Raw genomic sequence first — 57,671 nt, 5'->3', positions numbered from 1 at the left:
ATTCTTCAGCTGAGGAATCCGGGTAAAGTCATCTGTAGAGCGATTGTACTTCAACAGACCGGACGTGGTGCCTATCCACACGTCTCCCGTAGTGGTCCTGCAAATGGTAAAGGCGTCATTGGCGACCATGGAATTCTCACTCTCACCCTTGGCATAATGTTTCACCTGCCTGGTCCGAAGATTCACCCGATTCAGACCACCGGAGAACGTACCCACCCACAAATCATCCCCGTCCAGGCAAAGGCCGTGGACATTCTGATAAATGGCCGGATGCTCAAAAGGCTCTATCTTTCCGTTTTCCGGATTGTAATTGAACAAGCCTTTGTCTTCGGTACCTATCCACAAGGTGCCATCATTACTTTCACAGATTTCCCGTACACGACGGCCGAAATGCCTGAGATTGTCTCTCGGATAGAACTTCTCGAAATAAGTCCACTGATAAGGGCAATAGTTCACTCCACCGAAATAAGACCCTATCCACATGCCGTTCTCCTTGTCGCAGCAGAGCGAATAAATGGCATTGTCCGACAATGCATACGAATCATCCTGGTCGGGAACGGTCAAATGGGTAATCTTGTCATTCGTCAGATTGTAAATATACAAGCCGGACTCTGCGCCCACCCACAGCTCGTTGTCAGATTTGAACTGCAAAGCCCTCACATAGGTGTTCAGCAGCTTCCGCGTCTTGCCTGTAGTCTGATTTATCTCTGTCAACCCGTTCAGCGAAGCGATATACACGCAGTTATGGGGTCCGCTGACCTGCCAGTTGATAATATCATTCTTGAAAATCTCATTTCCTTCCGCATCCTTGAAAGGCTGCAGAGGAGTTTCAAAGTCAGCTTTCGTATAGTAAAGATTATCCGCATACAAGGCCAGCCAACACGTATTCCCATTCAGCCAAAAGCGGGTTACATTGGGCAGTCCCGAATCGTGCAGATGGTTCAGCAGCCTCCCTTCATCCGGTTTATAGCAGAACAACCCCTGGTTTTCTACCGATATCCAGATATTATCGTCCTCGTCACTTCCAATCATGGTGACGAAATCCCTGATGATATTGCCGTTATCACTGGCCTCATCGAAAGCGGTAAAGGAATCCAGTACCGGGTCGTAAATAAAGACTCCCCCATCGGTACCAATCCAGATATTTCCCCGGCAGTCCTCGTAGAGCGCAGTTATGAAATTCTTGCCTAAACCGGAGTTCTCTTTCTTGTAAATACGGAAAGACAATCCGTCATAACGGTTCAGACCGTCCTTGGTTCCGAACCACATAAAGCCTTTCCTATCCTGCAAAATCTGATACACGGTGTTCTGCGAAAGACCGTTCCGGATATCCATCGTTCTGAAATAGTAATGAACAGCATCCTGCGCACAGACCGGCAATACCGCCCATAGGCACAGACTAAGGAAAAGCTTTATAATCAATCGTTTCATAACAACATTTTTAATGTACAATTTACCATTTACAAAGTACAATTTGGCTGCGCTGTCATCTGCATAGTTAAATTGTACTTTGTAAATGGTAAATTGTAAATGCCCCTATTTCTTAAGTGAATTGCAGATACGTGTATTTATCTCTTTCACGCGTTTCTCATCCAGCTTTATCACCTTGCGGTCGTAAGTCATCAGACCGTTCACTTCCACCTCCACATCCGTGGTCTGTGTATAGACGGCTGCCGAGAAACCTCTTTTTATCATCTGATACAGCATATCGGCATATTTCACGTACTCATCAGTCACTTCTTTGGAAGAGTTGAACTGAACATATCCCCAGTTGCGGTTCGGTTCCCAAAGATGATCTTTCAAAACAAGGCCAATGCCGCCATACTCACCCAAAACCGTGGCGCGCTGTGCATCATACAAATACATTTCCGGTTGGGGATAGTTGTGGAGGTCGAGCATGTCACCGCAAGTATAATGGTTACCGCCACTTGCCGGATTCACCAGACGGGTCGGGTCATACTGTTTCGTCCATTCGGCTATCTCTACCGTCTTGAACTGCCCCCAGGCTTCGTTGAACGGTACCCATGTACCGATACACGGATAAGAGTAGAGACAATCCATTATTTCCTTCCATTCCTTGTGATAATAGGCTTCGGATTCGGCGGAGCGTTTCAGTTCTGTTCCGTCGAAATAGCGGCGGTTCTGCCATTCCGGATTACGGTCACCGCTCGGCATATCCTGCCATACGATGATGCCCAAACGGTCACAATGTGTGTACCAACGTGCCGGTTCCACCTTGATATGCTTGCGAATCATATTGAAACCGAAATCTTTCGTCTTCTGTACATCATACAGCAAAGCCTCGTCTGTGGGAGCTGTATACAGTCCGTCGGGCCACCAACCCTGGTCCAGCGGTCCAAACTGGAACAAAGCCTCGTTATTTAGTTCCAGGCGTACGATGCCATCCGCGTCACGACGGGTGGAGTACTTACGCATGGCAGCATAGCTGTCCACCTTATCCACTACCTTGCCTCCACTTTTCAGAGTCACTTTCAGCGTATAGAGGAAGGGGGAATCCGGACTCCACAACTTGGCATTCCGGGGCATGGACACCTCCACCGGCTCTGCATTGATACTTTTGCCGGTGGCTACCAGTTGATTGCCGTCATACACATTCACTTCCACAAAGTCGGAAGGGCATGCACTATTCAATTCAGCCCTCACTGTCAACAGATTACGGTCAATATCGGGAGTGATACGGAGATTCTCGATATGTTTTCCGGCAACCGGCTCCATCCATACCGTCTGCCAGATACCGCTTACGGGAGTATACCAGATACCTTCTGGATTGCTGACCTGCTTTCCACGGGGTTGAGGTCCTTTATCCGTCGGGTCCCAAACCTTTACGACCAACTGATTATTGCCTTTGCCAGAAAGGGCGGCAGTAATATCGAAGGAGAACGGAGTAAATCCACCCGTATGGCTGCCTACTTTCACATCATTCACCCATACATCCGTTTTCCAGTCGACAGCACCAAAGTGCAACAGCACTTGTTTTCCCTTCCAGGCGGAAGGAATATCAAAACTGCGCTGGTAGACCAGTTCCTGGTTTTCATTGATTCTTTTTCCAACTCCGGACAAGGAGGATTCGATGGCAAAGGGAACAAGTATCTGCCCTTCGAACTCTGCCGGAAGATGCTCACCTTTATTTATAACGGCATAATTCCACAGTCCGTTCAAGTTCTTCCAGTCACTCCGTTCCATGATGGGACGAGGATATTCGGGCAACACATTTGCGGGATTGATCTGGGATGCCCAGTCCGTTTTGATTTTATCACCTGCCGGCTTCCATTGCGCCGAGCTTCCGATTGCAAACAACGCCAAGAATGACGATATGAGGAAAAATCTTCTCATAGTATTATAACTTTTTATTGGTTTCTACGAAAGCAAAGATAAGCCGATTCAGAAAAAAAGAATAGAAATTTCGAACCAATAAATAGTATTTTTGTGGAATATCAAGGTATTACCATCTCATTTTATCAAAGAAATTCATCAAAGGCACCTTTTTCCGCTTTTCTTGCCACGCCTATGACAAGGTTTTGCCTTCCCATTGGCAAGACTTTGCCACCGCGTTGGCAAAACTTTGCCATAGGCGTGGCAAAAGTTTGCCAAGGCAGTGACAACTTGTTGGCAAAATACCTCCCTGATATACAAGGAGTAGCAAACAATAGACAGCAGGGAACGACTAATATCCCGGATTCTGCTGGTTCTCCAATGCCGGATTGGCATTTATCTCATCCTGCGAAATAGGAAGCACAATCTTCTCGAAAGTACGGTCGATTGTTTTTCCACGGTGACTCACCGGAATATCTTGAAAATCGTCGTTGAATTCGATGGTTCTGCCCATACGCATCATGTCGAAGAAGCGTTGTCCTTCACCAAAAAGCTCCTTGCTGCGCTCGTCCAGAATCATATCATCGGTAATGGTAGCGGCAGTGGCCGGTGCCAGTCCGGGAGAACGCCTGCGGATTTCATTCAGGTAACCGGCGGCGGCATCTGCGCCTGCTTCCTGCTTCGTGGAGTGCAAGGCTGCTTCGGCGGCAATCAGATATATCTCGGAAAGACGGATTATCTTGATATTGACGGCTGTATTGGTTGCCTTGCCGTCACCTGCCAGGGTGGTACTGCCCATATACTTGTAGCAGGCTCCCTTGCGTTCAATCTCATTGTCCACCCAGTATTCATCGTTGTCCATGATTCCCCAACGCACATCCGTCTCGTCTTCACCCAGACGGTTCAGGAAATAATCGCTGGCAAGATACCAGCCCATGGCATTCTTCAACTGTCCGTAGCGCATCAGGTAAAAGCCCAAAGAAGAAGTTCCCAGGTCTGATTCCTCAGTGGTGATGCCCAGCTCAAAGATGGACTCGGAACCAAACTGCTTGCTCCAGGAAGCCGTCCAATCGGCAGGCTCATACAGTTTGTACACACCGCTTTCTATAATCTCCCGGGCAGCGTTCAAAGCACCGTCATAATCTTCCATATAGAGTTTCACACGCGTTTGCAGGGCTATGTTGGTGTAATAGTCCGCATATCCGCTCTGCTTTGTCTTCTTCTTGGCAAGCAGGGCCGCCCCGTCCGACAAGTCCTGCAGAATCTGGCGATAGTTCTCCTCCACAGTAGCACGGGTGGGCTGGGCGTTCACCGTAAGCGGCTCGGTTACATTGGGAACTCCATAAGAGGTCTTGTTGTAATTGTAAGGAAGCCCGTAGAGACGGACCAAATCGAAATAGAACAGCGCCCTCAGAGTCAACGCCTGCCCTTTGGCTTCGGAAAAGTCTTCCATACTGCCCGATTCTTCCAGCTTCTCAATGTTGCTCAACAAGGTGTTGACCTGCAGAATGCAGTAATATCCACGGCTCCAGAAACCGGAATAAGTATTGCTGTTGGAAGTGTGGTTGAACGTATAGAATGCATCCAGTCCGCGTCCGGCAGCAAAAATCGTGAGGTCACCGCCCTTGGCATCACCGTACATAAAAAGGTTTCTGCCGTAATAGGACGATGAGGTCATCGCACTCATCACACCGTTGATAACCACCTGCGCATCGGCTACCGTACCGACAGCACCTTCTGCATTTCCGGAGTTGGTGGGCTGCATATCCAGAAAATCGTCACACGAAGTGAATGTAAAGGCACCAAGTATCACAAGTGCCAATAAATGATATATCTTTTTCATTGTTAGTTCCTCCAGTTCATTAAAATTTCAATTCAACGCCAACGACAAACGTTTTTCCGATAGGGGTTTCCCAACCACGTGTGCCGTATTCGCTCACTTCGGGGTCTGCCTCCTTGTATTTGGCTATTGTCCAAAGGTTGCTGGCAGTGAAGAAAAGGCGGGCATTCTCGATGAAAGCCTTGCGGGTCATGGCTTTGGGCAGCGTATAGGCCAATGAGAGATTCTTCAAGCGCAGATAACTGGCATTGAACAAGTGGCGGCTGCTGTATTGTTGCGGGTCATCGAGGTCTACACCTTCGATACGGGGCTCTGTACCGTTCGTATGGTCTGGCGTCCAAAGGTTGTTGTAGTAGCTTTTAGCACGGATACGCTCCCAATAATAACCGTCGTCGGCCACATCCATGTAGGCTCCATCGTACAAGTCTCCTCCTATCTTATAGGTAAAGCCCAACGAAAGGGCTATGCCTTTGTAGGAGACCGAGGTATTGATGCCCCCATACACTTTGGGAACGGCATTGCCGATGATGGTGTAGTTGGCATTGTTATAGTCATAAGTAGCTCCGCGTCCGTTATACTCAAAATCTCCGGCCTTGCCATTCTTGGGGTCATTTACATAGTAGACGTTCTTGCCGTTGGTCTTGTCCACACCTGCCCATTCGTATCCATAGAAAGCCAGCGTGGACTGACCTTCCCGGTATACATATTGCGCACGGCTGTCGCTACTGGTGGGGTCGTACCAGATAATGTCCGCACCGCCATACAACTCTTTCACCTCAGAACGGAGAAAGGTTGCGTTGACACCGGCACTCCATAACCATCCTTTACTATCAATGATGTCACCACTCAACTCCACCTCTACCCCATGGTTATTGATGCATCCTACGTTCCGCAACGTAGAGGAAAATCCCGTAACCATCGAAATGGGAACATCCTGGAGCAGGTTCTTCGAATCACGGTTGAAGTATTCCACCGTACCGCGCAGACGCTGGCCGAAGAAGCCGAAGTCGATACCCACATTCGTGTTGTAGCTCGTCTCCCAAGACAGCTTGTCATTGGTGACGGTAGTGATTGTACCGCCCGGGTTACCCATGTACTTACTGGTATAGCTCATCAAGCTCATATAGCCGTAATTGTCCGAAGGCAGCGTACCGTTAATACCATAAGAGGCACGTATACGCAGGTTGCTCAGGAAAGAATATTTGCTCATAAAACCCTCGCGCATGATGTTCCACGCTCCTGCCACTGACCAGAAGTTTCCCCAACGTTCCTGCTTGCTGAGCCGGGAAGAACCGTCGCGGCGGTAAGAACCGGAAATGAAGTAGCGTTCATCGTAATTATAATCCAACTTGGAGAGCACGGACACCATCGAGTTTCCCCAGGAATATCCGGCAGAAGTCTGCGTTCCGGCAGTAGAAACTGTATGAATGGTGCTGACCGCAAGATTACTTCCTGTGGCACGCACATAGTCTGTCTTGTTCTTCTCCGCTTCGAAACCCACCATGGTGCCAACTGTGTGTTTGTCGAAGGTGCCGGTATAATTGGCGGTAGTGGAGGTAACCATCTTCTCGTATGTAGTACGGTATTCGTTGACATTCCCATTGTCTGCCGAGCCTTTATAGTGATTGGCACTGTAATAGATATGGTCTTTTACAGTAGTATTGTCGTAAGAGTAGATAGAACGAAGGTCCAGGCCCGGCATCAGATGCAGGGTGAGCGTCTCCGCAGCCATGATTTTGGTACTGGTAGAACCGTTCTCCCACTCTTTGTCATAATAAAGCCCATTGTAGGCGTAGCTACCGTAACGTTCGGTCCAGAGCTCGCCGGTCTTGTAATCAGTGGGCCAGTAGAGTCCCCACAGCAAGTTACGGGTCTGCATGAAGTAATTGCTGCCCGTGTTGCGTGTATCATTATAACCGCTTTTCTTGGTACGCGCCAGGCTGGCATTGGTGGTCAGTTCAAGGAATTTCCCCACCTTCTGGGTGAGGTTCAGGCGACCGGAAACACGGTCGAAGCTGTTCATCTTCAAACGTCCTTCGTCCTGGGTATAGGAAAGGGAAGTGTAATAGTTGGTATTCTGCGTAGCACCACTGACGGACATATCGTAGGTCTGATAAATGGCGGTACGGAAATATGCCTTGTCCCAATCGTAGTATTTGCCTCCACGCCCGGAGTTGTCGTACTCAAGGATATTGACGTTCTCGTAAGCTCCCGTACCATTTGTGGTAAATTGGTAGCCATGTTTGTTGAAACGGCTGTTCAACTGGCCTATGGCATAGGCTGCTGCCTTTTCGTCCGTTTCGCCCTTACCGCTTGTACGGGCATCGTGAAATACGGTGTAGAGCATATTCACATTCTCCTGTACGCTGGCCGTTTCATAGTTGTCCGTTGCCCAGCAGGGCGTGAAGCCCACTTCGGCTTTCAGCGTCACCACCGGCTTGCCAATCTGTCCTTTTTTGGTAGTAATCAGAATGACGCCGTTTGCCGCACGCGACCCATAAAGCGAGCTGGCCGCCGCATCTTTCAATACAGAAATAGATTCGATGTCTTCCGGGTTCAACGTATTCATGATGTTGTTGGTAGAATAGAGCTCACCGCTCATCTGCCCCGTATTGCCCGAAGAGACCGGAACACCGTCCACTACATACAACGGTTCATTCCCGGCATTCATAGAACCTATGCCACGGATGCGGATGGCCGGTGCGGAACCCGCCTGGCCGGAATTATTCGTCAGTTGCAAGCCCGCCACTTTACCGTTCAACGCGTTTTCAAAGCTGGTCGTCGGAATGTCTTTCAGCGCATCCGCTTTCACTAAAGAAGCCGAACCTGCATAGCTGCTCTTTTTGGCCGTGCCGTAAGCCACCACCATCACTTCATCCAGCAGTTCCGAATCCGATTTCAGCACCACCTTCATAGCAGGCTTTATGGCAGCTTCTACTTTCTGCATACCTACAAAAGAGACAATCACTGTCTTTGCCGTGCCCGGCACATTCAAGATTGTAAATTTACCTTCGATATCGGTCACAGCCCCCAGCGTTGTACCCTTCACCAATACCGATGCCCCAATAATCGGCTCATTGTTGTCCTCGGCAAATACTGTTCCCGAGACCGTAGACGTCTGAGCCATCACTCCCGCCCCCATAACCAGGCAGACAATGATTAACAAGAAGAATTTCTTTCTCATGCTTCTCTTCCTTAAAATTAGTCAATCAAAACACTTTTTAATATCCAAACGCTGCAAAGGTATGTATCTTTTTCAAAAAGAAAAGCAATAGTATTCAAAAAGCTTCATTTTGATTGTATTTTAAGCCAAACACAAGCAATATGTCTATAACCTAAGCATTCCAAGCAATAAGTATGATGCTGGATACGGAAATATAAGCAATGCCAAAGAAGATATATCCGGATTTTAAGATATGACACGTCCCGGCATACAACTTTTTTCGTAACTTTGCACAGTTTTAAAATACACTGAACGAATGGAGTTTAAGTATGACGTTATTGTAATCGGCGCCGGACACGCAGGATGCGAAGCCGCTGCCGCTGCTGCAAACCTGGGTTCGAAGACTTGTCTTATCACAATGGATATGAACAAAATCGGACAGATGAGTTGTAACCCGGCAGTGGGAGGCATCGCCAAAGGACAGATAGTACGCGAAATAGACGCCTTGGGAGGATATATGGGATTGGTGACAGACCAGACAGCCATACAGTTCCGTATACTGAACCGTTCCAAAGGTCCCGCTATGTGGAGTCCGCGCGCGCAGTGCGACCGCAACAAATTCATCTGGGCATGGAGAGAGATACTGGAAAATATCCCCAACCTGCATATCTGGCAGGATACCGTGCAGGAAATCCTCGTTGAAAACGGTGAGATTACGGGAGTAGTCACATTATGGGGAGTAACGTTCCATGCCAAATGTGTAGTACTCACCGCAGGAACTTTCCTCAATGGACTGATGCACGTGGGACGTACCATGCTTCCAGGCGGACGTATGGCAGAACCTGCATCCTACCAATTAACCGAATCCATCGCAAAGCATGGCATCACCTTTGGACGCATGAAGACGGGAACCCCCGTACGCATAGATGGACGCAGCGTGCATTATGAGGATATGGAAATCCAAGACGGAGAATGTGACTTCCACAAGTTCTCGTTCATGGACACTCATGTACGCCATTTGAAACAGCTCCCTTGCTGGACCTGCTTCACCAACGAAGAAGCACACCGCATCCTGCAGGAAGGTCTGCCGGATTCTCCCCTTTTCAACGGACAAATCCAAAGTATCGGCCCACGTTATTGCCCCAGTATAGAAACCAAGATTGTGACTTTCCCCGACAAACCGCAGCACCAGCTTTTCCTGGAGCCCGAAGGGGAAACAACCCAAGAGCTCTACTTGAATGGATTCTCTTCTTCATTGCCCATGAACATCCAGATTGCAGCATTGAAAAAGATACCGGCGTTCAGAGACCTCGTCATCTACCGCCCGGGCTATGCCATCGAATACGACTTCTTTGACCCCACCCAACTGAAACATACGCTGGAAACGAAGAATATAAAGAATCTGTTCTTTGCCGGACAAGTAAACGGAACAACCGGTTACGAGGAAGCAGCTGGACAAGGAATCATGGCAGGTATCAACGCCCACATCAATTGCCACGGCGGAGAACCGTTCACCCTTGCAAGGGATGAAGCATATATCGGCGTTTTAATCGATGACTTGGTAACAAAAGGTGTGGACGAGCCTTACCGTATGTTTACTTCCCGTGCCGAATATCGCATCCTGCTCCGTATGGATGATGCGGACATGCGACTCACGGAAAAAGCCTGGAAGCTGGGACTCGCCAAGGAAGAGCGGTACAAGCTGCTGACAGAAAAACGTGAAGCCGTGAACCGGATTATAGACTTCGCGCGGAATTACTCGATGAAACCGGCATTAATCAATCCGGTATTGGAGCAGCTCGGCACAACTCCACTGCGCCAGGGATGCAAATTGATAGATTTGATAAACCGTCCGCAGATAACGATTGAGAACATTGCCGAACACGTCAGTGCCTTTAAACGAGAACTGGATAAAACATCCGATAGAAAGGAAGAAATTGTAGAAGCTGCAGAAATACTCATCAAGTACGAGGGATACATCGGACGCGAACGGATTATTGCGGATAAATTGGCAAGATTGGAAAGCATCAAGATAAAAGGCAAGTTTGACTATAATTCCATTCAATCCCTTTCCACCGAAGCCAGACAGAAGCTGATGAAGATAGATCCGGAAACAATAGCCCAAGCGAGTCGGATTCCGGGAGTATCTCCAAGCGACATCAACGTGCTACTGGTACTTTGCGGACGATAGGGCGCAAAGTTCCACGTGAAACAAAGAATTCAATAAACGTATTAAATAAACTGATTATGAGCAAAGAAACTCTTACCAAAAGCATCCGAGAAATACCCGACTTCCCCATTCCGGGAATTCTATTCTACGATGTAACTACCTTGTTCAAGGAACCTGGCGCCTTGCAGGAACTCTCGGACACACTATACGAGATGTATAAGGACAAAGGCATCACCAAAGTAGTGGGTATAGAATCAAGAGGATTCATTATGGGCCCCATTCTCGCCACCAGACTAAGGGCAGGCTTCGTACCTATCCGCAAGCCGGGAAAGCTTCCTGCAGAAACCATTGAAGAAAGCTATGATAAAGAATATGGCAAAGACACCGTGCAGATGCACAAAGATGCCATCAATGAAGACGATGTAGTATTGCTACACGACGACTTGCTGGCAACCGGTGGAACAATGGAAGCCGCCTGCAAACTGGTGAAACAGATGAACCCCAAGAAAGTGTATGTAAACTTCATCATCGAGCTGAAAGAGCTTCATGGCAAGGATGTGTTTGGAGATGATGTGGAAGTGGAGGCTGTGCTGTCGCTTTAGCCATTTCATATTTCACCACAGATTACACAGATTAACACAGATTATTTATCCACCACAAAACACAGTTTTATCGAAGAGAAATCTGCGCTAATCTGTGTAATCTGTGGTGAAACGTCAGTATTATGGAAGAACTCAGAACTAACGACTACCTCAAAGGGATTGTATCCAACCTTCCCGAAAGTCCCGGTATTTACCAATATCTGAATACCGAAGGGACTATTATATATGTAGGAAAGGCAAAGAATCTGAAGCGAAGAGTGTCTTCCTACTTCAACCGGGAGCACGAACCGGGAAAGACGAGGGTGCTGGTCAGCAAGATTGCAGATATCCGATATATCGTGGTGAATACGGAAGAAGACGCGCTATTGCTGGAAAACAATCTTATCAAGAAATACAAGCCTCGCTACAACGTACTGTTGAAAGACGACAAGACGTATCCCAGCATCTGCGTGCAGAACGAATACTTTCCACGTGTATTCAGAACCCGGAAGATAATCCGTAACGGTTCCTCCTATTATGGCCCTTACAGCCATATACCTTCCATGTACGCATTACTCGACCTCATCAAGCATCTGTACCCTTTGCGTACATGCCACCTGAACCTCTCTCCGGAAAACATACGTGCCGGAAAGTTCAATGTTTGCCTGGAATACCACATCAAGAACTGTGCAGGACCTTGCATCGGGAAGCAAAGCCAGGAAGAGTATCTGAAAAACATCGCTGAAATCAAGGAAATACTCAAAGGGAATACCCAGGAGATAGAACGGATGCTTTTCCAGCAAATGCAGGAACTGGCAGCCGAAATGAAGTTTGAAGAAGCACAGAAGATAAAGAAGAAATACCTGCTGCTGGAAAACTACCGGGCGAAATCGGAAGTGGTAAGCAACGTGCTGCACAATATCGACGTGTTCTCCATCGAAGAAGACAGCGATGAAAAGTCCGCTTTCGTCAACTACCTGCACATTACGAACGGTGCCATCAACCAGGCTTTCACCTTTGAATACAAGAAACGATTGAATGAGAGCAAAGAAGAACTGCTCTCTCTCGGCATCATCGAAATGCGGGAAAGATACAAGAGCCTTTCTCGTGAAATCATCGTGCCTTTTGAACTGGATATGGAGCTGAAAGATGTCGTCTTTACCATCCCGCAACGGGGAGACAAAAAGAAACTGCTGGAACTCTCCATCCTCAATGTGAAGCAGTACAAAGCCGACCGCCTGAAGCAAGCCGAAAAGCTGAATCCGGAGCAACGGACCGTGCGCCTGCTGAAAGAGATACAGCAAGAGCTGCACCTGGACCGCCTGCCCATGCAGATAGAATGTTTCGACAACTCCAACATCCAGGGTTCCGACCCCGTGGCCGGGTGCGTGGTCTTCGTCAAGGGGAAACCTTCCAAGAAGGATTACCGCAAGTACAATATCAAGACCGTAGAGGGACCGGATGACTATGCCTCCATGAAAGAGGTCGTAAAACGGCGCTATCAGCGCGCTATAGAAGAGAAAGCACCCCTGCCCGACCTTCTTATCACCGACGGTGGAAAAGGGCAAATGAGCGCCGTAAAAGAGGTGATAGACGAGCTTGGCCTGAACATCCCCATCGCCGGACTTGCCAAAGATGGCAAACATCGCACTTCCGAGCTATTGTATGGCTACCCTCCCCAGACCATCGGATTGAAACAGAACACCCCCCTCTTCCGACTGCTGACGCAGATTCAAGATGAAGTGCACCGCTTCGCCATTACCTTCCACCGCGACAAGCGCAGCAAACGGCAGATTGCCTCCGCACTGGACGAGATAAAAGGTATCGGTGAAAAGACGAAAAGCGCGTTGCTCAAGGAGTTCAAAAGCGTGAAGCGTATCCGCGAAGCATCTGCCGAGGAGCTTGCCGCCGTGGTGGGAGAAGCGAAAGCCAAAATCATCCAGACCTATTTCTCAGAGAAATAATGACTGATAAATCAGCCTGCAAAGCCATGCACACAACGAATTAATTCGTAACTTTGTCCCCTCAAAAAGACAAAAACAACATGAGAGTAGTGATACAACGTGCCGGACACGCTTCCGTCACCATCAACGGAACCTGCAAAGCCTCCATTGGAAAGGGCCTCATGATACTCGTAGGCATCGAAGAATCCGATGGAAAAGAAGATATTGACTGGCTTTGCAAGAAGATAGTCAACCTGCGCATTTTCGATGACGAAAACGGCGTAATGAACAAATCCATTCTTGAAGCAGACGGAGAGATACTGGTTATCAGCCAGTTCACCCTCCACGCCTCCACCAAGAAAGGCAACCGTCCCTCCTACATACGGGCAGCACGGCCGGAAATATCCGTCCCACTGTACGAACAATTCTGCCGGGAACTGAGTTTAGCATTAGGTAAAGAAATAGGTACCGGCGAATTTGGTGCCGATATGAAAGTAGAACTGATGAACGATGGTCCCGTGACCATCTGTATAGATACAAAAAACAAGGAATAATGACGTTAGAAGAAGCACAGAAACAAGTGGATTCCTGGATAAAGGAATACGGAGTGCGCTATTTCAGCGAACTCACCAATATGGCGATACTGACCGAAGAAGTGGGCGAACTCGCCCGCGTCATGGCACGCAAGTATGGCGACCAATCCTTCAAGAAAGGAGAAAAAGACAATCTCGACGATGAGATGGCAGATGTTCTTTGGGTACTTCTCTGCCTTGCGAACCAGACCGGAGTGAACCTGACAGACGCCTTCTGCCGCAACTTCGAGAAGAAAACCAGACGTGACCAGACAAGACATATCAATAATCCTAAATTGAAAGACCATGGAGAAGAATGAGCCTACCCAGAGTAAGTATGACGCCGCCCTGGCTAAGTACAACACCCAACTGGATGATGCAGAAATAGCTGCACAAGCTGCCAGAATCATTGCAGAGAAGGTACCGGCAAACAATACACCGGAGGTAAAGAAATTCCTGTTCAACTGCATCGACCTTACCACCCTGAAGAGTGAAGACAGCGATGAAAGCGTCATGAAATTCACCCAGAAAGTGAATAAATTCGACGAAGAGTTCCCCGACCTGAAGAATGTGGCAGCCATCTGTGTATACCCCAATTTTGCAGAAGTCGTAAAAGACACGCTGGAAGTGGAGGATGTAAAAATAGCTTGTGTATCAGCAGGTTTCCCCTCCTCCCAGACTTTCATTGAAGTGAAAGTGGCAGAAACTGCCATGGCACTGATGGAAGGCGCCGATGAAATAGACATCGTTATTTCGGTGGGCAAGTTCCTGGCTGGAGACTATGAAGGCATGTGCGAGGAGATACAAGAACTCAAAGCAACCTGCAAAGAGCACCACATGAAGGTAATCCTCGAAACCGGAGCTTTGAAGACGGCTTCGAACATCAAAAAAGCATCCATCCTTTCCATGTATTCGGGTGCCGATTTCATCAAGACTTCCACCGGCAAGCAGCAGCCTGCCGCCACGCCGGAGGCCGCCTTGGTTATGTGCCAGGCCATCAAGGAATATCACGAGCTGACGGGTATCAAGGTAGGCTTTAAGCCCGCAGGAGGAATCAACTGCGTGAACGATGCACTGATTTATTACACCATCGTCAAGGAAGTGCTCGGCGAAGAATGGCTGAACAACGAGCTGTTCCGTCTGGGAACCAGTCGTCTTGCCAACCTGCTGCTTTCGGAAATCAAGGGTGAAGAGATGAAATTCTTCTAAGAGAAAGCTGTATTTACCTATAAATAAAGCCTGATGGAATCCACTCCATCAGGCTTTTTCATATTATCAACCGAAAACAGTTCTGTTATTTTTCCCGTTCCACCACATAGTCCAGATACCCGGTAAGCGCCGCTTTTACCTCCGTATCGGGCAAAGAAGCCAGCAAAGAAAGGGCCTTTCCCTTATAATCATACATCACTTGCGAAGCATACTCTATGCCACCATACTGCTTGGTAAATTCGATTAAATGGGCTATTTCGCCAGGCGTTGCCTCCCCATTCTTTATCTTTACGGCAATTTCTTCCGCTGTTTTATCCTTCACGGTATTGAGCACATGAAGCGCAGGTAGAGTCAACTTCCCCTCCACCATATCATTTCCGGTAGGTTTGCCTATTTCCTTGCTCTCGGAGTAATCGAAAATATCATCCTTTATCTGAAAACAAAGCCCGATATATTCACCGAACAGACGCGCAGATTCCGCCTTTTCATCGCTGGCTCCCACCGAGAGAGCGCCCGCCTTCGTACAAGCTGCAAAGAGCACGGCCGTCTTCTTGCGGATAACGTCGAAATAGACTTCCTCGGAGAAATGGAGATTGCTGACGTTGGAAAGCTGCAGAAGTTCACCATCTGCCAAATCCTGCCCCAGGCAGGAGACGATGTCGATAATGTCATGGTTACGGGTCATGCCCACTTGCACCAACGCTGTTGCAAGCAGATAATCGCCTGCCAGTACGGCTACTTTATTATTGAAAATGGCATTAACGGAGAGTTGTCCACGGCGTTCAGTACTTTCGTCCACTACATCATCGTGCACAAGGCTGGCATTATGAAGAAGTTCCAACGCAACCGCAGCATGCAGGGTTGCAGGACATACCTTGCCAAAAAGCTTCGCAGCCAGAAGCACCAGAATGGGGCGCATCATCTTCCCGTTCTTCTGCCGGATATGCGCAATTACGCTGTTCAGCAAAAGGTTGGAACTGGAGAGGGTACTTTCAAAAAGCTTCTTGAAGTCCTCCAATTCCTCAGAAATCGGAGATTTTATCAATGATGAGTTGTCCATGCATCGCTATTTGCCTACAAAAATAGTAATAAAACGGTTAATACGGTATTTTTTTGTACTTTTACCATGAAAAAAAGGATTAAATGTATGAATTCAATCGATAAACTGTTTTTGCTCGATGCCTATGCACTGATATATCGAGCCTATTACGCGTTCATCAAGAACCCGAGAATCAATTCAAAAGGATTCAACACTTCGGCCATTCTGGGCTTTGTAAACACCCTGGAAGAAGTGCTCAAAAAAGAGAATCCCACACACATAGGAGTAGCCTTCGACCCGTCGGGCCCCACCTTCCGCCACGAGGCCTACGAGCAATACAAGGCACAGCGCGAGGAGACACCCGAGGCCATCCGCCTTTCCGTACCTATTATAAAGGACATCATCCGCGCCTACCGCATTCCCATCCTCGAAGTATCCGGCTACGAAGCCGACGACGTGATAGGCACGCTCGCCACCGAAGCCGGACGGCAGGGCATCACCACCTATATGATGACTCCCGACAAGGACTACGGGCAACTGGTATCGGACCGCGTCTTCATGTACCGCCCCAAGCACACTGGTGGATTCGAAGTGATGGGTACCGAAGAAGTAAAAACCAAGTTCAACATACAGACCACCGAGCAGGTCATCGACATGCTGGGACTGATGGGCGATGCTTCCGACAACATCCCCGGCTGTCCGGGTGTGGGCGAGAAAACCGCACAGAAACTGATTGCCGAATTCGGCAGTATCGAAAACCTGCTGGAACATACCGACCAGCTGAAAGGCGCACTGAAAACGAAAGTGGAAACCAACCGCGAGATGATAACCTTCTCCAAATTCCTTGCCACCATCAAAACAGATGTTCCCATTCAGCTCGACATGGATTCGCTCGTCCGCGAAGAACCGAACGAAGAGGAACTCCGCAAGATTTTCGAGGAGTTGGAATTCCGCACACTCATCGACCGGGTACTCAAAAAGGGAAGCGGCAATTCGTCCTCCCCTACTCCAACCTCTCCGGTACCCGACCTCTTTGCCGGGACTCTGTTTGCCCAGCCGCAAACCTCCACTCCCGAAAACAGCGCCCCGATTCAAGGCGATTTGTTTGCAAATTTTGCGGGCGAGGGGACGGGCGTTTCTGAAAATTCAAACCTGACGCGGTTAGAAATGCTCGATGTAGACTACCAACTCATTGATACAGAAGATAAAAGAGCAGAAATTATTCAAAAGTTACTTACAAGCGAAATTCTCTCAATAGATACCGAGACTACCGGAACCGAGCCAATGGACGCCGAACTTGTAGGAATGAGCTTCAGCGATGCCGAAAACCGTGCATACTACGTACCCGTTCCCGCCGAACGAGAGGAAGTCTTAAAAATTGTAAACGAGTTCCGTCCCCTCTTCGAAAACGAGAAATCCATGAAGGTGGGACAAAATATCAAGTACGATATGATTATCCTCCAAAATTACGGCGTCCAGGTGAAAGGCAAACTTTTCGACACCATGCTTGCCCACTACGTGCTTCAACCCGAACTGCGACACAACATGGACTATCTGGCGGAAATCTACCTGCACTACCAGACCATCCACATCGATGAGCTAATTGGAGCGCGAGGCAAAAACCAAAAGAACATGCGCGACCTTCCACCCGAAGATGTCTACCGTTATGCCTGCGAGGATGCGGACGTCACCCTCAAACTGAAAAACGTGCTGGAAAAGGAACTGAAGGAGCAAGGTGCCGAACATCTGTTCTACGAAATAGAGATGCCGCTCGTCCCCGTACTTGTTAATATAGAGAGCAACGGAGTGCTGCTCGACACGGAAGCCTTGAAGCAATCGTCCCAACACTTCACCGTCCGTCTGCAGGAGATTGAGAAGGAAATCTACGAGATGGCTGGCGAGACATTCAATATCAGCTCCGCCAAGCAGGTAGGCGAAGTGCTGTTCGACAAGCTGAAAATCGTGGAGAAAGCGAAAAAGACCAAGACCGGACAATACGTCACCTCCGAAGAGGTGCTGCAAAGCTACCGCAGCAAGCACGACATCATCGGGAAGATACTGGAATACCGCGGACTGAAGAAACTGCTGAGCACCTATATAGATGCCCTGCCCCAGCTCATCAACCCACGTACGGGCCGCATACACACCTCCTTCAACCAGGCGGTAACCGCTACCGGACGCCTCAGCTCCAGCAATCCCAACCTGCAGAACATCCCCATCCGCGACGAAGACGGAAAGGAAATCCGCAAGGCGTTCATCCCCGACACCGGCTGCGAGTTCTTCTCTGCCGACTACTCGCAGATAGAGCTGCGCATCATGGCACACCTCAGCGAAGATAAGAACATGATAGACGCCTTCCTCAGCGGACACGACATCCACGCCGCCACCGCTGCCAAGATATATAAGATAGATATAAACGACGTAACCGCCGACATGCGCCGCAAGGCAAAAACGGCAAACTTCGGCATCATCTACGGCATCTCCGTCTTCGGGCTTGCCGAACGCATGGGCGTTTCTCGCCAGGAAGCCAAAGAGCTGATAGACGGCTACTTTGAAACCTACCCACAAGTGAAGGAGTATATGGACAAAAGCATCCAGGTGGCACGCGAGCAGGGCTACGTGGAAACCATCTTCCACCGCAAGCGCTTCCTGCCGGACATCAACTCAAGAAACGGGGTGGTACGGGGCTATGCCGAACGGAATGCCATCAACGCCCCCATCCAGGGAAGTGCCGCCGACATCATAAAAGTAGCGATGGCACACATCTATCAGCGCTTCCAAGCTTACAATCTGAAAGCAAAGATGATTTTACAGGTCCATGACGAACTAAATTTCAGTGTTCCAGAGGCTGAAAAGGAACTTGTACAGAAAATCGTAATCGAAGAGATGGAGCAGGCATATCGCATGCACGTACCTCTGAAAGCCGATTGTGGGTGGGGAAACAACTGGTTGCAGGCACACTAAACCACCCAATAACTTTATTTAACTTACAATCAGAAAGCAACAGAAGCAATCCTTTCGAAATACAGTTTGCTCATCAGAATATCCGGCAACCTCACTGCCGGATATTTTTTATTCACCAATCTTACCAAAAAGAAAGCATACCGAAGCCCTCACTACTGACATATTGATAAAATTTAATCCGATATTTATATTTATGTCAATTTAATACGTACCTTTGCAGCAAAATCAATGACATATTGATAGAAAATAGAAAGTTAAACTAAAAAAGACATAAAACCATGAAAGCAAAAGTATCTTTAAAAACAGTGATTGTTTCAGCACTTCTCTTAGTTTGCGGATTAAATGCCTCAGCCGACAATAAGAGCAACCTCATTTACAATTCGGAAGAAGTAAATGGCATGAAGGTGGCAGAGACCGTATACAAGATGGACGGAAACACGCTTGCCAACTATATGAAGTACAATTATAAGTACGACGACCAGAACCGCATGACGGAAAGCGAAGCCCTGAAATGGAACAGCACCAAGAATACATGGGGCAAGGACATGTGCATCCGCTATGCATACCAAGGCAAGACGATGACTACCACATACTACAAATGGAACAACAAGAAAGGCGAATACATACTGGTTCCCGAGATGACAGTAATCATGGACAACCCTAACATGTAATTGACAAACTCTCTCTTAAAGTAAGAAATCTTATTCCTAACAACAATAACCGAAACCTTTCATAAAAGAGCCGGAATGATTCGCACATTCCGGCTCTTTTATTATATCTTCGCCTCCTAAAAAGGAATGCCACATGATACCCGAGACCCTCATTACCTACATCGAGACAGCAATCATTCCCCGGTACAAGGAGTTTGACAAGGCACACAACCTCTCACACGTCCGCACCGTCATCGAAGAAAGCCTTGCCCTCGCCCGGCAATATCCCGAAGCGGACGAACGCCTGGCATACGTCATTGCCGCCTACCATGACACGGGACTGTGCCGCGACCGCGCCACCCACCACCTTGTCTCCGGCGAGATACTGATGGCGGACTCCACCCTGCGGCAATGGTTCTCCGACACGGAAATCCTCCTCATGAAAGAAGCCGTAGAGGACCACCGGGCCTCTACAGACCACGAACCTCGTAGCATCTACGGCAAGATTGTTGCCGAAGCGGACCGTATCATCGACCCGGACATCACCCTGCGCCGCACCGTGCAGTACGGATTGAAACAGAATCCTGCCGCCGACAAGGAGTGGCACTACCAGCGGTTCCATCAGCATCTCATGGCAAAATATGCACCCGGCGGTTATCTGAAGCTCTGGTTTCCCGAGGGCAAGAATGCGGAACAGCTGAAGAAGCTCCAAGCCATTATCGCAGACGAAGGACAGCTGCGGCAAGTTTTCAACCGAATATTCGAGGAGGAAAAGTAATAGCGGTATCAATGAAGCATATGCCCCATTTCATTTCCGACTATGGAAACGGTTTGTTTCCTATAATGGAACAGAGTGTTCTCTATAAGGAAACAAAGTGTTTCCTATAACGGAACAAATCGTTTTATCCCGTCGAAACAAGTCGTTTCATACAAGAGAAACAATCTGTTCCGACGGGGTGTAACAAAGTGTTCAGTACTGTGAACTAATACAATAGCTCTATTTAGAAGGTCTCACAAGATAAGTATCCGCCTCCATAAGTATAAAGACTTATGGGCGTGCCAACATGAGGAAATCATAAAACTCACAGATGGACTGGCCTTCGGTTTCTGATTCGAAGACAAAGAAGAGCGGCTGCTTTCCCTTATGCAGCTTTGCCGGAATAGAGAGCGGAGCATAAAACTCCCTGCAAGTGCTGCCAGCCTTCACATCCACAAGTCCTATCTCTACACCGCCTTTTGTTGTCCAAGGGCTACCCAGCATGATGCGGATGCGTCCGTCGGTATCTTCAGCCTTCAACCTTAACTGCATCTGCAAAGACTTATCTCGCGGAACGGCATTCATATTCAGGTATTTATATCCTACAATCGACCCACTTGTGTTATTCACCACCGGAGCGAACGGGATTTTGTGGTTGTTATCGCCGGCATAGGGATTATTATCCCGGTACACAGGCCGGATGTAAGACCCCGTGTAGACATAATGGGGATAGACCTCTTTGATTCCTCCGGGATTGGTGTGCCAACAAGCCAGTCCGGCCGAGATGCGCTGCATAGGATTGAGCCCTTCAAGAAGGAAACCCTCAGAGTTGAATTCCCCGCGTGAAATCACGACCTTCCCGCCTTTTCCCTTTTCCACCTTTACATCAATGGCCGACACCATAGCTTGGCGTGCATAGCAATCGGTACCTATCTGGCGATGATAGAACACGTACCATTGCTCACCTATCTTGCAGATACTGCCATGCGTATTTCCACCGGGCATGGCCGAAGCTATCACATTGCCTTTTTCATCATATTCGCGCGCCCGCGCATCGATGATTGTCCCACCATAGGTCCACGGGCCCAAGGGATGCTCGCTGTAGGCATAGGCCAACGTATAGTTGCTGGCGTTTGGCAGGCCATCTTCACCCTCAGCGGTAGTACGGCTATAGATAAACACATACTTATCCTCAATCTTGCGGATAGAAGATGCCTCAAAGAAGCGGAATATACCTTCCTGCCGATAGCCCGAAATCATGTTCTCCACCACTTCGGTACCGGGCTTTACCGTGCACATGGTAGCAGGGTCCAACTCCGCGCCATGCGAAATGCCAAATCCCCAATAACCATACACGCGTCCATCATCGTCAACAAACACTGCGGGGTCGAATCCCAAGCAACCGAAAGTCTCACGAGGACGTTCCTTGTTCCAATTGCATACTGTAAACGGACCATCGGGACGGTCGCTTTTGGCAATCATGGAATTGCGCCCGCCACCTTGATTATTCGGAAAGAGGTAATAAGTTTTCTTACCATCGGCATCGGTAGTTACTGTCACGTCAGGGGCAAAAAGCACGTCGTCGGTCCCATCAGCATTCAGTTTATACAGCTCGGGCGACTCATTGACTTTAAATATCACGCCGTCATATCTCCAACGGGTCAAGTCCTCTACGGGTGCCGACCACACCACTTGGTCACGTCCACAATACATCCACTTGAGATTATCGTGCGAGCCATAAATATAGACACGGTACTTGCCGGGGCAGTCAGGATCCTCAAACACATAGGGCTCACCGTCAGGAATAAACTCCCAAAGCGGCAGATAAGGATTCTGTGCAGATAATGTAAAAGACAGACCGATGAGACATGAGAAAATCATCAGAATTTTTCTTACTTTGTTTTTCATAATTGCATTGATTTATAGAATGATACTTAAATTATAATTGCGACAAAACTATCAATTTATCGTTTCATCGTCATGCTTTTAATGCAAATTAACACGTTCAATACGAATTTCTAAATACCGTTCCGGCGGCTCTCCCATCTCCTCCTTTCTTCGTTGGTGTATGCAAAAATCAGCTATTTTTCAGTAAGTTTGTCCGGTTTGCACTATCTTTGCTTAAAAAAGCGAAGATAGGCTGCACCTCAGCATAAAAAATGAACGAGTTCATTTTATTCTGCATTCGGTTTGCACTATCTTTGCATCCAATTAACTGAACAATAACTAAAAAAACAAGATAACACTATGGCATTAAAAGCTGGTATCGTGGGCCTTCCCAACGTAGGAAAATCCACTCTTTTCAACTGCTTGAGCAGCGCAAAGGCACAAGCGGCAAACTTCCCGTTCTGTACAATCGACGCCCAAATGGGACAAGTGTCCGTACCCGACGAACGACTGACGAAGCTCGCCGAGCTGGTTCACCCGGGGCGTATCGTACCTGCCGTGTGCGACATCGTAGACATTGCCGGACTGGTGAAGGGCGCCAGCAAAGGTGAAGGACTCGGCAACCAGTTCTTGGGCAACATCCGCGAGTGCGACGCCATCATTCACGTGCTGCGCTGCTTCGACAACGGCAACATCGTCCACGTGGACGGTTCGGTGAACCCCGTGCGCGACAAGGAAATCATCGACACAGAGCTGCAACTGAAGGACCTCGACACGGTGGAAAACCGCATCAAGCGTGTAGAGAAGATTGCCAAAGTGGGTGGCGACAAGGCGGCAAAGATAGAGTACGAACTCCTGCTCCGCTACAAGGATGCCCTGGAACAAGGACAAAGCGCCCGCACCGTCATTCCGCAGAACGACGACGAGGAACAATGCGCCAAGCAGATGTTCCTGCTTACTACCAAGCCTGTGCTCTACGTCTGCAACGTGGATGACGTCAGTGCCGCCAGCGGCAACCAGTACGTAGAGCAGGTGCGTGAAGCCATCAAGGGCGAGGATGCGGAACTCATCATCATCTCCGCCCAGACCGAGGCCGACATCGCCGAACTGGAGACATACGAAGAAAAGCAGATGTTCCTCGAAGACCTGGGACTGAAAGAAAGCGGCTGCAACCGTTTGATTAAAACTATCTACAGCCTGCTGAACCTCGAAACCTTCATCACTGCCGGAGAGATGGAAGTAAAGGCATGGACCTATCGCAAGGGATGGAAAGCGCCGCAATGCGCCGGCGTTATCCATACGGATTTCGAGAAAGGGTTTATCCGGGCAGAGGTCATCAAGTATGAGGATTATATCAAGTATGGTAGCGAAGCAGCCGTGCGCGAAGCCGGAAAGTTGGGTGTGGAAGGTAAGGAATACGTGGTGCAGGATGGGGACATCATGCACTTCAGGTTCAATGTGTAATGATATTCATTCCAGATGGCAATGTACTTTCTTTGTACATTGCCATTTTCTAATAAACTCCATACAATAACAATATGAAACAGATTATCTTCCTTTTATTCTTATTGTCCTGTACTGCCGTTTATGCACAACAGCAAGACTCAGTAACCATTCACGGACGGGTGACTGATTACAACGGACAGCCGATAGACAGTGCCAGTGTCTGGTGGCAAAACCCGCAGTTCAATGACATCATAGAAGCCATAACCGACAAAGACGGGCATTACACGGCCCGTATACCCAAAGGGAAATATCAAAGTGCAGCCTCTATTTATCTGCCCTCCTATGCGCACATTGCCATGAAAAGCGGGCTGCCCGAGACTGAACACCGCCTGGAGTTCTGGGCCTGGGATTTCATCGCCGACCGCGACACTACACTCGACATACGTTATCATCGTATGGAAGCTTATGGCCTGCGTGCTTTCTACATCCCCGGAGCCATGCCTACTTATCAGATATACGTCCGTCCCATGAGCTTGACACGTACCTACCAATGGATGAAAGAAACAAAGCCCGAGTCATTGGTACACGGTGAAAACCTGAGTGACATTGAGCAACAAGAACAAAACAAAGAAGCCAGAGAATGCCAGATGGCTCCCCGCCCCGGGCAACTGAAAGTCACCGTCTGGATAGACGGTGAGAAAGTCCCCGTGCTGATGAAGCAGGAAATAAAAGAATATTTCGACAGCAACGAATATGGCAACGCCTATCTATTGACAGTAGACATGCCCAAGCATCCCAAAAAAGACCTTCCCTACCGTATCTTCAAAGTAGAGCTGGAAGACATGGAAAACGGTGACCGGGGCGAAGGGCTTTACTATATGGAAAAGGAAAACTACGTTCAATAAACCATACACAACAAATGGCAAACAGTAATCTGAAATACCTCATAGCAGGTACCGGCGGCGTAGGCGGAAGCATCGCCGCCTTTCTTTCATTATCCGGCAAAGACGTCACTTGCATTGCACGTGGCGAACACCTTGCCGCCATACGCGGGAACGGTCTGCAACTGCACTCCGATTTGAAAGGTGAACATTGTCTGAAAGTGGCGGCATTTACCGCAGAAGAATTCCAAGGCAAAGCGGATGTTATCTTCGTCTGCGTCAAAGGTTATTCCGTAGACTCCATTACGGAACTCATCAAACGTGCCTCACACGAGCGTACAGTGGTAATCCCCATCCTGAATGTTTACGGAACCGGTCCCCGTATCCAGCGGTTGGTCCCCGGCGTCACGGTGCTCGACGGCTGCATCTACATCGTAGGATTCGTATCCGGACGGGGAGAAATCACGCAGATGGGAAAGATTTTCCGGCTCGTCTACGGAGCACACCGCAGCACGATTGTTTCCCGTGAAACATTGGAAGCCGTGCAACGCGATTTGCAGGAAAGCGGCATCAAAGCCGAAATCTCCGACGACATCGACCGGGACACATTCGTCAAGTGGTCCTTCATTTCTGCTATGGCCGTCACCGGAGCCTATTACGACGTACCTATGGGCGAAGTCCAGAAACCGGGCAAAGTGCGCGACACCTTTATCGGACTGTCACAAGAGAGTGCAGCTTTGGGCAGGAAGTTGGGTATAGAATTCAAGGAAGACATCGTGCAGTATAACCTCAAAGTAATAGACAAACTCGCCCCTGAAAGTACCGCCTCCATGCAGAAAGATATGGCCAAAGGGCATCAGAGCGAAGTACAAGGCTTGTTGTTCGACATGATTACGGCTGCAGAGGAACAAGGGATTGAGGTGCCGACGTATAGGATGGTGGCGGAGAAATTCAAATAAACTGCCACGATGAACTGCCAAACGAGATAATTTCATACCTTTGTCCCGAACAACCCCGTAATTCAGTAATTTAATTCTTCATAAATATGTTATCACTACTCACCATCAACTGGAATCCCGACCCCGAACTGTTCAAGTTCTTCGGCATATCCATCCGCTACTACGGACTGTTATGGATTATCGGTCTTGCTCTTGCCTACTTCATCGTGCAACGCCAGTATAGCGACCGCAGAATAGACGAAAAGAAATTCGAACCTCTCTTCTTCTATTGCTTCTTCGGCATACTGATAGGCGCACGACTGGGCCACTGCATATTTTACGACTGGGCCTACTACCAGGACCACTTCGTTGAAATGATTCTCCCCATCAAGCAGACCGCCGCAGGATGGAAGATGACGGGCTACACCGGCCTTGCCAGCCACGGCGGCACGCTGGGCCTGATTATCGCCCTCTGGATGTACTGCCGCAAGACGAAGATGCACTACATGGACGTGCTCGACATGATAGCTGTTGCCACTCCCATCACCGCCTGCTGCATCCGCCTTGCCAACCTGATGAACTCCGAAATCATCGGCAAACCGACCGACGTGCCCTGGGCATTCATCTTTGAACGGGAAGACATGTTGCCCCGCCATCCGGCACAGCTCTACGAAGCCATCGCCTACTTCATTTTCTTCCTGGGGATGGTCTGGCTATACAAACGCGGACAGAAGAAACAAGAGACCAAGCTCGAAACAGACTTCAGCACCACCAAGCGGAAATCAACCGCCGTGCAGGCCGAAGCCTCCCTGCCCTATCACCGCGGTTTCTTCTTCGGACTCTGCCTGACGGAGATTTTCACCTTCCGCTTCTTCATCGAGTTCCTGAAAGAAAACCAGGTGAACTTTGAGGACAGCATGACGCTGAACATGGGCCAGTGGCTCAGTATCCCGTTTGTGATTATCGGGGTGTATTTCATGTGTTTCTACGGGAAGAAAGCTTCCAAATAAACATTTCAGCCCCACATAAGCAACATACCTGCCCCTTTCATCCGTGCAGATTTCTCTACTTTTACGGCATCGAAACAGTAACCGTAAATCATATATTTATCATGAAAGAGAGACAACTGATGAAAGGGGCAGCTTTTATGCTGCTGGCAGCAACTGCCACCCTGCCTGCGCATGCCCAACTGAAAACAAATGCCGGCGTGCAATACCTGCTTTCCCAGTCGAAAGACATGAGCCAGGATTTTCTGGACCTCAGCAACACCTATTTCTTTGCCGACAGCCTGGTATCGTTCGACACCTCTACCGGTAAAGGGACTGTCCAGTGGAAACGCCAGCAACTGATGCCCCGCCAGGCATTCAATGCAAACACCTACCTGCACCAGCCCCTCCAGTCGCTGGACTTCCCGGAGACGGCCTACGACAACAATCCACAACTGACGTTCACCGTCGAACCGGTCAGCGAACGTACCCTCCGCATCCGTATGCTTACCTCGCCCATCGTACCGAAAGAAGATGCCGATGACCCCATGCTCATAGGAAAGCCTGCCGACGGACGCTCCTTCTGGAAAGCCGAGAAGACGGATAAAGGTACGCTGTACACCTCCCGATACGGCAGCCTGCTCATCCAGAACTATCCCTGGCGCCTGGTACTGAAAGACGCCGACGGACGCCTGCTGACACAGACCCGTTGCTGGAGCGACAACGACTCCACGCAGGTCAAGGTACCTCCATTCAGCTTCATCAAGCGCGGCTCGGACAACTCACGCAGCATCAATCCCGTATTCAGCCTCGCGCCGAACGAGAAAATCTACGGTTGCGGCGAGTCCGCCACCGCACTGAACAAGGCCGGGCAGAAGGTCAACCTCTTTGTCACCGACCCGCAGGGCCCCGAAACCCCGGACATGTACAAGCCCATCCCCTTCTTCTTCAGCAACCGTGGCTACGGCATGTTCATGCACACTTCCGCCCCCGTGACCTGCGACTTCGGCTGTTCCTACATCGGAGCCACCAAACTCTTTATGGCAGACGAAGCGATGGACATCTTCATCTTCCTGGGTTCGCCAAAGGAGATGCTGAGCGAATACACCGCACTGGTAGGACGGCCCGAAATGCCCCCCTTGTGGAGCTTCGGCACCTGGATGAGCCGCATCACCTACTTCAGCGAAGCAGAAGGCCGCGATGTAGCCCGGAAACTGCGTGAGAACAAGATACCGAGTGATGTCATCCACTTCGATACCGGCTGGTTCGGCGTGGACTGGCAATGCGACTACGCCTTTGCCGCCGACCGCTTCGACAATCCCCGACAGATGCTCACCGACCTAAGGTCACAAGGCTTCCGCACCTGCCTCTGGCAACTTCCCTACTTCACTCCGAAAAACAAGTTCTTCCCCGAGCTGGTGGAACGCGGTCTGTACGTACGCAACGGCAAGGGACAGCTCCCTTACGAGGACGTGGTGCTGGACTTCACCAACCCCGAAACCGTACAGTGGTATCAAGAGAAGCTCGGCAATCTGATTGAAATGGGTGTAGGCGCCATCAAAGTAGACTTCGGCGAAGGTGCCCCACTGGATGCCATCTATGCCAACGGCCGCAGCGGACTATACGAACACAACCTCTACCCGCTGCGCTACAACAAAACCGTGGCCGACATCATCAAGAAGCTGCACGGCGAAAACATCATCTGGGCACGCTCTGCATGGGCAGGCTCACAACGCTACCCGCTGCACTGGGGCGGTGATGCCGCCACCACCGAAACCGGTTTCGAGGGAACCGTCCGCAGCGGTCTCTCCATCGGATTGAGCGGGTTCTGCTTCTGGAGCAATGACATAGGCGGCTTCGTGACCCAAAGCCCCGAAAGCCTCTACCGCCGCTGGCTGCCCTTCGGCTTCCTCACCAGCCACAGCCGCGTGCACGGAGCACCTCCCACTGAGCCGTGGTACTACGGGAAAGAGTTCACAGACTATTTCCGCCGTTGCGCCGAGTTGAAGTACAAACTGATGCCCTATGTATACGCACAATCCAAAGAGTGCACCGAGAACGGCTGGCCGATGCTCCGCGCCCTACTGCTGGAGTATCCCGACGACCCGGGTGCATGGCTGGTAGAGGACGAGTACATGTTCGGCTCCAATCTCCTCGTGGCCCCCATGCTCGAAGAGGGCAGCGGACGGGATGTCTACCTCCCCGGACGGCAGAAATGGATAGACTACCAAACCGGAAAGGTGTATGCTCCGGGATGGAACCATATCGAGTGCGGCACCCTGCCCATCGTCATTCTTGTAAAGGACGGTTCGGCCATCCCCCATATCCCCGTGGCACAATGCACAGACCAGATGAAATGGGACAAGATTACGTGGAAGAAGTATCTGGCAGACGAAAAGAAAGCTGAAGGATTGCTCTGCCTGCCGCAGGACGGACAGTTACAACGGATATCAATCCCATAACCGGTATATCAAACACATTAAACCCTAATACCCCATGCGAAACAAGTTATTGTTCCTCGCCTTGCCCCTGCTATTCGGCTTACAGGCAAGCGCACAACACACACAAGCCTTTCAAGATACCACGCTCACCGACGAACAGCGCGTGGAACATCTTCTTTCCATCCTGACATTGGATGAAAAGATAAACCTTCTTTCCACCGACCTCGGTGTCCCCCGCTTCAACATTCCCCGTTGCGGACACTACGAAGGACTGCACGGGCTGACCCTCGGCGGGCCTGCCATGTGGGGCGGACGCCAAAGAACGGAAGACGGGAAAGTAGTCCCTACCGACTGCCCCACCACCATATTCCCCCAGTCCTACGGTCTGGGCTCCACATGGGACACCGATTTAGTGCAGAAAGTAGCGGAACAAGCCGCTGAAGAAGCCCGCTACTACATGCAGACCACCGGTAACAAGCGTCATGCCCTCGTGATGCGCGCTCCGAATGCCGACCTTGCCCGCGACCCGCGCTGGGGACGTACCGAGGAGAGTTTCGGAGAAGATGCTTTCCTCACCGCCCAACTCACCATTGCCAGCGTACGCGGCCTGCAAGGCAATCATCCCCGCTACTGGAAAACCGCCTCTCTGATGAAGCATTTCCTTGCCAACAGCAACGAGGACGGACGGGACAGCACTTCCTCCGACTTCGACACGCGCTTGTTCCATGAATACTATGCTTATCCTTTCTATAAAGGCATCACTGAGGGAGGCAGCCGTGCCTTCATGGCCGCCTACAACAGTTGGAACGGCATCCCCATGTCCATCCATCCCTGCCTCGAAGAGATTACCCGCAAGCAGTGGGGCAACAACGGTATCATCTGTACGGACGGCGGTGCCTTGAAACTGCTGATTGAAGCGCACAAGAGTTTTCCGAGCTTTGCGGAGGGTGCTGCTGCCGTAGTAAAAGCCACCACAGGACAATTTCTCGACGCATACGTTCCTTACGTCAAGGAAGCTCTGGAAAAGGGATTACTGACCGAAGTCGACATCGACAAGGCTATCCGCGGGAACATCTTCGTCGCCCTCAAGCTCGGCTTGCTGGACGGGGACAACTCCCGTAACCCTTATCTCTCTATCGGAAAGAACAGTACGGAGACACCGCCTTTCATGACAGCAGAAGCCCGCAGGCTGGCACGGGAAGTCACCGCCAAGTCCGTGGTGTTATTGAAAAACAAAAAACTCCTGCCACTCGATGCCGGAAAGCTGCGTAAAATAGCCGTTATAGGCCCGTATTCGGACAAAATCGTGCAAGATTGGTATAGTGGTACCCCGCCTTACGAAACAACGATTCTGAGTGGCATATGCAATGCTGTGAAAGAAGGAACCGAAATCATCCACGCCGAAGACAACCGCATGGGCCAGGCAGAAAAGGCTGCTGCAGCCGCCGACGTTGCCATCGTGTGTGTAGGAAACCATCCTTACGGCACGCGTGCGGACTGGAAGTTCTCTCCCGTCCCCAGTGACGGCCGCGAAGCCGTGGACCGCAAATCGCTGATGCTGCCCGATGAAGACTTGGTGAAGCTGGTGCTCAAGGCCAATCCCAATACCATACTGGTGCTCGTCAGCAGCTTCCCCTACACCATCAACTGGAGCCAGGAGCACGTGCCTGCCATCGTCCACATCACCCACTGCAGTCAGGAGCAGGGCAACGGACTGGCCGACGTACTCTTCGGCAAGGTGAATCCAGCCGGACGTACCGTACAGACGTGGGTGAAAGACATCACTGACCTGCCCGACATAATGGACTACGACATCCGCAACGGACGCACGTATATGTACCACCAGGGCCCGGTGCTCTATCCTTTCGGCTATGGTCTGAGCTATTCCGACTTTGCATACGAGAAGATTGAATCCGTCAAGCAAGACAAGAAGAACATCCGCGTGACGGTATCAGTGAAGAATACAAGCGGACGCGACGGGGAAGAAGTTGTGCAGCTCTATGCCAGCTATCCGGACTCCAAAGTGGAACGTCCCTCCAAGCAGTTGCGCGCCTTCAAGCGTATCCCCATCAAGGCTGGTGAAAGCCGGGAAGTGACGCTTACCGTTCCCAAGGAGGAGCTCGGCTATTGGAACGAAGAAAAGCAGATGTTCGTTGTAGAACCCGGAACGGTGAAGCTGCTGATAGGGGCTTCATCGGAAGATATACGGTTGGAGGGAAAAGTCAAACTATAAGAAACCAGCCGTGTTTTGAAACAATCCGGATGAGGATGTGTCGAAACTGGTATTCACCACCGATTACACAGATTTACACAGATAAGCATCTTTGATTATCAGTAGATTAAGCTCATTCTGTGTTAATCCGTGTAATCTGTGGTGAATTTTGACACACCCCTATCCGGTTATTTCCCTTTCACTATCCTCTTTATATCATTCAGCTTGTTCAGTGCCTCCAGCGGCGTCAGGTTATTCACATCCAGATTCAGTATCTCATCGCGTATCTGGCACAGCACCGGGTCGTCGAGCTGGAAGAAGCTGAGTTGCATGCCGCCGCGCGTCTCTCCTACTTCCGCCATCGGCTTGTTGGAGATTCCCTGCTGGCGGTTGTCCGTTTCCAGTTGTTTCAGAATGTCATTGGCACGCTTCACGATGCTTTTGGGCATACCTGCCATTTTGGCTACATGGATACCGAAGGAGTGTTCGCTGCCGCCGCGCTCCAATTTGCGCAGGAAGATGACTTTGTTATCTATCTCCTTCACCGAAACGTTGTAATTCTTAATGCGTTTGAAGCTCTTCTCCATTTCATTCAGCTCATGGTAGTGCGTAGCAAACAGAGTGCGTGCTTTTGCCTTGGGATGCTCGTGTATATGCTCCACAATCGCCCAGGCGATGGAAATACCATCATATGTAGAAGTACCGCGCCCCAGCTCGTCGAACAACACCAGGCTGCGGGGAGAAAGGTTGTTCAGGATATCCGCCGCCTCATTCATCTCCACCATAAAGGTAGACTCGCCCACGGAAATATTATCGCTGGCACCCACACGGGTGAATATCTTATCCACCAAACCGATATGGGCACTCTCCGCAGGCACGAAACTACCAATTTGAGCCAGTAGCGTAATCAGTGCCGTCTGTCTCAGCAAAGCAGACTTACCGGCCATATTGGGACCCGTAATGATGATAATCTGCTGCGTCTGGCTGTCCAGCATCACATCGTTGGCAATATACTTCTCACCGATGGGGAGCTGCTTCTCAATAACCGGATGCCGTCCCTGACGGATTTCCAACACATCGTCATCGGCAATGACGGGGCGTATATAGTTGTTCTCGCGCGCTGCTGTGGCAAAGGAGAGCAGACAGTCCAGACGTGCTATCTGGTTCGCATTGATTTGAATGGCAGGAATGAACTCGCTCAATGATTGCACCAATTCTGCATAGAGTTGTGTTTCCAGTACCAGTATCTTGTCCTCCGCACCGAGAATCTTCTCCTCGTACTCCTTCAATTCCTGGGTAATGTAGCGTTCGGCATTGGCAAGGGTCTGCTTGCGTATCCACTCTGCCGGCACTTTGTCCTTATGCGTGTTGCGCACTTCGATGTAATAACCGAAGACATTGTTGTAGCCTATCTTCAAGCTGGGAATCTCCGTCAGCTCACTCTCGCGCTGCTGTATCTGCAACAGATAATCCTTACCGGAGTAGGCTATCTGGCGCAACTCGTCCAACTCGGCACTAACACCGGACTTGATGACACCGCCCTTATTAATCAGCAACGGCGGGTCATTGTCTATCTCCCGGTCTATGCGGTCGCGGATGGACTGGCAGATGTTCAACTGCTCGCCTATATGATTCAAGCTGGCATTATCGGCATCCATGCAAGCCGCTTTGATGGGTTCTATCGCCTGCAAAGCCACCTTCAGCGCCACTACCTCACGCGGAGAGACACGGCCTACCGCCACTTTGGAGATGATGCGCTCCAAGTCACCTATCAAATGCAGTTGCTCCTCTATCAACTCCTTGAAATCGGGCTGGCGGAAGAAGTATTCCACTACATTCAGCCGTTCGTTAATCGGCTGCACGTCCTTCAACGGGAATACCAGCCAGCGTTTCAGCAGGCGGGCACCCATCGGGCTGATGGTCTTGTCTATCACATTCAGCAGACTGCTACCGCCGTCGTTCATCGACCCCATCAGCTCCAGGCTGCGCACTGTGAACTTATCCAGACGGACGTACTTATCCTCCTCGATGCGTGCCAGCGAAGTGACATGCCCTATCTGCGTATGCTGCGTCATGATGAGGTATTGCAGGATAGCTCCCGAAGCGATGATACCGTTCTTGAGATGCTCCACACCGAAACCTTTCAGGTTCTTCACCTCGAAATGCTTCAGCAGCTTCTCGCGGGCGGAAGTCTCGGTAAACACCCAGTCGTCCAGCTCGAAAGTGAAGAACTTGCTGCCGAAGTTCCCTTCGAACATCAACCGCTTGCCACGCTCGAAAAGCACCTCTTTGGGGGCAAAGTTGTTCAGCAACTTGTCCACATAGTCGAAAGGGCCTTCCGCCGTCAGAAATTCGCCCGTAGATATGTCCAGGAAAGCCACACCGCAGGCACCCTTGCCGAAGTGTACGGCAGCCAGAAAGTTGTTCTCCCGGTAGTTCAGCACATTGTCGTTGATGGAGACTCCCGGCGTCACCAGCTCCGTGATGCCCCGCTTTACGAGTTTCTTTGTCAACTTCGGGTCCTCCAACTGGTCGCAGATGGCCACGCGCTTGCCGGCACGTATCAGCTTGGGCAGATAGGTGTCGAGTGCATGATGCGGAAAGCCCGCCATTTCGATGGTTTTCCCCTTGCCGTTGGCACGTTTGGTCAAGGTAATACCGAGGATTTCGGACGCGACGACGGCATCGGTGGAATAGGTTTCATAGAAGTCACCACAACGAAACAGCATGACAGCATCGGGATGCTTTGCCTTCAAGTCGAGGAACTGTTTCATCATCGGGGTAAGGACAATATCTTCGTGCATACAAGTCTTTAATTTTTAATTTCCAGGATTTTGAGCCAAGAGAGCAGAAAATCGTCAAGTAAGGCCCAAAACTTAATGTGACAAAGATAATTCTTTTTTAGAAAACAGCTGCGTAGAGGCTTCAAAACCTTAGCAAGCCTTAACAAAGAGACGTATTTTCCTAAAACATGTTATAAAACAGCCTTTTTTATTTGCTTTATTTGGAGATAAGCAAAAAGTCCGTACCTTTGCAATGTGTTTTTCATAGTATTAGATTTAAGGTTAACAAAGGTTGGAGTACAGCGGTACTCCTTTTTTTATGCCCACACCTTTCGTATCTTCCCCTTTTCCCTTACAAAAAGACATATTCACTCGGCGAAACGCCCTTCATCTTCTTGAAAACCCGGTTGAAATAAGGAACATTGTTGAATCCCACCTGATAGCAGATTTCTGCTACGGATACCTTTTGTTGTTTCAGCAGCCGGCAGGCAAGCTCAATGCGGTATTCATTGAGATAAGTGACGAAAGTCTTCCCCGAGACTTTCTTGAAAAAGATACAGAAAGAAGTGCGGTTCATCCCCACGTGGCGGGCAACGTCATCCAGCGTAATATCCCGCTTGGAGTTACAAACGACGTAGACTTGTATCCTATTCATTCGCTCCCGTTCCGGGTCCATCTTCTGATACTGCCCCACCACACTCTCTTCCTCGCTCCCGGCAAGAATAAGCAGCAGTTTTATCATCAGCGGGATGCGTTCAGCCCTCCCCAAAGGACGCATCTCCTCGAGGACAGAAGCAATAGCCGCCGACTTTTCCTTCCCGAACTTCACGGCATCCCTTTTCCGTTTCAGCTTCTCCGTACATTCCTGCAGCTCAGGGAAAGCAACACAGCAGTTGTCAAGAAATTCCCGGCCAAAAGTTATCGTGATATTGGCAATACGCCCCTGCGCATCTGTCACATCATTCTCGAAATACCAGCAATGCGGTATCTCCGGAGGAACTATCACTACTTCCCCACTCCCGAAAGGTTCAGTACGGTCACCTATCAGCCGCATGCCTGAGCCTACGATGATATACGACAACTCCCACGTTGCCTGCTCATGCAGACCTATCTGCTCGCCGGGAGCCAGGCATACATCGTCGAAGGTAAAAGAAGTGTTTTCCGGCCGAGGCACTGCATTATCATTCATAATTTGGGTAAAATATCTCCCTGAAGGGGAGTAAATGCAAATATAAGACAATCCTAATAAACAATAAGAGAAATGCCCGGAGAAATTGCAGACTAACTTTGCCCGCGAAATAAAGTTATGCCGGGAATCCGGATTGTCTGAGGATATGTCAAAATACACACTCACCACAGATTACACAGATTAACACCGATAAAAGTTCTTGATTATCAGAGCTCCTAAAATAATCTGTGTAATCTGTGGTGAGTCATGACACGTCCGCATTTTAGAAGAATATTAATCTAACAACAAACATAATTCCAATGAAGACAACAACTTATTTAGCATCCAAGCCGCGTTACGAAATACTGGACGGGCTTCGCGGCGTAGCCGCAATAATCGTGGTAGCTTTCCATCTTTTTGAAACCTATTCCGCAGGGCCTGCCCACCAGATTTTGAACCACGGCTACTTGGCCGTGGACTTCTTCTTCGTACTCTCCGGCTTCGTCATCGGTTATGCCTACGACGACCGCTGGGACCGTATGACAACGTGGGACTTCTTCAAGCGACGCTTGGTACGCCTGCACCCCATGGTGATTATGGGTACACTCCTCGGCGCCTCCCTATTCTACTTCAGTGCCTGCTCCGCCTTCCCGATGGTGATGCAGACACCGTGGTGGAACGTGCTGCTGATGACACTCCTGGGCTGCCTTATGTTCCCCACCCCCACTTCATGGGACATCCGGGGCTGGTGGGAGACAAACGCGTTGAACGGCCCCACCTGGTCGCTGATGTGGGAATATATTGCCAATGTGCTCTATGCCCTATTCATCCGCCGCTTCTCCAAACTGGCACTGGGCATATTCGTCGGACTCTCTGCCTGCCTTACGCTCGACGTCACGCTCAACATAGATACCTTTGGGCTTCTTTCATCGCGGGGAGAAGCCGCCTACACCCTCATCGGCGGCTGGAGCCTGACACCCGGCCAGCTCTATATAGGCATTTCACGCCTGCTCTATCCCTTCTTCATGGGTCTGCTGTTGTCTCGCATAGGCAAGCTGGTGAAGGTGAAGAGAGGATTCTACTGGTGTTCCCTGCTGGTGACTGTTATCCTCGTGATGCCGCGCATCGGAGGCGAGACCAGCCAATGGATGAACGGCGTCTACGAAGCCGTAAGCGTGCTCGCCCTCTTTCCGCTGATAGTGGCTATGGGAGCAGGCAGCAACGTCACGGGCAAGCGTTCCGTAGCCCTCTGCAAATTCCTGGGCGAACTATCCTATCCGCTGTACATCACACACTTCCCGCTGATATACATGCAGATAGCCTGGGCACGGAATAACCCCGACGCACCGGCAGGAATGCACTTGTTCATTGCCGTATCCGTCTTTGTACTCTCCATTGCCATTGCATACGCTTGCCTCAAACTGTATGACGAACCGGTACGCGAGTGGCTGAAACAACACTGGTTGATGAAGAAGAATACCAAAACATCCAAATGATTGTTGAACCCAAATACACACTACCATGAATAGAATAAAATCTTTCTTGTTGGCAAGCATGTTTCTCCTGCCAACAATGGCGCAGCAAGCAGCTGCTCCAGCTATTCCACAAGACAAAAAAATAGAGCAGAAAGTGGAAGCCCTACTGAAAAAAATGACCCTTGAAGAGAAAATAGGCCATGAGAGAAATCGGCATACCCTGCATCTATGGACTAGACCAAAATCACGGGACAACCTACACAATGGGTGGAACGCTCTTTCCTCTAAAGCATTATATGGGCTACAGCGTCCCCTTCACCGGAAAAGACCGTACACCGGTATACATCTCGGCTCAAGACCTTCGTGAGAAACACTTTGCTCCTTTCCTGGCTTGTGTAAAAGCAGGAGCATTATCCGTCATGGCAAATTCGTGTTCTGTCAACGGATTGCCCGTACACGCCAATTACAAACTCTTGACCTAATGGCTGAAAGAAGAACTGAACTGGGATGGAGTACTTGTCACGGACTGGGCTGACATCAACAACCTCTGGCGCCGCGAAAAAGTGGCAGCCGACAAGAAAGAAGCCATCAAAATCGCCATCAACGCAGGTATCGACATGGCCATGGAACCTTATGAATGGGATTTCTGTACACTGCTGAAAGAACTTGTACACGAAGGCGAAGTACCAAGCCGCATTAATGACGCCACCCGGCGTCACCTACAATGAAAAAGGGGCTTATTGGGCCGAAAACAAGCCGGAAATCGAAAAAGCCGTGAAAGCAGCCACAGAAGTCGATTACATCATCGCCTGCATCGGTGAAAATTCTTATTGTGAAACTCCCGGCAACCTGACTGACCTGACCCTCTCGCGCAATCAGCTCGATTTAGTAAAAGCACTGTCTGCTACGGGAAAACCCGTCATCCTTATACTGAATGAAGGCCGTCCCCGCCTCATCAATGAAATAGAGCCGATGGCAAAGGCCGTAGTAGACATCATTCTGCCGGGAAACTACGGAGGAGACACCCTTGCCAACCTGCTCAGCGGTGATGAAAACTTCAGTGGAAAGCTGCCCTTCACCTATCCGAAAGAAATCAACTCACTCATCAACTACGACTACAAGGTGAGCGAGGAAGTGGAAAAAATGGAAGGGGCCTACGACTATGACGCGGTTGTATCCGTGCAATGGGCTTTTGGGTACGGACTAAGCTATACCAGCTTCAGCTATAGCAATCTGAAAGTAAACAAGGCAAACTTCACAGCCGATGACGAGCTTATCTTCACTGTGGACGTAAAAAATACAGGAAGCCGTGCCGGCAAAGAAAGTGTTCTCCTTTTCAACAGTGCCCTCATAGCTTCAATGACCCCCGACAGCCGTCGCCTGCGAGCTCCCAATCGGTAGTCTATATTGCCAGTCTCCCATTTACTACATTCCCTATTTAAGCAACAATTCCTGCAATACTGCATTTTAAATTCTTGCTTACTAAAACTTATTCGTCCGACAGCCGTTGAATTATCGTCCGACAGTTGTCGGACGAATCTGCAACAGCTGTCGGACGATAATTCAACAAGTATCGGACGAATAAATCTTAGCAAAGAAAAAGATAGATGGCTTACCGCTTGATTTATTTGTGAGTACCCGCGTACACAATCAGTACCTTCCCCAAAGAATCAAGTTGCCAATGAGTTCTCATGAGCTTGTCATTGCAACTTCAAGAATGGTAACGTATTTCCACCGGTAGACAATGGCAGCTTGCAGCACATCGTTGGGTTTCACGGACGACTGTATGTTGGTAAACGTAAAGCCACGGGTACTGAGACGCTCCTTCAGTAATGCCTCCACCTCCTTCTCCATCATCCACTCCACGCTCACTACCGGCCAGATTGACGATGATGCCCGTCTGTCCCGAATCAATACCGGTCATTTTTGGAGAAAAGAAGGCCTCCCTTCAGCGCAAGTCCCTCGGTACGGGTAGTGCCGGATGCCGTGATACGGATGTCACTGTTTACCCAGAAACAGATGCGCAGAGCTGTAATATCACTGCCGATGAAATCTTCTGCTTTGCCGGCGCCTTTACTTCCTTCTCGCAAGATACTCGATGGCATAAACCGGCCAGCGGGGAACTTTGCGGATATTTGTACGGACAGCAGGAATATCGCACAGCAGGAAGAGGGCGGCAAGGCCTAAAGCGAACCAGATAACATAGCCATAGACCTGCTTCATTGCCACCATCATCATGGAGTGCAGGAAGTCGCGGCCAACGTATTCGCCGAGGTTGAAGTGCGCCATATCCAAATGCGTGAGAGTGAGTTGCTGTCCGTAGCTCATCATGTTGTCGTTCATAAAGTGCGAGAAGATAGTGGTATAAATGCCATAACCTGCCGCTCCTGCCAGATACATGTGGAGGATGTTGAACACGAACAAGCCCATGAAGAACTGCTCAAGACTTGGCACTGATTCGTCTAAAGCCCACATCAATGTCGGGGCAAGGATGGCATACGCAAATCCTCGCAAAAAGATGGCAAAGCGGTACTGCTCGATATTGACGTTTATGTCAAGCGTGAAGTACATCAGCATGCCATAGAGTGCGATACCGATGAAGGCAATGCCGAAGAGTTTCCACACCTTCCACTTCTTGACTTTCAGCCAATAGAGATCGAGCAGGATACCGAGGTACATGCCGGGAAGTGCCCACATATACTGCGACTCTTTGGTCAGCTCCTCCAGCCGGATGACTTCGCTGTAGAGTATCTCTTCCATCGTGTGTTCAGCACCGAAAGCGAGTTCGGCAAAGAAGGTGACGAGGAGGATGGGAACAACGTTGCGACGTGTAAAAAGACCAAGCTCGATGTAGGGGTAACGGTAGTAGCGCAAGCGGTAGAGCACAATGCCGGAAAGCACAATGGCAGCACCGAACAGAAGGCGTATGCGGAGGGTATCGAACCACATGAAATAGTCGCCGTACACCACAATGTACGACACCACGAGCATCAGTCCGCAGATGAGCAATGCTCCCTGAAAGTCGATACCTTTGAGCGACAGACGCTGGGGCATGGGACAAAACGGACGGCAGAAGATGGCCTGCGTGAGCAATACGAACGACATAGTGCCGATGGTGAAGACGTGCATCATCTGCCATGTGAAATGATGACCGAACCAGGCGGCAAGCCATCCGCTACCCTCGATGGCGGTGAGCAGGATGATGTGAAGCACGGGGAAGAAAACGGCAAAATCGCGTCGGGGGGTAATCCAAAGCTGGATGTTGCTCATGCACTCGAACGTGCCCTGTATCTTAGCCATTCCGGCTATGAAGCACACTATCATGAGCACAGGCATCGACTGGCAATGCATCGTCAGCACATTGCATACGGCAAGAACGATGGCAGAACCGCAGAGCAACTGCTTGTTGGTGAAGCGGAACTTCATGCGGAAAAGCATAGGAAAATAGACAGCCATGCCCGCGAGGGTGGCATAAAGCAGAAAGAGCACGTCCTCGATCATGAAGTCGGTGGTGCCACGAATGCCATCCAGTGCACCAAGGTAGATGCCACCGCCGAACTGGAAGCAAAAGGCGGTCAGCACGTACAGCCACGGCTGTATCCGGCGAGGCACCCATCCCTTCATCATAGGCATGGAAAAGCCCATGCCGGGTGGAGGGCCACCGGCGCTCTTCATAAAGAATTCAGTCAATTGTCCCATTACTCCTCAACGATACATTCCACATTATAACCGCCCTTGAGCCTGGCAACATCAGCATTCTCATCGAGCTTGATGCGTACGGTGACGCGCTGTTCGACCTTCACAAAATTACCCGTGGCATTGTCGATGGGAATAAGTGAGAAGGCACTGCCGGTAGCATCAGAGATACGTTCCACCGTACCCGTATATTGTATACCGGGAACGGCATCGGCTGTAATCTCAGCCTTACCACCCACCTTGATGTGAGGCAACTGGCTTTCCTTGTAGTTTGCCTCAACCCAACGTTCACCATTGTCAACAATACTCACCAGTACCTGGCCCGGATTGACAAGCTGACCTACGTGAATATCCTTCGTACCAACGGTACCGTTACAAGTGGCAATGATGTAGCAATAGGAGAGGTTGAGACGGGCGAGGTCGACGGCACGACGAGCCAGTTCGATGCCCTGCTCCGAAACGGAAAGGTGATGCCCCTGTTCGGCCACAACAGCCGACTGCATCTGACGTGAACGAACCGCCTGCTCGTAGGCTGCCTTGGCACTCAGATAGCCCGTATGTACTTTATCATATTGTTGTCGGGTAACAGCATCCTGACTGAGGAGCTTCTTGAAACGAGTATCCTCACGCATGGCATTCTCCATCTGTACACGTGCGGATTCGATGCCGGCTTCGGTAACGGTCATGCTTGTCTTGGTGGTAACGATGCTGCTTGCCGTTCCCTGCGAACCGTGTTCGGCACGGATAAGGTCGGTCTCGGCTTGGGCCAGTCGCAAGCGAAATTCGGCATCCTCGATGATGGCAAGCGTATCGCCTTTCTTTACTTGCTGGAAATCCGCGAACCGTACCTCACGGATGAAGCCTTGCACACGGCTGCTCTGAGGCACGACGTTCTGGCGTACACGGGCATTGTCGGTAAATTCTCCACCGCCGAAGTGCATAAACTGGCTCACCACATAAACGGCTCCACCCAAGAGGCAAAGCACGATGAGCGCATTGTATAAATAGATGTGTATCTTGTTCTTTTCCATTATTATAAAGTATTTGTTACGTATTTGAGTGTATAGAAATTATAAAGCATGCTGATGCGGGCATTGACCAGTGCCATTTCGGCGGAGAGTTTCATGTTGGAGGCATCGACCATGTCGGTAAGGAGTGCAAGGTCGTTCTGATAACGGTTCTGCACCACGGAGTAGTTCTGATTGGCAAGTTCCACCTGCTTCTGCTGTGTCTTCACCTCGGTGTAGGACGTAAGGAGGTTGGTGTAGTTTGCCTGTACAGCATTCTCCACACCCTCACGAGCCAAGGCGAGCGCTTCCCTCGACTGCCGATGCTCTGTACGTGCCTTGCGGATGTGGTGTTTGTTCTTCCAAAGACTGCCAAGGCTGAACTTTACGCCTATCCCGACAAACCACACGTTTACATTGCAATCCTTCGGGATGAGGTCTTGTGTATAAGGACCAAAGAGATGATTCTCTGCCACGACAGCCACCGAAGGCAATGACTCCGCCTTTGCCTGCTTCACCTTCTGCTCTGCAAGATTTGTGGCAACCGTTGCCTGGCGGATACCAAGATTGTTGTCCGTTGCCGTCTGCTGCCATGTGTCTTGAACGGCGATTGCCGAGAGTGCGTCTATTTCTGTGTTGAGCTCATTCTTATCGGGAACTATAACCGTCTGCTCCGGTAAATGAAGCGTTGTAACCAGTTGATGGTTGATGATGGTAGAGGCATCGGTGAGCTTTGTCAGTGTGAGTTCAAGACTCTGCAACTGGAATTCATAGCGAGTGATGTCGTTCTGCAAAACAGTACCCTGCTCACGGCGGGCTTTCATTTGGTCAATCTCCTTCTGCGTAAGTGCGATATTCTGACGCACCACTTCTATCTGATTGCCTAACTTGTAGAGGTCAAGATAGTAACCCGTCAACAAGAAGCGCACCTCCTGGCGGTTCTTCTCCACATCGAGTTCTGCCATCTCCTTGCCCAATTCTGCCATGCGGATGCCCGAACGGATAGCGCCACCGGCATACACAACCTGCGACACCTGAGCCGTGAAGCTATTTCCCCAATGGGGGGTGTCCTGCTTACCGTTTGCCACGGGAATAGCTCCCATACCCGGCACGATGTAATCGGTCGTTCCATCGGTCGAAAAACCTCGCGACAGCATGAAGGCATTGCCCGTATAACTGCCCTGAAGGCTCAAATCCACACTCGGCAGCAAAGCCGATTTGGCTGCTGCCACCCCTTCGCTGGCTGCCTGCAAAGCCACCTCACTCACCCTCACCTTCTGACTCTGTTGGTCAGCAAGATTGTAAAGTGCCGTGAGTGTCATCGCCTGCACAGCCTTGTCTTGTGCATATATATGCACAAGACAAGGCTCTCCGGCCATCAGAGCGACAGCCAGAGCAGAATAAACCATAAGTTTGTTCATGAAATAAAAATAGATGTATTGTTGTTCATTATTTTTTCCTCTAACCGTTAACTATAAGCCGTTAACCTCTGTTCATTCCCTCGGAAATACTAATAATGAACCATAAGAGTCCGGACAGCACAACATCTGCCACAATGCGCTACAAACGGCCTCATCAGGGAATATAAAAAAGATGAGAACCGAATTTCGAGCACTATTGATTAAGAAATCCGGTGCAAAAGTACAAATAAAAAGTCGAAATAGGGTTAAAAAAAGTCGGTAAGTATCAAAAATTAATGTTTGAAAAGCATGGTATCATCCTTTTTCTTATTGACAATTTTGGCGTTTCAATGTTGCAATGCGTAATGCCACTCCAAACGCCTTTTAAATGGGTATTTCTCCGGCACCGAGGAACACCCTCTCCGACACCGGGGAACTCTGCCTTCCCTGGTGCCGGAAAACAAAAAAACGCATTGCCTATATAATTACAGAAAATCAGCTTATTCAAATCTGTTCTTATTTCTCTGCCAATAGCTGCACAGATTCATCCGTCATGTGATGGTCTGCTGTCAAGCTCCAGTCATTGTTCTTTTCGTCCCATTCGTAGCTGAGGTAGCGCAAGACACTGCTGTCGGTCTGCCGATAGACGGCTTTCTGCTTGATGTCGGTGTAGGCATTGCTTTGCTCGTTCCAGAGGGCGTATTCCACAGTGACGTCGTCCGTATAGAAGAAGTTAAGACTGTGGTGCTTCTCAAAGCTTTGCGTGGATTCGTTCCATTTCAGCACTTCTTTTTGGGAGATGCGACCGGAGTTGTCGTAAATGTAATTGTACTTCAGGTGGCGGTGCAGGAATTTCTGATTCTCCACTTTGAATACGGTTTGTGTTTCCACACGGCCGTCGTTGGTTTCGGTATTATAGGCAAAGTTGTCTGTACGGTTAACGGCTGCTGCGCTTACTACGTTTACTAAAGAGGTCATTGCGATGATTGCTGAAATTACTAAAGTCTTCATAATGGTTCTATTTTTTAAGTTATACATTTTGTTTCAAGTTCTTGTCTTTGGGGGAGTTGTTCCCTTTTGACATTGCAAAGATAGGAGGTGGTAAAAAGCTTTTAGGTTATCGTTACGTTAATGTTAGGTTAACGGAGATATTTATTACTTTTGCGCCCAAAACAAGAACAAAATGAAAACACGTTTCCTCTTATATCTTTCCTTTTCCAATCTATCGGAGACGTAACTGGATAGGCATACAGCAGACTGTCACCACATCTACTATTGAGAAGTACCATCTTTCTTCTATGTCGTCCCAAACGGTTCGGACTTTCTTCGCTTCGAAAAGCTTGATGGCATTATGCTGGGGCATGATATTATGTTTTCAATTCTTTGTTTTAAGCTCTTTGATTGGGTCCTCGTTATGTGACAGAAACAATGCTCTTTCTTCAATTTAATCATAATTTCTGTTTTATTGCATCAGTTGACATAGTCTGTTTTCTTAGGTATAGTACAAAATATATGATTATTTTGACTTAAAACAAATCGCAGTCAATAAATCACTGCACATCATATGACAATAGGGAATAGCCTGCACCACAGACCATCCCCTATCACCTTAATTTTACTTGTGTGACTTCCTCTTACTTCACCACACCGTCCGTCATCGTAAAGCCTTCCAGAGAGCCGGCTTTCACCTGAATACAAATCACACTGATGGCGCTGTCTGCCGCAGCCGACAATTGGCGTTCTCCTGCCGGAGCCACGCGAAGCCAGTCACCCGCCTGCAGTTCTACGGTTTCTCCGTCAACCACCATGGTGCCGCGTCCGGAGAGGACGGCATAAATTTCTTCATTTTGCTTGTGCGAATGCACAAAAGGTACTCCTGCACCAGCCGGCAAATTGCTGATAGATACTTCTGCACCAGTCAGATTCAATGAATCGTGCAACTCGACACGTGCCTCGCCTGCGGGCACATTTACTTTCTGATAGTTCTTCATAATCACTTCTCCTTAGTATGTTTTGATTTACGGCTGCAAAGTTAGCCAACTACCAGACATCGTACAAGAAGGCACTTGAAGCTCAGTTAGTTACCTCCATGTTACCATTATTGGCAAATAAGGAGTTAGAAAAATAAGATTAACAAAAATTATTACTATTTTTGCCGAAAAAGCAAATATCGACTAAACTCTATAAAACATGAAGATTCTGAAAAAAATTTCAAAAGTAATAGTCATCGTAATGGCTGTACTGGCAACCATTTGGTGTGGTTTGTATGTTTATGCCAACTATTTCTATAATGACAAGCAGATTGATGTAGAAAACTTCTACATCGCGGAACTACCGTTACCCCCCTCGCAGTTTGAAGAAGATTTCAAAGAAATACACCAGATTGTCATGGAGAATTATTCATTATACCAAGCCAAGCATCTGAATATGGATTCATTGTATCAAGCTTGTGACGCCCGCGTTCGCCAGGCGCAGACCACCACAGACTACGGACTGATAGTGCAGGAATACATCTCTGCCTTACAATGCGCCCACGCCATTACCTGCTACAAGAGGTACACAGCCAATCAGCGCGTAGCCTTTATAGAGGATTCCTTGTTCGTTGACAAACCCAGTGACTATCTGACAGAATACGGCTTCCAGGACAAAGACCGGATTATAGCTATCAACGGACTCCCCTATAAACAATGGATTGAACAGAACGAAAAATATACCGAAGCATCTACCGTCCCCCACAGACGGCTCCGTACAGCCTATGATGCGTTCCGTAGTTATGCAGACACCCTAAGAAACTATACACTGCTGAGAGGGGGCGATACTCTGACCGTCACCCTTCCCTTGAAACAAAGGGACTATTTTCCGGATAACGAAGAACAAACTGTGGAGAGCAGGATATTACAAGACAGCATTGGTTACCTTACCATCAAAACCATGATGAACCCCGTCATGGAAGATTTCAAGGCGGTCTATCCCAAAGTCAAGGATTTACCATACCTCATTATAGACGTACGTAGAAACGGCGGAGGAAACAGCATGAATGGAGTAAACATCTGCAAGTACTTCATCCGCGAAGCACAACCACACTGCGTCAGCAAGAGCTACATCATGCAACCCGAAGCCGACGCCTATAAGGGTAAAATCTATCTGCTGACCGACACATATACGCTCTCTGCTGCCGAGAGCTTCACACTCGACATGAAGGAAAGCGGAAATGTCACCCTCATCGGCGAAGCTACCGGAGGGGATACCGGCAATGGCCCCCGTCCTTTCTGTACCAAACAGCGGACCTATTTCCGTATCCCTACCCGCCAGCCGGACGTCTCTTCTAAAGGTTTCCCCATGGAAGGTATAGGCATACCGCCCCATCATCAAGTATCCCAAACCGTAGCAGATTTCATGAAGGATGAAGATACAGTGCTGAATTATGCTGTCGGACTGATAACAGAGAAACAATAATACATTTCCTCAACGAAAAAGAGCCAAGTATCAAAGGTGTGTCACCTCACGATACTTGGCTCTTTTGTATTTGATATATTATCCTTTATTTGGTACTTGCCAACATCAAAGCCGCATTGCTGTCATTCAGTTCGTAAACGGTAGTTTGCGTATAGCTGTCGTAACCATTAGTTCTACTGTTCCAACGGGCATAGTTCAACTCAACTTCACTGTCAGTGTATTCAACATCCAGCTTGAAATAAGGCACCCAGGCTTCCTTTACGCTATCCCACTTGAAAGCTTCCTTGCTCGTCACACGGTTCTCAGTGTCATAAGTGTAAGTGTAGCGGAGGTGACGGAAAAGGTGTCCGTCCTCATTGCGGAAGATAGTCTTGGCGGTCATCAGTTCGCCGGTCATCTCCTCGTTTTTCACATAATCGGCAGGAGTTGCCGCACTTGCAGAAAAGTTCATTACACTTGCCATTACCACTGCCATCATTACCACTGCTTTTGAAAATACTGTTGCTTTCATAATCGTTATTTTTTATTGTTATTACTTCTTTCTCTGAGGAGGTTGTTGTTTCGTAACCGCCTTCGCCTATATATAGTCAATCTGCGTGCCAAAGAATTAAATCACTGATTATCAAAGAATAACTATTTTATAGTAATGTCCATTTTCGGACAACTGTCCGCACAAAAACGAACAGCAAAACAAAAAATAAACGAAATATCATGAAAGTATTTCTACATTAGCAATAATATTATGTAACAGTAGTAAACTGTTTGATGATTGTCCCTACAAAAAGCTGATTTATACTTATCTTATCTCAATGGCGGCATCTGAAAACGTGGTGGGGCAATAGTCGCTCCGCCACTGCCTCCTCTATTATCAAAGACGGTGTTACGCAGAATCTCATACAAGATTCCACCTACATCCAGACTTAATTTAAACTTGTCGAAATTATAATAGGGAATCACAACGGGAACCGTCTCCCAACGACCGCGATAAGCATCGTAATAACGTTGTACTCCAACTTCCATACCAAAACGTTCGGACATATCCAGAGACATGGTGGCACCGTAGCGGTGGGTATCCATCCCGTAAGTATTTCCTATGGCATACGAACCGAAAACCTTAAAAGCTACACGGTCCGAAGCCTGATACCGCAAAGCTCCCGAAGTATTGAAAGCCTGCCCGGTGGAATGAATCATATTTATCTTCATGGCATCTACGCCAAGCTGGAGCGTCAGCCTTTGGTTAAAGGCATGCTGATATCCCAGGGAAGCATTGTTGAAACGTCCGATACCCGGTACGCTGGTCTGCCCACCGGAACCGAATAACATACCGTGAGGAAACTGTCTTAATACACCGCTTGTACTGTAATCTCCCCGAAATAGCAGGGAAGGATTGGTCTGATAAGGCAGACGAAGAGACTCTTTCAGTGAAAAATCGGGCAGGGAATAGGAGTACTCCGGATGAAACATGGAAGAAGGGGCAGAGTTTTCAGAAGGAAGCTCAAAAGGAGAGAATAGAGATTCATTGAATTCCGGCTGTATCTGTATACTGTCACGAATGAAACGTACACTGTCTTCCTGCGCAAAAAGCAATTGCGGCACAAAAGCCAACAGCAGGCAGATTCCCAAACGGCCACCAAGACAAGAGATACTGACTTTCCGTTTTATACGCATATACCCTCCTTCTTTATATTCATATAATACTGCTATACAAAAATAACGAAAATAAACCAGAAGAACAGTACATGTACTGCTAAATTATTGCAATATAGAAGGATACATTATTAATTTTCTATCAGTATCAATCCTACTCCTTTCACTGTTTTAATGGTTACCGACTCGTCTTCCGAAAGAAATTTCCGAAGTTTCGTCACAAATACATCCAGGCTGCGGGAAGCAAAGTAATCATCTTCCGTATTCCAGAATTTATCCAAGATAGCTTCCCGGCGGATAACGTCTCCCCGCTTCTCACAAAGCATCTGCAACAAACCTGTCTCGCGCACAGTCAAAGTCTTGTTTACACCCGAAGCATGTTTCAAAGTGGCATGTGTGGCATCCAACACATATTCCTTGCCTATCTTGTAGCATTGACTCGTGTCTTTCGATTTTTCGCCTTTGGAAAGCTTCAATAAGGCGTGGACATGTGCATCCAGTTCTTCGGGAATGAACGGTTTCTTTATATAGTTATTGGCACCGATTTCATAACCTTTTACCACATCTTTAGGAGATATCAGGGCAGAGGAGAACAGAATCGGAGTTTCCCCATCTGTCTCGCGGATACGCTTCACCATCTCGTAACCGTTCATAACGGGCATTTCTATATCAGATACTATCACATCAGGATGTTGTTCTTTCCACTGTTTCAAGCCCTCCTCGCCATTGGCGGCAGCAATCACTTCATAACCGCCTATCATATCTTCCAACCCGCCCTGAACTATATATCTCAAGCTTGCATCGTCTTCTACCAACAATAACTTTATCATAATGCGTTTATTATATATTGCAAAAATAAGGAAAAGAATGAATGCAACAGTCATATTGCTATAAAATAAACGAGGAAAACAACGCCTCTTAACCTAATATTAACGTAGCGATAACTTATGAAGCATGTGCCCCACTCTACCTTTGCAACATCAATACAAAAAATCCACACTATGAAAGCAGATATTTCAATAACAAAAAGCCGAAAAGGGACAGAGATAGTAGTTTCGGGCAAGAGGATTAATAAATACGGCATCATAGCTGCCATAGTATTTGCAGTACCAATGCTGATTCTGTTTCAGTCGATACATGGAGAAACAACCAGCCATCTATCGCTGGTCAGATTCTTCATGTGTATATTGGCAGCTGTCCTGGTAAATCTATTCCTACATAAACTGTTGTTCAGATTGTTTTCGCCGATACGCATGTGGCAATATCGCACCACATGCCTGCTGCCCTTCCTGCTACTGGGTATATTGCCCCTTATATATGGTATGACAAGTGGCAATTATGATGTCACACGATTTGGAATATTACTGGCTGTCATGAGTTTCGACGACCTTTACATCCTCTGGCAATTACGCTCATTCGGTGGAGGCTCCTATATTACTGACAAATCAGAAGGATTGAATTTCCACGTGTGGTAAATTTATACAGTCTCAATAGGAAAGTAGAGTGTAAATTCACTGAAGCACCCCTCTTCACTTTCCACTTCTACCCTGCCGCCATGTGCCAGCATCACCTGCTGTACATAATTCAGGCCCAGACCAAAACCTGCAGCACCGCCCCTTCCACTTCGCCCGACTGCTGCAGAACGTTCAAAACGGTTGAAGATAAGAGACTGGTCTTTTAAGGGAATACCCAATCCGTTGTCACACACCTTTATCTTGCAGAAGCCTTTCTCCGATTCGCAAATAATATCTATCTTTACCTCTTCATGGGAATATTTAATGGCATTGTCCAGCAGATTGCCCAACACTTCACGCAAACAGAAGGCATCGGCATACACCATTTCACAACGATGATAAACGGTCGTAAATTCTACCCTTTTGCTGGTTTTCAGAGAAATTTTGGCAATTATATCATCAAGTAAAGGCCGCAAAGGCACCTCTTCCTGATGGAGCTCCAAATGTCCCTCATCCAGCTTGGTAAGTACCAGTACACGATTGGAAAGGGTAAGCAGATGCTCACACTCTTCCATCATCGCCTGCCGGTATTTCTCTTCTTTTCCAGGCTTACCGGACAATTTGCCGCTATTCAGAATATGAGCTCCCATCAGGATGGAACTCAGAGGAGACTTCATGTCGTGTATCATAGCATAAGTAAAATCCTTCTGGAATTGCTCCAAATGCCGCTGTGTACGCAAAACTTTCACCTGGCCGAGAATACAGTCCAACACCACCAAAAACATCACCCAAAGAGGCAGAAACAGATACCATACGGAACTTATGACGTAGCGATACGGATTCTTCACCACACCTTGTATACAAAGGATGCTGTCCTCCTTCAACGGTATAAACCGGGAAGAAATATCCTGATATTTTGCCGAGGCATATCCTGCTTCCACCACTGTACTATCGGAGGGAGCGTAGTACTGGCAGATACCACTCGTATAGGTCATTCCCAAGGCTTCCAACCTGGAAGCAAAAGCAGAATCGAGGTACTGCACGGAGAGAGGAAGTTCCATTCCGCTTTCATTGATGCTGCGCTGCATAATCAAAGCAGAGCGTAGTCGATAATTCAAATCGACCGGATTGTACATATGTACCACTCCAAAGCGGTTCACCTTATACTTCGACTGCTCTTTCTCCAGAAATTCCCTTTGCTCCTTTGCAAAAGGCGATTCAACACTCTCTTCCCATTCATCCTTTCCATCCCTATCAGTCTGTTCGTAGAGCAAAGAAAGGCGGCGTTTCAAGACCTCGTCATAAAAAGCTGCTTCAAAACAATCATTTACCTGATAGGCAGTTTCTTTGAAAGAAGCACGGTACAGATAGACAAACCAGACTACCATCAGCAGACAGCCGGCAATCAACCCGACAATCGAAAAGACTTTAAAAGAATATTGCTTGCGCACCTGCCGCTGCCGTTCGCTTTGCTTAGCTCCCGTAAGCGTATGTTCTGTCATGTCCAGCAAATGTTGCCCCGAGGCTTCTATATCTGCCCACCGGCTCTCCGATATCTGACTACGTACCTCACCTATCGGCAACCTCATCTTCTCTGCCAGCACATAAAAAGCAGACCGCTGCTTCTCAATATCATTACCTTGTTTAAGTATGGAATCCATTTGCCTGGCCCAACTGTACACCAGAAAAACAACCAAGAGAAGCGTAGGAAGGAACAAAAAGACTATATCCTTGACAAGCGGTATAAAAGGAGAAAACATGACAGCTTCAATGGCCTCTCCTTTCTTCTCATTCAACCAGGCTTTTTCCGAAAGAACAGACTTGAACCGTACATATACCGAACGCTTGCTTCTGTCCGTCGCAGGACGGATATTTACAGTCCGGTCTATATTTTTCCATTTCAGTTTCTTCTCTACCAACCTCGCCATCACATCTAATGGAATGGCGACATGATATACATCTTCGAGAAAGGAAGCTGCCTGCTGATAGTTTAAAAACATCTCATCTTCGAAAGACCTGATACTGTCTTTGGATAGATACGAGTAAAAAGGGATAGTCATGTCAGGAAACGGTAAATTATTAATCTCGTTGTCTACCGTTTCGATAAAAGCCAGACGAAAACATTCGTTCAGTGCGCGTTCTGCCTCTTTCTTGGTATTGTCGTAAGCATACATCATACCACCAATCTGCACCACAATTACCAGTAGCAGCCCTACAATAGAAAGGATATAGAGTGAACGAAATTTCATCTTACCTATTATTTTGAGGACAAAGATAGCATTTTATCATAGAAAAAGAACTGATACAAAAAAGATAGCCTTGGACTTTTATTTATCCAAAGCTATCCATACAAGTACAATCCCTGCGATAGAGACGTCTACAGAATTATTTGCGAAGAGTCAACTTATCAATCCCAAAGAAACCGGTATCATGTCCCGGAGCCAGTGCAATCGACTCAATCTGCAACTCATTCTTTCCTTTTTCCAAATTGACCCGTCCAAGATTCACCAGAAGCAGAGACACTTCTCCATTGGTCAGACTGACTTCCGGAGTAATCACCTTATCATTTATACGAAGGGCAAATGTACCATAATCAGGCGCCACAGTGAACTGTATTTTCGCATAATAAGTTCCTTCCACTTCACTGTCAAAAACCAATGACAGCTTATCTCCCGGTTTAAACTCTTTCCAGTAGAGCTGCATACCCTCACTCCACAAGGGGTGGAAGTTGGTCTGCAATTCAACGGAACCCATATGCCCCGGACGAGGCTGCATGACTTCGCCCTCCACAACCAGACTCATCCCTGAACCGAAAATATCTGACGGTTGGTTGGCAACCCGTTCGCGTACATCGCTCACAAAGGGTTTCGGCTGTATTTCGCCTCCGGGAAGCATATACCAGAAGGTTATCGGAGCATAATTAAGGTGTATATTCGACCAATCGAATAACTCCATGTCAAAGCGCAGGCTCCGGGTAAACGGAATCGCATCCAAACTACGAACACGGGTATTCTGCGCCAAACCTATGTGAGCATAACAACCATCTCCTATGGGTTGGGCAACAAAAGGATGGTTTATCCACGGTTCATAGCGCCCCCAGGCATAGCCATAATAATCTTCTGTACCCGTTCCAAAGTGTGACGGAAAGGTTTCACCGTCCACATACACCTTTTCATCTCCTTCTCCCCACCAACCCAAGTTGGGGTTATAGACAGTAACCGCATCTCCCACATACACGCCCCTACCTTTAAGATCGGCAAACGTAAGGTCCTGGGCAAACTCATCGCCCCGGGCATGGATATGCGTAAACTGCTGCCATGTGGTACCAAAGTGCATGGAGCGCTCATCCCACTGCCACTTTCCACTAACTGCAGCAGCCTTGGATATCTCCACCGGCTGTTCCCCATAATTGGTCAAGGTAATCGTACAGTTCCGCTCGAAAGGCATCACCCACCATGCACTCATCACATCATCCTGTACGGCCCGCGTATACCACGTACCAGTTGCAACGGGATAATAGCCTACCCCAAAAAACTCACCGACCGGAGCCCAGACAGTTGGTTCCCCATCAAAGGCAATGGACAAGACCGTAGAGCGAAGTGCTTGGCGACGGTCATCAGCATCAATCCGCATCGAAAGACGACGAATGGCACGAGAGCCGTCAATCGTAAAACTACGGCTTTCACCCGGAGCCAGAGAAGTCGCCAAATTGAGCGTACTTTCTCCTCCCGCAAGCGGAGTATCAATACCAGGTGTTCCTTCCGACAGCTTCTTATTGACAGCAGCTATCAGCCGGGCATTCTTCTTCAACTCTTTGGCCGAGAAAGAAATCACCTTGACCGGAGAAGTATAAGTGCGGTAATTGATAGCATAGTATACAATGGTCTTACTCTCAATTTTCCCCTCCGGAGTAATCTTCAAGTCCGGCGATTCGATAGTCACCTTGCACCGCTTGGCATAAGGTATGGGCAAATATAAATTATGCCCTCTTTCTTCCATCGGAGCCTCATCGGGTACTGAAGTTGAAAGAGGTTCTCCACAAAGGACTTGTCCGCTCAATATATCACGTACATTGCCTTCAATTACCGGTTTTTCCTCATTGTCTATGTAGATACGCAGAGTCCCTTGTCCCCGATTTATGCCGGAGAAAGTCATCCAGAAACGAACCATGGCACCGGGGCCTTCGGCATCCATCATCACATATTCCGTCCTCCCTCCGTTCTCTTCCTGGCGGATAAACTGTCCTTGGTCGAAATTACCAAACCAGGCACGCTTATCCGTCATGTTATGCGAACTACGGTCGTAGCTGCTGAACTGCTTACACGTATAGGCATTTTCGGGCCAACGCGCCAGCACGGAACGGTCTGTCATCTCATGCAACAATGTCTTAAGAGAGATAACCGGGTCGGCCATAGCCAAACCGCTATAGAGAAATATCAACTGAATTACAAAAACTAGTTTTTTCATCATAACCGATTATTTTAGTAAATCTCCATCTCATTGATGCGTAACACCCTTCCTCCTGCATGCTGCATAGGACGGGTTATCATCAAGCGTACATAGCGTACCTGCGCCGGAGTGTCAATCATACGTGATACGACATTCTGCCGGTTTCCATCTATATTGTCAAGTGTCTTCCATTCTTCAGTCTGGCTGTTTCTGCCTTGCAGGAAGCAAGCGGAAGTAATGTACCCTTTGTCCTCACGGCCTGCATTCACCAGTTTCCAACCGCTCACAGTTTTCGCCTCACCCAAATCAAAATCCACATAGTTCAACGCACTTCCCACTTCACACCATTTGGTATCGACATCCCCGTCAACGATACGTTCGGGCTTCTCATTATCATTAAAATAGCCGGAATAGGCGATAATCTTCGCACCCTTCAACAGGTTTTCTTTTTCCACCTCCACACTGTTCAACTCCATCTCATTGTCACGGATGGCTGTATGGAACAAGCTAGTGGCAACCTGGACGGGTTTCAGAGTTTCCTCCACCAATGTGGCAGCAAAAAGAACAACCTTTTCATTCTTCGGAAGTATAAGGCTGGCAGCACCTGCCGGAATATCGACACCGAACTTGAACATATAGGTAAACTCATAGGCCTCATCGGCTGTAGGAGAGTGGCGGTGAGTTCCCACATAAGCCACTTCGGCATCCTTCAGATAACCTTTGGTATGTCCCGAATGTCCCCACTGTCCGACAAATCCGGTATAGGAAGGTACAATGACCTCACTCTTGTTCCCTCCGCACCGGAAAGTGGCGGCATAGTCCCCGTCCGTAGCGGCAGCCAGAAAATACAGTTTATTATACTTTTTACCTTCCGGTAGAACAATAGTATCACCATTGCACGTCATTCCGTTGGCGGCATCTTTCTCGCCGAGCTGGAAAGGAATCCCGTTTACAGTCAGGGATTCGGGCAACAGTTCTGCCGCAAACGAATAACCCGACTCAAAATCAGCTTCACCGCGGAACTCGTTGAATGAGGAACATTTACAGTTATAGGACAACGGTAAAGAGGCATACTGCAATTGATAAGCGTCCTCGCCCGATGACTTCAAACGTACCTTGAATGTCTTTATAGAATAAGGCTTTATACTTACAGACAGCCCGTTTCCACTGAATTCGGCCGAACCGATACTCTTTTCAGTGCCATCCGCTTCGTAGGCACTGGCAATTTCGCCTGCAAAAGAAAGTACCGCATCCTGCACCTTCTCACCGCCTATCTCATAGACACGCACTACATACTCATCCGAGTTCTCGGCTTTCTTCAATGCCTTGATAATGACATTGCGGTTATTGGAAGAGACGAAAGAGAACTCCTTACCCAATGTACCCCTATGTTTATCGGTACGGAAAGCTTTCAGCTTCTGGTTCAATATCTCCGCCTTCTCTATGGTGACAGCCTTGTCAAGTCCACCGGCATGACCCACCAGACTGTATGTAAAGCAATGATGCCCGAAGTCCTGGCGGTTCTGGTAAGCATAATCCTTGTCTGTTTCGGGGGTATGCAGCAGGGTCAGGCGGAGGGTGTTGTCGTCCGGCTTGTCCCAGCCGTATTTGCTGTCATTCAAGACAGATATGCCATAGTTTCCACTACGGTCAGTCAAATCGGCCCAATACTGTGCATAGACTTCGTAGGCAGTCTCCGTATTGTTGCCCCGCCTCACACTTCCAAGTCCCAAATCGTAGGTGGCTTCCGTATTTGCCATGTTCAAAGGAAATTCGGCCTTCAATAAAGCATTGGACAACTGCCAGTCCACCTCATTGTAAAAGTCTATGCGGTCGGCACGGCTACCCTCATACAAACGGATGTACTGCTTGAAGAGTGACTCTCCATAACGTTTCTCGATGCAGAGTGACTTGCGCAGCTCACCATCCTCCACCAGTGTCATCTTCACATCCTCTGTGATGGAAACCGGTTCCCGGTCTATAGTCTCCTTCAAGATCTCCCAAGCAGGCCACATGTAGGACTTGTTCTGCGTGAAGAGTGCCAGACGAATGGATTTACCGGGTTTCACCAGCTCCTTGCCGTTCTTCTTGTCAAACAACGAAACGATATCACCCTTTGTATCCAGCGTTATCTTATAAATGGAATTCTCCAATGCATTGGAATCCACAGATACCCGGGTGTCAGCCGACGGACCAGAAGTACGGACATCATATACCGCATAACCGGTAGCGGGCACAATAGCCTCTATCAAGAGTCTGGCTTTACCGTCAGCATAGGACAGCAATTGGGCGGCCACTTTCCGGCCATTCATATCATATACGGTAATCCCTTTCGGTTTCTTTGGCAAGGCAAGTTCCACCTCTGCCATATCGGCAACCTGGAATCCAAGCGCATTGTAAAGCACCACCGGTATCCCTTTCACCCTGGTATCCATCTTTCTTGCCACAGCGTCAATGGAGGAAGTAAGAATACCGGAGAACTGCTTGAGGGAAATCAACTCGTCATTCCATGAGAATTCATAAGCCCGCGGTATACTTGTTCCCGTAAGGTCATCATGGAACTGATGGAAAATGAAACGCTGCCAGTTCTCAGTCAATGCAGCTCCGGGATAGGAAGCTTGGTTCAGCCATTCGGCTACAACGGAGGAGCGTTCCGCTGCATCCCCCAAAAGCTCATTCTGACGGTTGTACAGCTTCATGGCAGCCTGGGAAGTATAACATCCGGTACCGTGAACATCCATCAACAGTTCACCGTTGAACTTGGGCAGTTCCGGATGGCTTGCGTAAGGCTGGAAGTCTTTATATATCCGGTCACTCGTGGCACTGACAATCTGCAACGGACCATTGCCTTGCAGGCCTTTCTCTACGGCACGTACAGACTCCAATGTAGGTGAACCACCTATGTCTCCCGTACCGTAATAGCGGTAGACCATGTGAAGCGGAGAGTGGCCGGTCAATTCCAACAAGTCCTTGTTTTCCGACAGGTCCCCGTCCTCAAAACGTTGGTTATAATCATATCCATGAGTCATCATGATGGTAGAGCCGTCTATACCTTGCCATAAGCCGACAGTGAAAGGATATTTGTCGTTGCCGTAGAACGGTTTGTTGCGCCACTGCAACTTCTGGGAGGAGAAGCCGATCAGTCCGCAATGGGACGCAATGGCAGGAAGTGTCCAGCCAAAACCGAAACAATCCGGCAAAAAGATGTCAGTGCTTTCCACACCAAATTCCTTCCGATAATAATTCTGACCAAGCATGATGTTACGAATCGCAGACTCTATGGAAGGAACCAGTGTATCAGTGGCATCCCAGCTGGCTCCGCTGATATGCCAACGGCCGCTCTCTATGAATTTCTTCATCTCTTCGTATTGCGCCGGATAATATTCCTTCATCCAAGCATATTTCACACCTCCTTCAAAATTAAAAATATATTCCGGATACTGCTTCAGCAGAAACAGATTCTGGCTGATCGTATTCCACACATAATCCTTGATTGTGGTCTGGATATCCCAGTTCCACTGTGTGTCCAAATGTGCATCAGACACCATGTAGGCTTTCGGCTTTTGCGCCTGCACACTATTTTGAGCATAGGCACCGCCACCCAATAGCAAGGCAGATACCAATACTGCAATCTGTTTTTTCATTTTCTGTTTATTTATTGTGTTTAAAGGTTTTATTTATTGCAGTTCGCTGATCTCGGCGAAAAGCTCAATCATACAGGCATTCTCCAGTAGACTCTTGAACTGCTCTTTTCTGTTTCCCGACCAATCATTACTAAACAAGCCATTCTCATCACGCGCATAGTTCCAAGCATAATCCGCATTCGCAATCATGGTCTTTATGTACGCCTCATTCCTATCAACCAGATATAGCGCCTTCAAACCTCTGAACAAGATTACATTAAACCAAGGAGTTGCCGGAAAGAATTTCATCTCTCCTGTTGCGATAGGCTGTACCTTCAGAAAGAAACGGCAGGCACCCTCGGCTGTCTGCTGCGCTTCCTTCAGGTAACGCTTCTCTCCAGTTACCTGATAGAGAAGTACACCGGCCTGAATCATCTGCCCGCTGTTATAAGTATATTTGGCCGGATCCACTTTTCCCTGCAAATTCTTGTTGTCCCAATA

At 48.7% G+C, this 57,671-nt stretch carries 41 protein-coding genes and 1 pseudogene (2 of these 42 running past the window's edge); 19 read left to right on the top strand and 23 right to left on the bottom strand.

Annotation, left to right across the window (positions count from 1 at the left end; all coding sequences use genetic code 11):
• The 4 genes from DWZ03_RS08340 to DWZ03_RS08325 form a co-directional block, all read right to left on the bottom strand.
• Nucleotides 1–1,431, bottom strand: the 5' portion of a protein-coding gene (locus DWZ03_RS08340; protein ID WP_120129587.1) for a hybrid sensor histidine kinase/response regulator transcription factor. It extends 2,523 nt beyond the left edge of the window; only the first 1,431 of its 3,954 coding nucleotides appear in the window; it begins with the start codon at nucleotides 1,429–1,431; the stop codon falls past the left edge of the window.
• A gap of 105 nt (nucleotides 1,432–1,536) precedes the next feature.
• On the bottom strand, nucleotides 1,537–3,354 hold the full coding sequence (locus DWZ03_RS08335; RefSeq protein ID WP_117749427.1) for a glycoside hydrolase family 2 protein: 1,818 nt from the start codon (nucleotides 3,352–3,354) through the stop codon (nucleotides 1,537–1,539).
• Nucleotides 3,355–3,685: 331 nt separating this feature from the next.
• Nucleotides 3,686–5,176 carry a RagB/SusD family nutrient uptake outer membrane protein gene (locus DWZ03_RS08330; RefSeq protein ID WP_120129584.1) on the bottom strand — a complete coding sequence of 497 codons (1,491 nt, stop codon included), beginning with the start codon at nucleotides 5,174–5,176 and terminating at the stop codon, nucleotides 3,686–3,688.
• Between the two features lie 19 nt (nucleotides 5,177–5,195).
• A complete protein-coding gene (locus DWZ03_RS08325) occupies nucleotides 5,196–8,357 on the bottom strand; it encodes a SusC/RagA family TonB-linked outer membrane protein (protein ID WP_005826161.1) in 3,162 nt (1,053 codons plus the stop codon).
• 295 nt (nucleotides 8,358–8,652) lie between these two features.
• Here DWZ03_RS08325 and mnmG point away from each other — a divergent pair, with 295 nt between their 5' ends.
• The 6 genes from mnmG to deoC all read left to right on the top strand — a co-directional run bounded on the left by mnmG (nucleotide 8,653) and on the right by deoC (nucleotide 14,811).
• The gene (gene mnmG, locus DWZ03_RS08320; RefSeq protein ID WP_120129581.1) at nucleotides 8,653–10,527 is read left to right on the top strand and encodes a tRNA uridine-5-carboxymethylaminomethyl(34) synthesis enzyme MnmG; all 1,875 of its coding nucleotides are present in this window, start codon (nucleotides 8,653–8,655) and stop codon (nucleotides 10,525–10,527) included.
• 56 nt (nucleotides 10,528–10,583) lie between these two features.
• On the top strand, nucleotides 10,584–11,108 hold the full coding sequence (locus DWZ03_RS08315) for an adenine phosphoribosyltransferase (protein ID WP_044468052.1): 525 nt from the start codon (nucleotides 10,584–10,586) through the stop codon (nucleotides 11,106–11,108).
• A 122-nt stretch (nucleotides 11,109–11,230) separates the two neighbouring features.
• A complete protein-coding gene (gene uvrC, locus DWZ03_RS08310; protein ID WP_008662172.1) occupies nucleotides 11,231–13,051 on the top strand; it encodes an excinuclease ABC subunit UvrC in 1,821 nt (606 codons plus the stop codon).
• A gap of 80 nt (nucleotides 13,052–13,131) precedes the next feature.
• Nucleotides 13,132–13,584 (top strand): D-aminoacyl-tRNA deacylase, encoded by a 453-nt coding sequence (gene dtd, locus DWZ03_RS08305; protein ID WP_005826171.1) that lies wholly within the window; start codon nucleotides 13,132–13,134, stop codon nucleotides 13,582–13,584.
• A complete protein-coding gene (locus DWZ03_RS08300) occupies nucleotides 13,584–13,922 on the top strand; it encodes a nucleotide pyrophosphohydrolase (RefSeq protein WP_005826173.1) in 339 nt (112 codons plus the stop codon). Before dtd ends, DWZ03_RS08300 begins: the two co-directional genes overlap by 1 nt.
• A complete protein-coding gene (gene deoC, locus DWZ03_RS08295; RefSeq protein WP_009037467.1) occupies nucleotides 13,909–14,811 on the top strand; it encodes a deoxyribose-phosphate aldolase in 903 nt (300 codons plus the stop codon). Before DWZ03_RS08300 ends, deoC begins: the two co-directional genes overlap by 14 nt.
• Nucleotides 14,812–14,896: 85 nt before the next feature.
• Here deoC and DWZ03_RS08290 read toward each other — a convergent pair whose 3' ends face one another.
• Entirely contained in the window at nucleotides 14,897–15,871 is a 975-nt protein-coding gene (locus tag DWZ03_RS08290) for a polyprenyl synthetase family protein (protein WP_057256600.1), read from the bottom strand.
• Between the two features lie 87 nt (nucleotides 15,872–15,958).
• Here DWZ03_RS08290 and polA point away from each other — a divergent pair, with 87 nt between their 5' ends.
• The 3 genes from polA to DWZ03_RS08275 all read left to right on the top strand — a co-directional run bounded on the left by polA (nucleotide 15,959) and on the right by DWZ03_RS08275 (nucleotide 20,242).
• The gene (gene polA / locus DWZ03_RS08285) at nucleotides 15,959–18,814 is read left to right on the top strand and encodes a DNA polymerase I (RefSeq protein ID WP_120129579.1); all 2,856 of its coding nucleotides are present in this window, start codon (nucleotides 15,959–15,961) and stop codon (nucleotides 18,812–18,814) included.
• Nucleotides 18,815–19,092: 278 nt separating this feature from the next.
• Nucleotides 19,093–19,485, top strand: coding sequence for a DUF3836 domain-containing protein (locus DWZ03_RS08280; protein WP_005826180.1), 393 nt, complete (start codon nucleotides 19,093–19,095; stop codon nucleotides 19,483–19,485).
• A 133-nt stretch (nucleotides 19,486–19,618) separates the two neighbouring features.
• The gene (locus tag DWZ03_RS08275; RefSeq protein WP_005826183.1) at nucleotides 19,619–20,242 is read left to right on the top strand and encodes an HD domain-containing protein; all 624 of its coding nucleotides are present in this window, start codon (nucleotides 19,619–19,621) and stop codon (nucleotides 20,240–20,242) included.
• Nucleotides 20,243–20,512: 270 nt separating this feature from the next.
• Here the strand turns inward: DWZ03_RS08275 and DWZ03_RS08270 are convergent, their stop codons facing one another.
• A complete protein-coding gene (locus DWZ03_RS08270) occupies nucleotides 20,513–22,129 on the bottom strand; it encodes a family 43 glycosylhydrolase (RefSeq protein WP_120129576.1) in 1,617 nt (538 codons plus the stop codon).
• Nucleotides 22,130–22,468: 339 nt separating this feature from the next.
• On the opposite strand from DWZ03_RS08270, the gene ychF reads away from it, so the two are divergent.
• The 6 genes from ychF (at nucleotide 22,469) to DWZ03_RS08240 (ending at nucleotide 31,033) form a co-directional block, all read left to right on the top strand.
• Nucleotides 22,469–23,572 carry a redox-regulated ATPase YchF gene (gene ychF / locus DWZ03_RS08265; RefSeq protein ID WP_120129573.1) on the top strand — a complete coding sequence of 368 codons (1,104 nt, stop codon included), beginning with the start codon at nucleotides 22,469–22,471 and terminating at the stop codon, nucleotides 23,570–23,572.
• A gap of 74 nt (nucleotides 23,573–23,646) precedes the next feature.
• Nucleotides 23,647–24,459, top strand: coding sequence for a carboxypeptidase-like regulatory domain-containing protein (locus tag DWZ03_RS08260; protein ID WP_120129571.1), 813 nt, complete (start codon nucleotides 23,647–23,649; stop codon nucleotides 24,457–24,459).
• Between the two features lie 14 nt (nucleotides 24,460–24,473).
• Nucleotides 24,474–25,394, top strand: coding sequence for a ketopantoate reductase family protein (locus DWZ03_RS08255; protein ID WP_120129568.1), 921 nt, complete (start codon nucleotides 24,474–24,476; stop codon nucleotides 25,392–25,394).
• Nucleotides 25,395–25,480: 86 nt separating this feature from the next.
• On the top strand, nucleotides 25,481–26,383 hold the full coding sequence (lgt, locus tag DWZ03_RS08250) for a prolipoprotein diacylglyceryl transferase (RefSeq protein WP_057087317.1): 903 nt from the start codon (nucleotides 25,481–25,483) through the stop codon (nucleotides 26,381–26,383).
• Between the two features lie 101 nt (nucleotides 26,384–26,484).
• Nucleotides 26,485–28,821: an alpha-xylosidase gene (locus DWZ03_RS08245; protein ID WP_117749415.1), complete on the top strand. Its 2,337-nt coding sequence runs from the start codon at nucleotides 26,485–26,487 to the stop codon at nucleotides 28,819–28,821.
• A 34-nt stretch (nucleotides 28,822–28,855) separates the two neighbouring features.
• Complete coding sequence (locus tag DWZ03_RS08240) at nucleotides 28,856–31,033, top strand: glycoside hydrolase family 3 C-terminal domain-containing protein (protein ID WP_120129565.1); 2,178 nt, start codon at nucleotides 28,856–28,858, stop codon at nucleotides 31,031–31,033.
• 167 nt (nucleotides 31,034–31,200) lie between these two features.
• Here DWZ03_RS08240 and mutS read toward each other — a convergent pair whose 3' ends face one another.
• Together mutS and DWZ03_RS08225 are read right to left on the bottom strand one after the other, a co-directional pair.
• Complete coding sequence (gene mutS / locus DWZ03_RS08235; protein WP_120129562.1) at nucleotides 31,201–33,816, bottom strand: DNA mismatch repair protein MutS; 2,616 nt, start codon at nucleotides 33,814–33,816, stop codon at nucleotides 31,201–31,203.
• Between the two features lie 331 nt (nucleotides 33,817–34,147).
• Nucleotides 34,148–34,984 carry an AraC family transcriptional regulator gene (locus DWZ03_RS08225; protein WP_229122383.1) on the bottom strand — a complete coding sequence of 279 codons (837 nt, stop codon included), beginning with the start codon at nucleotides 34,982–34,984 and terminating at the stop codon, nucleotides 34,148–34,150.
• A gap of 299 nt (nucleotides 34,985–35,283) precedes the next feature.
• On the opposite strand from DWZ03_RS08225, the gene DWZ03_RS08220 reads away from it, so the two are divergent.
• Both DWZ03_RS08220 and DWZ03_RS08215 read left to right on the top strand, forming a co-directional pair.
• Nucleotides 35,284–36,459 carry an acyltransferase family protein gene (locus DWZ03_RS08220; protein WP_057087309.1) on the top strand — a complete coding sequence of 392 codons (1,176 nt, stop codon included), beginning with the start codon at nucleotides 35,284–35,286 and terminating at the stop codon, nucleotides 36,457–36,459.
• A gap of 188 nt (nucleotides 36,460–36,647) precedes the next feature.
• Nucleotides 36,648–37,827 (top strand): annotated as a pseudogene (locus DWZ03_RS08215) (glycoside hydrolase family 3 C-terminal domain-containing protein); the annotation flags it as partial.
• A 300-nt stretch (nucleotides 37,828–38,127) separates the two neighbouring features.
• On the opposite strand, the gene DWZ03_RS08210 reads toward DWZ03_RS08215, so the two are convergent.
• From DWZ03_RS08210 to DWZ03_RS08180, 8 genes are all read right to left on the bottom strand, one after another.
• Nucleotides 38,128–38,352 (bottom strand): hypothetical protein, encoded by a 225-nt coding sequence (locus DWZ03_RS08210; protein ID WP_229078195.1) that lies wholly within the window; start codon nucleotides 38,350–38,352, stop codon nucleotides 38,128–38,130.
• Complete coding sequence (locus tag DWZ03_RS08205; protein ID WP_087332804.1) at nucleotides 38,349–38,528, bottom strand: hypothetical protein; 180 nt, start codon at nucleotides 38,526–38,528, stop codon at nucleotides 38,349–38,351. Before DWZ03_RS08205 ends, DWZ03_RS08210 begins: the two co-directional genes overlap by 4 nt.
• Nucleotides 38,512–40,137 carry a hypothetical protein gene (locus DWZ03_RS08200; protein WP_087332803.1) on the bottom strand — a complete coding sequence of 542 codons (1,626 nt, stop codon included), beginning with the start codon at nucleotides 40,135–40,137 and terminating at the stop codon, nucleotides 38,512–38,514. Before DWZ03_RS08200 ends, DWZ03_RS08205 begins: the two co-directional genes overlap by 17 nt.
• A complete protein-coding gene (locus DWZ03_RS08195; RefSeq protein WP_057087304.1) occupies nucleotides 40,137–41,165 on the bottom strand; it encodes an HlyD family secretion protein in 1,029 nt (342 codons plus the stop codon). The genes DWZ03_RS08200 and DWZ03_RS08195 overlap by 1 nt, the downstream gene beginning before the upstream one ends.
• Before the next feature lie 2 nt (nucleotides 41,166–41,167).
• A complete protein-coding gene (locus tag DWZ03_RS08190) occupies nucleotides 41,168–42,550 on the bottom strand; it encodes a TolC family protein (protein WP_229122384.1) in 1,383 nt (460 codons plus the stop codon).
• Between the two features lie 507 nt (nucleotides 42,551–43,057).
• Nucleotides 43,058–43,579, bottom strand: a complete 522-nt coding sequence (locus DWZ03_RS08185; protein ID WP_005824811.1) for a DUF3836 domain-containing protein — start codon at nucleotides 43,577–43,579, stop codon at nucleotides 43,058–43,060.
• Nucleotides 43,580–43,763: 184 nt separating this feature from the next.
• Nucleotides 43,764–43,904: a hypothetical protein gene (locus DWZ03_RS19990; protein WP_165852974.1), complete on the bottom strand. Its 141-nt coding sequence runs from the start codon at nucleotides 43,902–43,904 to the stop codon at nucleotides 43,764–43,766.
• 271 nt (nucleotides 43,905–44,175) lie between these two features.
• Entirely contained in the window at nucleotides 44,176–44,532 is a 357-nt protein-coding gene (locus DWZ03_RS08180) for a cupin domain-containing protein (protein ID WP_005824807.1), read from the bottom strand.
• Nucleotides 44,533–44,731: 199 nt separating this feature from the next.
• Between DWZ03_RS08180 and DWZ03_RS08175 the strand changes: the two genes are divergently transcribed.
• Nucleotides 44,732–45,997 carry a S41 family peptidase gene (locus DWZ03_RS08175; protein ID WP_005833947.1) on the top strand — a complete coding sequence of 422 codons (1,266 nt, stop codon included), beginning with the start codon at nucleotides 44,732–44,734 and terminating at the stop codon, nucleotides 45,995–45,997.
• 85 nt (nucleotides 45,998–46,082) lie between these two features.
• On the opposite strand, the gene DWZ03_RS08170 is transcribed toward DWZ03_RS08175, so the two are convergent.
• The 3 genes from DWZ03_RS08170 to DWZ03_RS08160 all read right to left on the bottom strand — a co-directional run bounded on the left by DWZ03_RS08170 (nucleotide 46,083) and on the right by DWZ03_RS08160 (nucleotide 48,474).
• On the bottom strand, nucleotides 46,083–46,508 hold the full coding sequence (locus DWZ03_RS08170; protein ID WP_120129557.1) for a DUF3836 domain-containing protein: 426 nt from the start codon (nucleotides 46,506–46,508) through the stop codon (nucleotides 46,083–46,085).
• Nucleotides 46,509–46,798: 290 nt separating this feature from the next.
• A complete protein-coding gene (locus DWZ03_RS08165; protein ID WP_120129554.1) occupies nucleotides 46,799–47,665 on the bottom strand; it encodes a hypothetical protein in 867 nt (288 codons plus the stop codon).
• Between the two features lie 110 nt (nucleotides 47,666–47,775).
• A complete protein-coding gene (locus DWZ03_RS08160; RefSeq protein WP_009037487.1) occupies nucleotides 47,776–48,474 on the bottom strand; it encodes a response regulator transcription factor in 699 nt (232 codons plus the stop codon).
• Between the two features lie 171 nt (nucleotides 48,475–48,645).
• Between DWZ03_RS08160 and DWZ03_RS08155 the strand changes: the two genes are divergently transcribed.
• The gene (locus tag DWZ03_RS08155) at nucleotides 48,646–49,119 is read left to right on the top strand and encodes a metalloprotease family protein (protein WP_229076117.1); all 474 of its coding nucleotides are present in this window, start codon (nucleotides 48,646–48,648) and stop codon (nucleotides 49,117–49,119) included.
• A gap of 2 nt (nucleotides 49,120–49,121) precedes the next feature.
• Here DWZ03_RS08155 and DWZ03_RS08150 read toward each other — a convergent pair whose 3' ends face one another.
• The 4 genes from DWZ03_RS08150 to DWZ03_RS08135 all read right to left on the bottom strand — a co-directional run.
• Nucleotides 49,122–51,347, bottom strand: coding sequence for a sensor histidine kinase (locus tag DWZ03_RS08150; protein WP_120129551.1), 2,226 nt, complete (start codon nucleotides 51,345–51,347; stop codon nucleotides 49,122–49,124).
• A 136-nt stretch (nucleotides 51,348–51,483) separates the two neighbouring features.
• Nucleotides 51,484–53,568, bottom strand: a complete 2,085-nt coding sequence (locus DWZ03_RS08145; protein WP_120129548.1) for a DUF2961 domain-containing protein — start codon at nucleotides 53,566–53,568, stop codon at nucleotides 51,484–51,486.
• Between the two features lie 11 nt (nucleotides 53,569–53,579).
• Complete coding sequence (locus DWZ03_RS08140; RefSeq protein WP_120129545.1) at nucleotides 53,580–57,191, bottom strand: glycoside hydrolase family 38 C-terminal domain-containing protein; 3,612 nt, start codon at nucleotides 57,189–57,191, stop codon at nucleotides 53,580–53,582.
• A 33-nt stretch (nucleotides 57,192–57,224) separates the two neighbouring features.
• Nucleotides 57,225–57,671, bottom strand: the end of a protein-coding gene (locus DWZ03_RS08135; protein ID WP_057097374.1) for a glycoside hydrolase family 76 protein. It continues 726 nt past the right edge of the window; the window shows 447 of its 1,173 coding nt (coding positions 727–1,173); the start codon falls outside the window, past its right edge — the gene reads right to left on this strand; it ends in the stop codon at nucleotides 57,225–57,227.

It is taken from the genome of Bacteroides sp. AF29-11 (assembly GCF_003602895.1).
GTDB classification, from domain to species: Bacteria; Bacteroidota; Bacteroidia; order Bacteroidales; family Bacteroidaceae; genus Bacteroides; species Bacteroides uniformis.
The sequence above is the reverse complement of the archived record's forward strand: the minus strand, read 5'-3'. Positions and strand labels throughout refer to the sequence as shown.

Bases quoted from the DNA above. Each gene is read 5' to 3' on its own strand.
- DWZ03_RS08335 (WP_117749427.1), bottom strand. From the start codon at position 3,354: ATGAGAAGATTTTTCCTCATATCGTCATTCTTGGCGTTGTTTGCAATC.
- DWZ03_RS08330 (WP_120129584.1), bottom strand. From the start codon at position 5,176: ATGAAAAAGATATATCATTTATTGGCACTTGTGATACTTGGTGCCTTT.
- DWZ03_RS08325 (WP_005826161.1), bottom strand. From the start codon at position 8,357: ATGAGAAAGAAATTCTTCTTGTTAATCATTGTCTGCCTGGTTATGGGG.
- mnmG (WP_120129581.1), top strand. From the start codon at position 8,653: ATGGAGTTTAAGTATGACGTTATTGTAATCGGCGCCGGACACGCAGGA.
- DWZ03_RS08315 (WP_044468052.1), top strand. From the start codon at position 10,584: ATGAGCAAAGAAACTCTTACCAAAAGCATCCGAGAAATACCCGACTTC.
- uvrC (WP_008662172.1), top strand. From the start codon at position 11,231: ATGGAAGAACTCAGAACTAACGACTACCTCAAAGGGATTGTATCCAAC.
- dtd (WP_005826171.1), top strand. From the start codon at position 13,132: ATGAGAGTAGTGATACAACGTGCCGGACACGCTTCCGTCACCATCAAC.
- DWZ03_RS08300 (WP_005826173.1), top strand. From the start codon at position 13,584: ATGACGTTAGAAGAAGCACAGAAACAAGTGGATTCCTGGATAAAGGAA.
- deoC (WP_009037467.1), top strand. From the start codon at position 13,909: ATGGAGAAGAATGAGCCTACCCAGAGTAAGTATGACGCCGCCCTGGCT.
- DWZ03_RS08290 (WP_057256600.1), bottom strand. From the start codon at position 15,871: ATGGACAACTCATCATTGATAAAATCTCCGATTTCTGAGGAATTGGAG.
- polA (WP_120129579.1), top strand. From the start codon at position 15,959: ATGAATTCAATCGATAAACTGTTTTTGCTCGATGCCTATGCACTGATA.
- DWZ03_RS08280 (WP_005826180.1), top strand. From the start codon at position 19,093: ATGAAAGCAAAAGTATCTTTAAAAACAGTGATTGTTTCAGCACTTCTC.
- DWZ03_RS08275 (WP_005826183.1), top strand. From the start codon at position 19,619: ATGATACCCGAGACCCTCATTACCTACATCGAGACAGCAATCATTCCC.
- DWZ03_RS08270 (WP_120129576.1), bottom strand. From the start codon at position 22,129: ATGAAAAACAAAGTAAGAAAAATTCTGATGATTTTCTCATGTCTCATC.
- ychF (WP_120129573.1), top strand. From the start codon at position 22,469: ATGGCATTAAAAGCTGGTATCGTGGGCCTTCCCAACGTAGGAAAATCC.
- DWZ03_RS08260 (WP_120129571.1), top strand. From the start codon at position 23,647: ATGAAACAGATTATCTTCCTTTTATTCTTATTGTCCTGTACTGCCGTT.
- DWZ03_RS08255 (WP_120129568.1), top strand. From the start codon at position 24,474: ATGGCAAACAGTAATCTGAAATACCTCATAGCAGGTACCGGCGGCGTA.
- lgt (WP_057087317.1), top strand. From the start codon at position 25,481: ATGTTATCACTACTCACCATCAACTGGAATCCCGACCCCGAACTGTTC.
- DWZ03_RS08245 (WP_117749415.1), top strand. From the start codon at position 26,485: ATGAAAGAGAGACAACTGATGAAAGGGGCAGCTTTTATGCTGCTGGCA.
- DWZ03_RS08240 (WP_120129565.1), top strand. From the start codon at position 28,856: ATGCGAAACAAGTTATTGTTCCTCGCCTTGCCCCTGCTATTCGGCTTA.
- mutS (WP_120129562.1), bottom strand. From the start codon at position 33,816: ATGCACGAAGATATTGTCCTTACCCCGATGATGAAACAGTTCCTCGAC.
- DWZ03_RS08225 (WP_229122383.1), bottom strand. From the start codon at position 34,984: ATGAATGATAATGCAGTGCCTCGGCCGGAAAACACTTCTTTTACCTTC.
- DWZ03_RS08220 (WP_057087309.1), top strand. From the start codon at position 35,284: ATGAAGACAACAACTTATTTAGCATCCAAGCCGCGTTACGAAATACTG.
- DWZ03_RS08200 (WP_087332803.1), bottom strand. From the start codon at position 40,137: ATGGGACAATTGACTGAATTCTTTATGAAGAGCGCCGGTGGCCCTCCA.
- DWZ03_RS08195 (WP_057087304.1), bottom strand. From the start codon at position 41,165: ATGGAAAAGAACAAGATACACATCTATTTATACAATGCGCTCATCGTG.
- DWZ03_RS08190 (WP_229122384.1), bottom strand. From the start codon at position 42,550: ATGGTTTATTCTGCTCTGGCTGTCGCTCTGATGGCCGGAGAGCCTTGT.
- DWZ03_RS08185 (WP_005824811.1), bottom strand. From the start codon at position 43,579: ATGTATAACTTAAAAAATAGAACCATTATGAAGACTTTAGTAATTTCA.
- DWZ03_RS19990 (WP_165852974.1), bottom strand. From the start codon at position 43,904: ATGCCCCAGCATAATGCCATCAAGCTTTTCGAAGCGAAGAAAGTCCGA.
- DWZ03_RS08180 (WP_005824807.1), bottom strand. From the start codon at position 44,532: ATGAAGAACTATCAGAAAGTAAATGTGCCCGCAGGCGAGGCACGTGTC.
- DWZ03_RS08175 (WP_005833947.1), top strand. From the start codon at position 44,732: ATGAAGATTCTGAAAAAAATTTCAAAAGTAATAGTCATCGTAATGGCT.
- DWZ03_RS08170 (WP_120129557.1), bottom strand. From the start codon at position 46,508: ATGAAAGCAACAGTATTTTCAAAAGCAGTGGTAATGATGGCAGTGGTA.
- DWZ03_RS08165 (WP_120129554.1), bottom strand. From the start codon at position 47,665: ATGCGTATAAAACGGAAAGTCAGTATCTCTTGTCTTGGTGGCCGTTTG.
- DWZ03_RS08160 (WP_009037487.1), bottom strand. From the start codon at position 48,474: ATGATAAAGTTATTGTTGGTAGAAGACGATGCAAGCTTGAGATATATA.
- DWZ03_RS08155 (WP_229076117.1), top strand. From the start codon at position 48,646: ATGAAAGCAGATATTTCAATAACAAAAAGCCGAAAAGGGACAGAGATA.
- DWZ03_RS08150 (WP_120129551.1), bottom strand. From the start codon at position 51,347: ATGAAATTTCGTTCACTCTATATCCTTTCTATTGTAGGGCTGCTACTG.
- DWZ03_RS08145 (WP_120129548.1), bottom strand. From the start codon at position 53,568: ATGATGAAAAAACTAGTTTTTGTAATTCAGTTGATATTTCTCTATAGC.
- DWZ03_RS08140 (WP_120129545.1), bottom strand. From the start codon at position 57,191: ATGAAAAAACAGATTGCAGTATTGGTATCTGCCTTGCTATTGGGTGGC.